The organism is Treponema saccharophilum DSM 2985, assembly GCF_000255555.1.
GTDB classification, from domain to species: Bacteria; Spirochaetota; Spirochaetia; order Treponematales; family Treponemataceae; genus Treponema_D; species Treponema_D saccharophilum.
The window spans coordinates 1-57,671 of the sequence record NZ_AGRW01000049.1 but is presented as its reverse complement, the minus strand read 5'-3'; the positions used below and the strand labels follow the sequence as shown (position 1 = coordinate 57,671).

The 57,671-nt window shown below is 57.5% G+C and carries 47 protein-coding genes and 2 tRNA genes (1 of these 49 running past the window's edge); 44 read left to right on the top strand and 5 right to left on the bottom strand.

Annotated elements, in window-relative coordinates; all coding sequences use genetic code 11:
- The 16 genes from TRESADRAFT_RS08585 to TRESADRAFT_RS16045 form a co-directional block, all read left to right on the top strand.
- Positions 1 to 217: the end of an NAD(+)/NADH kinase gene (locus TRESADRAFT_RS08585; protein WP_002704819.1), read on the top strand. Its footprint begins 641 nt before the window's first position; 217 of the gene's 858 nt are visible here — the last part of the coding sequence; its start codon lies beyond the left edge, outside the window; its stop codon occupies positions 215 to 217.
- Complete coding sequence (gene recN, locus TRESADRAFT_RS08580) at positions 210 to 1,970, top strand: DNA repair protein RecN (RefSeq protein WP_002704817.1); 1,761 nt, start codon at positions 210 to 212, stop codon at positions 1,968 to 1,970. Before TRESADRAFT_RS08585 ends, recN begins: the two co-directional genes overlap by 8 nt.
- A gap of 41 nt (positions 1,971 to 2,011) precedes the next feature.
- Complete coding sequence (locus tag TRESADRAFT_RS08575; protein ID WP_002704814.1) at positions 2,012 to 2,815, top strand: hypothetical protein; 804 nt, start codon at positions 2,012 to 2,014, stop codon at positions 2,813 to 2,815.
- A gap of 228 nt (positions 2,816 to 3,043) precedes the next feature.
- Positions 3,044 to 4,468, top strand: coding sequence for an argininosuccinate lyase (gene argH, locus TRESADRAFT_RS08570; protein ID WP_002704812.1), 1,425 nt, complete (start codon positions 3,044 to 3,046; stop codon positions 4,466 to 4,468).
- 24 nt (positions 4,469 to 4,492) lie between these two features.
- Positions 4,493 to 5,845, top strand: coding sequence for an MATE family efflux transporter (locus TRESADRAFT_RS08565; protein WP_217169700.1), 1,353 nt, complete (start codon positions 4,493 to 4,495; stop codon positions 5,843 to 5,845).
- A gap of 39 nt (positions 5,846 to 5,884) precedes the next feature.
- Positions 5,885 to 6,298, top strand: a complete 414-nt coding sequence (gene flgB, locus TRESADRAFT_RS08560; protein ID WP_002704808.1) for a flagellar basal body rod protein FlgB — start codon at positions 5,885 to 5,887, stop codon at positions 6,296 to 6,298.
- 25 nt (positions 6,299 to 6,323) lie between these two features.
- Positions 6,324 to 6,785 (top strand): flagellar basal body rod protein FlgC, encoded by a 462-nt coding sequence (gene flgC / locus TRESADRAFT_RS08555; RefSeq protein WP_002704806.1) that lies wholly within the window; start codon positions 6,324 to 6,326, stop codon positions 6,783 to 6,785.
- A 43-nt stretch (positions 6,786 to 6,828) separates the two neighbouring features.
- A complete protein-coding gene (gene fliE / locus TRESADRAFT_RS08550) occupies positions 6,829 to 7,185 on the top strand; it encodes a flagellar hook-basal body complex protein FliE (RefSeq protein ID WP_002704804.1) in 357 nt (118 codons plus the stop codon).
- Positions 7,186 to 7,221: 36 nt separating this feature from the next.
- A complete protein-coding gene (fliF, locus tag TRESADRAFT_RS08545; protein WP_002704801.1) occupies positions 7,222 to 8,931 on the top strand; it encodes a flagellar basal-body MS-ring/collar protein FliF in 1,710 nt (569 codons plus the stop codon).
- Entirely contained in the window at positions 8,931 to 9,293 is a 363-nt protein-coding gene (locus TRESADRAFT_RS08540; RefSeq protein WP_002704799.1) for a hypothetical protein, read from the top strand. The genes fliF and TRESADRAFT_RS08540 overlap by 1 nt, the downstream gene beginning before the upstream one ends.
- Positions 9,294 to 9,295: 2 nt before the next feature.
- Positions 9,296 to 10,357: a flagellar motor switch protein FliG gene (gene fliG / locus TRESADRAFT_RS08535; protein WP_002704797.1), complete on the top strand. Its 1,062-nt coding sequence runs from the start codon at positions 9,296 to 9,298 to the stop codon at positions 10,355 to 10,357.
- Between the two features lie 162 nt (positions 10,358 to 10,519).
- Entirely contained in the window at positions 10,520 to 11,455 is a 936-nt protein-coding gene (gene fliH / locus TRESADRAFT_RS08530; protein ID WP_002704795.1) for a flagellar assembly protein FliH, read from the top strand.
- Positions 11,456 to 11,459: 4 nt separating this feature from the next.
- Positions 11,460 to 12,920, top strand: a complete 1,461-nt coding sequence (locus TRESADRAFT_RS08525) for a FliI/YscN family ATPase (RefSeq protein WP_002704792.1) — start codon at positions 11,460 to 11,462, stop codon at positions 12,918 to 12,920.
- A gap of 12 nt (positions 12,921 to 12,932) precedes the next feature.
- Positions 12,933 to 13,433, top strand: a complete 501-nt coding sequence (fliJ, locus tag TRESADRAFT_RS08520; protein ID WP_002704790.1) for a flagellar export protein FliJ — start codon at positions 12,933 to 12,935, stop codon at positions 13,431 to 13,433.
- A gap of 162 nt (positions 13,434 to 13,595) precedes the next feature.
- A complete protein-coding gene (rpsD, locus tag TRESADRAFT_RS08515; RefSeq protein ID WP_002704788.1) occupies positions 13,596 to 14,189 on the top strand; it encodes a 30S ribosomal protein S4 in 594 nt (197 codons plus the stop codon).
- A gap of 68 nt (positions 14,190 to 14,257) precedes the next feature.
- Entirely contained in the window at positions 14,258 to 14,593 is a 336-nt protein-coding gene (locus tag TRESADRAFT_RS16045) for a hypothetical protein (protein ID WP_141607280.1), read from the top strand.
- Here TRESADRAFT_RS16045 and TRESADRAFT_RS08510 read toward each other — a convergent pair.
- The 4 genes from TRESADRAFT_RS08510 to TRESADRAFT_RS08495 all read right to left on the bottom strand — a co-directional run bounded on the left by TRESADRAFT_RS08510 (position 14,564) and on the right by TRESADRAFT_RS08495 (position 20,373).
- A complete protein-coding gene (locus TRESADRAFT_RS08510; protein WP_002704787.1) occupies positions 14,564 to 17,104 on the bottom strand; it encodes a penicillin-binding protein 1A in 2,541 nt (846 codons plus the stop codon). The genes TRESADRAFT_RS16045 and TRESADRAFT_RS08510 overlap by 30 nt on opposite strands.
- 460 nt (positions 17,105 to 17,564) lie before the next feature.
- Entirely contained in the window at positions 17,565 to 18,614 is a 1,050-nt protein-coding gene (locus TRESADRAFT_RS08505) for a hypothetical protein (RefSeq protein ID WP_002704785.1), read from the bottom strand.
- Between the two features lie 30 nt (positions 18,615 to 18,644).
- Positions 18,645 to 20,036 carry a M23 family metallopeptidase gene (locus TRESADRAFT_RS16705; RefSeq protein ID WP_050985067.1) on the bottom strand — a complete coding sequence of 464 codons (1,392 nt, stop codon included), beginning with the start codon at positions 20,034 to 20,036 and terminating at the stop codon, positions 18,645 to 18,647.
- Between the two features lie 163 nt (positions 20,037 to 20,199).
- Positions 20,200 to 20,373, bottom strand: coding sequence for a 4Fe-4S binding protein (locus TRESADRAFT_RS08495; RefSeq protein WP_002704780.1), 174 nt, complete (start codon positions 20,371 to 20,373; stop codon positions 20,200 to 20,202).
- 221 nt (positions 20,374 to 20,594) lie between these two features.
- Here TRESADRAFT_RS08495 and TRESADRAFT_RS08490 point away from each other — a divergent pair.
- The 13 genes from TRESADRAFT_RS08490 (at position 20,595) to TRESADRAFT_RS08430 (ending at position 40,462) form a co-directional block, all read left to right on the top strand.
- A tRNA-Gln gene (locus TRESADRAFT_RS08490) sits at positions 20,595 to 20,665 on the top strand.
- Positions 20,666 to 20,704: 39 nt separating this feature from the next.
- Positions 20,705 to 20,777: transfer RNA gene (locus tag TRESADRAFT_RS08485), tRNA-Glu, on the top strand.
- 198 nt (positions 20,778 to 20,975) lie between these two features.
- On the top strand, positions 20,976 to 22,559 hold the full coding sequence (locus TRESADRAFT_RS08480) for a WD40 repeat domain-containing protein (protein ID WP_002704779.1): 1,584 nt from the start codon (positions 20,976 to 20,978) through the stop codon (positions 22,557 to 22,559).
- A 125-nt stretch (positions 22,560 to 22,684) separates the two neighbouring features.
- Positions 22,685 to 23,170, top strand: coding sequence for a hypothetical protein (locus tag TRESADRAFT_RS08475; protein ID WP_141607276.1), 486 nt, complete (start codon positions 22,685 to 22,687; stop codon positions 23,168 to 23,170).
- Between the two features lie 79 nt (positions 23,171 to 23,249).
- Positions 23,250 to 25,646, top strand: coding sequence for a hypothetical protein (locus TRESADRAFT_RS08470; protein ID WP_002704774.1), 2,397 nt, complete (start codon positions 23,250 to 23,252; stop codon positions 25,644 to 25,646).
- A gap of 102 nt (positions 25,647 to 25,748) precedes the next feature.
- A complete protein-coding gene (locus tag TRESADRAFT_RS08465; protein ID WP_002704772.1) occupies positions 25,749 to 27,674 on the top strand; it encodes a hypothetical protein in 1,926 nt (641 codons plus the stop codon).
- Positions 27,675 to 27,737: 63 nt separating this feature from the next.
- Positions 27,738 to 30,626 (top strand): excinuclease ABC subunit UvrA, encoded by a 2,889-nt coding sequence (gene uvrA / locus TRESADRAFT_RS08460; protein WP_002704770.1) that lies wholly within the window; start codon positions 27,738 to 27,740, stop codon positions 30,624 to 30,626.
- A complete protein-coding gene (locus tag TRESADRAFT_RS08455) occupies positions 30,623 to 33,940 on the top strand; it encodes an LPS-assembly protein LptD (RefSeq protein WP_002704769.1) in 3,318 nt (1,105 codons plus the stop codon). Before uvrA ends, TRESADRAFT_RS08455 begins: the two co-directional genes overlap by 4 nt.
- Before the next feature lie 56 nt (positions 33,941 to 33,996).
- On the top strand, positions 33,997 to 35,013 hold the full coding sequence (locus TRESADRAFT_RS08450) for a PhoH family protein (RefSeq protein WP_002704767.1): 1,017 nt from the start codon (positions 33,997 to 33,999) through the stop codon (positions 35,011 to 35,013).
- Positions 35,014 to 35,016: 3 nt separating this feature from the next.
- A complete protein-coding gene (locus tag TRESADRAFT_RS08445) occupies positions 35,017 to 36,768 on the top strand; it encodes an HD family phosphohydrolase (RefSeq protein ID WP_002704765.1) in 1,752 nt (583 codons plus the stop codon).
- Positions 36,769 to 36,801: 33 nt separating this feature from the next.
- On the top strand, positions 36,802 to 37,302 hold the full coding sequence (ybeY, locus tag TRESADRAFT_RS08440) for an rRNA maturation RNase YbeY (protein ID WP_002704763.1): 501 nt from the start codon (positions 36,802 to 36,804) through the stop codon (positions 37,300 to 37,302).
- A gap of 30 nt (positions 37,303 to 37,332) precedes the next feature.
- The gene (locus TRESADRAFT_RS08435; protein WP_002704762.1) at positions 37,333 to 38,133 is read left to right on the top strand and encodes a hemolysin family protein; all 801 of its coding nucleotides are present in this window, start codon (positions 37,333 to 37,335) and stop codon (positions 38,131 to 38,133) included.
- A gap of 118 nt (positions 38,134 to 38,251) precedes the next feature.
- Positions 38,252 to 40,462 carry a tetratricopeptide repeat protein gene (locus TRESADRAFT_RS08430; RefSeq protein ID WP_002704761.1) on the top strand — a complete coding sequence of 737 codons (2,211 nt, stop codon included), beginning with the start codon at positions 38,252 to 38,254 and terminating at the stop codon, positions 40,460 to 40,462.
- Here the strand turns inward: TRESADRAFT_RS08430 and TRESADRAFT_RS08425 are convergent.
- Entirely contained in the window at positions 40,459 to 41,358 is a 900-nt protein-coding gene (locus TRESADRAFT_RS08425) for a tetratricopeptide repeat protein (protein WP_040842721.1), read from the bottom strand. The genes TRESADRAFT_RS08430 and TRESADRAFT_RS08425 overlap by 4 nt on opposite strands.
- A 167-nt stretch (positions 41,359 to 41,525) precedes the next feature.
- Here TRESADRAFT_RS08425 and TRESADRAFT_RS08420 point away from each other — a divergent pair, with 167 nt between their 5' ends.
- The 15 genes from TRESADRAFT_RS08420 to TRESADRAFT_RS08350 all read left to right on the top strand — a co-directional run.
- The gene (locus tag TRESADRAFT_RS08420) at positions 41,526 to 41,819 is read left to right on the top strand and encodes a CRISPR-associated endonuclease Cas2 (protein ID WP_002704759.1); all 294 of its coding nucleotides are present in this window, start codon (positions 41,526 to 41,528) and stop codon (positions 41,817 to 41,819) included.
- Between the two features lie 18 nt (positions 41,820 to 41,837).
- Entirely contained in the window at positions 41,838 to 42,980 is a 1,143-nt protein-coding gene (gene prfB / locus TRESADRAFT_RS08415; protein WP_002704758.1) for a peptide chain release factor 2, read from the top strand.
- Positions 42,955 to 44,715, top strand: coding sequence for a hypothetical protein (locus TRESADRAFT_RS08410; protein ID WP_002704757.1), 1,761 nt, complete (start codon positions 42,955 to 42,957; stop codon positions 44,713 to 44,715). Before prfB ends, TRESADRAFT_RS08410 begins: the two co-directional genes overlap by 26 nt.
- Before the next feature lie 42 nt (positions 44,716 to 44,757).
- The gene (ftsY, locus tag TRESADRAFT_RS08405; protein WP_002704756.1) at positions 44,758 to 45,642 is read left to right on the top strand and encodes a signal recognition particle-docking protein FtsY; all 885 of its coding nucleotides are present in this window, start codon (positions 44,758 to 44,760) and stop codon (positions 45,640 to 45,642) included.
- Entirely contained in the window at positions 45,639 to 46,730 is a 1,092-nt protein-coding gene (locus TRESADRAFT_RS08400; RefSeq protein WP_002704754.1) for a hypothetical protein, read from the top strand. Before ftsY ends, TRESADRAFT_RS08400 begins: the two co-directional genes overlap by 4 nt.
- A gap of 12 nt (positions 46,731 to 46,742) precedes the next feature.
- Complete coding sequence (locus TRESADRAFT_RS08395) at positions 46,743 to 48,032, top strand: ABC transporter permease (RefSeq protein WP_002704752.1); 1,290 nt, start codon at positions 46,743 to 46,745, stop codon at positions 48,030 to 48,032.
- A gap of 30 nt (positions 48,033 to 48,062) precedes the next feature.
- A complete protein-coding gene (locus TRESADRAFT_RS08390) occupies positions 48,063 to 48,767 on the top strand; it encodes an ABC transporter ATP-binding protein (protein ID WP_002704751.1) in 705 nt (234 codons plus the stop codon).
- Positions 48,764 to 50,074, top strand: coding sequence for an ABC transporter permease (locus TRESADRAFT_RS08385; RefSeq protein WP_002704749.1), 1,311 nt, complete (start codon positions 48,764 to 48,766; stop codon positions 50,072 to 50,074). The genes TRESADRAFT_RS08390 and TRESADRAFT_RS08385 overlap by 4 nt, the downstream gene beginning before the upstream one ends.
- A gap of 322 nt (positions 50,075 to 50,396) precedes the next feature.
- On the top strand, positions 50,397 to 50,954 hold the full coding sequence (locus tag TRESADRAFT_RS08380) for a UvrB/UvrC motif-containing protein (protein WP_002704747.1): 558 nt from the start codon (positions 50,397 to 50,399) through the stop codon (positions 50,952 to 50,954).
- Positions 50,947 to 52,035 (top strand): ATP--guanido phosphotransferase, encoded by a 1,089-nt coding sequence (locus TRESADRAFT_RS08375; RefSeq protein WP_002704745.1) that lies wholly within the window; start codon positions 50,947 to 50,949, stop codon positions 52,033 to 52,035. Before TRESADRAFT_RS08380 ends, TRESADRAFT_RS08375 begins: the two co-directional genes overlap by 8 nt.
- Positions 52,036 to 52,052: 17 nt before the next feature.
- Positions 52,053 to 54,533, top strand: a complete 2,481-nt coding sequence (locus TRESADRAFT_RS08370; protein ID WP_002704742.1) for an ATP-dependent Clp protease ATP-binding subunit — start codon at positions 52,053 to 52,055, stop codon at positions 54,531 to 54,533.
- A gap of 42 nt (positions 54,534 to 54,575) precedes the next feature.
- Entirely contained in the window at positions 54,576 to 55,820 is a 1,245-nt protein-coding gene (tyrS, locus tag TRESADRAFT_RS08365; RefSeq protein ID WP_002704740.1) for a tyrosine--tRNA ligase, read from the top strand.
- 158 nt (positions 55,821 to 55,978) lie between these two features.
- Entirely contained in the window at positions 55,979 to 56,275 is a 297-nt protein-coding gene (locus TRESADRAFT_RS08360) for a hypothetical protein (protein ID WP_002704738.1), read from the top strand.
- Positions 56,276 to 56,447: 172 nt separating this feature from the next.
- Positions 56,448 to 56,963: a hypothetical protein gene (locus tag TRESADRAFT_RS08355; protein ID WP_040842719.1), complete on the top strand. Its 516-nt coding sequence runs from the start codon at positions 56,448 to 56,450 to the stop codon at positions 56,961 to 56,963.
- A gap of 24 nt (positions 56,964 to 56,987) precedes the next feature.
- Positions 56,988 to 57,671, top strand: a 684-nt coding sequence (locus tag TRESADRAFT_RS08350; protein WP_217169698.1) for a ribosomal eL19 family protein, incomplete at its 3' end; no start/stop codon positions are given.

Sequence of the window (57,671 nt, the reverse complement as noted above, 5' to 3'; positions counted from 1 at the left end):
CGACGGTGAGCTGGTGATAGAGATAATTCCGTCCCGCGTGTCGGGCGTCATCATTTCGGTTGACGGTCAGATTCCGATTGATTTGCATGTCGGTGACAAGGTTCGCATACGGCGCATTCCCGAGCGCGCCCGGCTTATAGGATGCACCAAGGAAAAATTCTATAATGCGCTGCGCTCAAAATTGAATTGGTCCGGAGGTCCGCAGAATAATGCTTGAGGATTTGTCGATAAAGGATTTCGCGCTCATCGATAATGCTGTTATAGAATTGGGCGATGGGTTTACAGTGCTTTCCGGCGAGACGGGTGCGGGAAAATCGCTCCTTATCGGCGCGCTCACGTTCCTTCTCGGAGGGAAAAGCGGCGCCGATTTGGTTCGTCCGGGCGCGTCGGAGGCGACCGTGTCGGGGACGTTCACTGTTGACTGCGGGAATGTCCGCAACGGATTCGACGCCGATTCTCCCGAGTGCGAGCCGTCCTCGGCGTGCGAGTGGCTTCTTGCCCACGGCATTACCCCCGAGGACGGGCGTGTCCTTGTGCGCAGGTTCGTCAGGGCGAACGGAAAATCCGGCTGTTTTGTCGGCGACACTGCCGTCACGCGCGCGGAGCTTTCCGCGTTCAGCTCTTTCCTCGTCGATATCCACGGTCAGCATGAGCACCAGAACCTAATGAAAGTTTCCGAGCACAGAAAATATCTCGATGCGTATGCGGGAATTTCCGGGCGTGTGGCTGAATTCACGGCGGTGTATCAGCAGCTTGCGGAGAAAAAGCGCCGCCTCGAGCAGCTTGTCGCGGACAGCAGGGACAGGGAGCAGCGGATAGAGCTTCTTTCGTTCGCTGTCAACGAGATTTCAAGCGCGAATATATCGCGCGGCGAGGACGAGGAGCTTCTGGAGGAGGAGACGCGGCTTTCGTCGTTCGAGAAGCTGTATTCGGATGTCAGCGCGGTGGAGGCGATTCTTGGCGGGTCGGACGATTCTGACGGCGTCGTGTCGTCGCTCAAAAAGGCGCGCGCGTTCGCTTCCCATTCGGCGTCTTTCGACAAGGCGTTGGGCGCGCTCTCGCAGCGTATTGACAGCGTTTTCTACGAGCTCGGCGACATAGCCGACGAGGTTTCCTCATATTTGCGCGGCTTGGTTTTCGATCCGTCGAGGCTTGAGCAGGTTCAGGAGAGGCAGCAGCTGCTTTCGTCGCTCAAGCGTAAGTATGCGTCGTCTCCTTCTGCCCCGCTTGATGAAGTTCTTTCCTATCTCGAAGAGGCGCGCGCGAAGCTCGATGACCTTGACGGGAACAGCGCGAGCCAGGATTCCCTTCGTGGCGAGATTTCCGAGCTTGAGGGGCGCGTTTATTCCGAGGCGAAGGCGTTGTCGTCGCTCCGGAAAGAGGCTGCGGCTAGAATGTCGGCGGCCGTCGTGTCCGTCTTGTCGAAGCTCGGGATGGCGAGCGCGCGCTTCAAGGTCGATGTCAGGGACAAGGCGGAGACGGAGACGATGCAGCGGGTGGGCGCTTACGGAATGGACGACGTCGAATTCATGATATGCGCGAATCCAGGTCAGCCGATGCAGCCGCTTTCGAAGATTGCTTCGGGCGGAGAGCTCAGCCGCGTGATGCTTTCGCTCAAGACGATTCTCGCCGGTTCTGATTCTGTCGGGACGATGGTTTTCGACGAGATTGACACCGGAATCGGCGGTGAGGTCGCGCTTTCGATTGGCGAGCATCTCAGAAAACTCGCGGCCGGACGGCAGGTGCTTTGCATAACTCATCTTGCGAGCATCGCCGTTTATGCCGATAATCAAATCAAGATAAGCAAGGGCGTCGCGGACGGAATGACCAAGACTTCGGCCGTTCCGATAGACGGCGAGACGCGCGTTTCCGAAATCGCACGCATGCTTTCGGGGGATTCGGACAGCTCCGCCTCTTTGGAGCACGCGCGCGCCATGCTTTCGAGGTTCCGTGACGGGACTGTGGCATAAAATTCGGTTTCGGGCAGTTTTGTAGGAATGTCGGGGTTACAATGGGAAAAATCACAGCGGAAACGAGGGAAGAATTCAAGGTAAGGTCTCAAATCCACAAGGATGCCATAGACAAGTCGCTGGCGAACGAGAAGAAGATGCTCGCCCTTATCGCAAAGGAATCCGAGGGGAGCGCGTACAGGAAGCTCATGCTCGCCGAGGACATGATTTACATCGTCACGCTCTATATAAACATAAACAACCTTTCCGTGGATATTCTCGGCGTCAAGAACAACGACGCGCTGAACGATGCGCGGAAAATCCTCTACAAGGCGATAATCTACCTTGAGGATGTCGTCACGAATTTCGTCGACGTCCAGTATTCGGACATCGAGGAGAAAATCCTCGAGATTGAGAAGGTTTCGCTGGACAAGCGGTATTATCTTATGCGGAAGCTCGGGCTGGCGATACGGCTGCTGATTGACGCGTTCGGCGACAACACGAAATGGAAGTGGTCGTTCGTCGAGATTCAGGGGCGGTTCTCCACGGTCATGAAGAATCTCCTGAACTGGAAGGAGGCGAACCGCGTCTACTTCGACTCGTCGCTTGAGAATTACGACACGACCGTTTTCTATATACGCATGGTCAAGCGTCTCCTCGACCAGTCCGCGAAGGAATACCGCGACCGCTACGAGCTTTCGACGCACCGAATCGACGACATGCGCCTCGCGATAAATTACGTCCTCGCGAGCCGCCGCATTTCGATGCTGCTTTCAGAGCCTGAGGAAGCCGAGGAGCTGAAGACGAAGGCGAAGGTCTGGCGCGACAAGCTTGATTCCGACCAGAAGAAGGGCATCGCATCGTAGGCGCCGGCGGAAATTCGCGTCTTTTTGTGGGGCAAACGCATTATAAAATTTTCACTGGGCGAAGCGATGGAAAAACGGCTTCGCAACGAAAAATGCTGTCTTTTATTTTACGAGGAACAGGGCAAACTCTATAAATATGAGCAGGCTGCTTCCTGAAAATGCGGTTGTCCGGTCTTTTTGCCGTCATCTTTCTCAATTCGGCAAAAATGATGTAGAATCTCTTCCATTATGAAAGATAACACTCCGCATGGAACAATCACTGACAACAATCACGCCGCGCTGTGGCACGGTCGTTTTGCCGAGGGGCCTGATGCCGCCGCCGTCGAATTCGAGACATCGATACGCGTTGACGAGAGGATGGCGCTTGACGATATAAAAGGCTCCCTTGCCCATGCAGCAATGCTCGCGAGGCAGGGGATAATTTCCGCGGAAGAGGGGAAGGCAATCGAGGACGGTCTGAAATCGATTGAGAATGACCTCGTTTCCGGCTCGCTTTCCGTCGATTATTCGGCGGAGGATATCCATTCATTCATAGAGGCGACGCTCACCGACAGAATCGGCGACCCGGGGCGGAAGCTTCACACGGGAAGAAGCCGCAACGACCAGATTGCGCTCGACGAGCGGCTCTATCTCAGGCGGGTCATTCCCGAGCTCCAGAAAAAAATCGTCTCCCTTATCGGAACGCTCTGCAAAATCGCGGGGAAGCATACGAATTCGCTCCTGACGGGATACACGCACATGCAGCACGCCCAGCCGGGGACGCTTGCGCAGCATCTGTGCGCGTGGGCGTGGATGCTCAAGCGCGACGTCGACAGGCTTGAAGGCTCGCTTTCGCGGGTGTCGCTTTCTCCGCTCGGCTCGGGGGCGCTTGCCGGCTCGGGGCTTCCGCTCGACAGGGAATTCGTCGCGGAGCAGCTCGGTTTTTCCGGCGTCACGGAGAATTCGCTCGATTCCGTCTCCGACCGCGACTACTGCATCGAATTCACCTCCGATTTCGCGCTCCTCCAGGGGCATCTCTCCCGCATGTGCGAGGAAATCGTCCTTTGGTCAACGACGGAATTCGGTTTCGTCGAGCTGAGCGAGAAATGGTCCACCGGCTCGTCGATAATGCCGCAGAAGAAGAACCCGGATTTTGCCGAGCTGATACGGGGCAGGACGGGAAAAGTCTACGGCGACCTCATAAACCTTCTCGTCATGGTGAAGGGGCTTCCTCTTGCCTACGACCGCGACATGCAGGAAGACAAGGCGCCGCTTTTCGAGGCGCTCGACACGGTCATGTCGAACGTCGTCGTGTTCGAGGCTATGGTTGAGAGCGCGCGCTGGAACGTTCCGCGCATGGAGGAAAGCTGTTTCGGCGGGTTCGCCAACGCAACGGATGTCGCCGACTATCTCGTGCGGAAGGGGCTTCCGTTCCGCGTCGCGCACGGCGTGTCCGCGCGGTGCGTCCGGCTCGCAATCGATTCCGGGAAATCCGCGATAGAGGAGCTTTCTATAGAAGAGCTTCGTGGCATATCAGAGCTTTTCGAGGATGACATTTTCGAGCGCATAACGCCGCGCGCGTGCATGGAGGCGAGGACGACGACGGGCGGTCCCAGCCCCTCGCAGGTTGAGAGGCAGATTGCCGCCCTCGAGGAATTCTGCTCGTCGTTCTAGCGGAGCGTTATTTTTCCCATGAGCATGGATTTTTCAAAATATTCTCCGAGGGAGTTCTACAGGAAGCTTTTTTCGCTGATGGTTCCGATTGCGTTCCAGTCGTTCATGGTGGCGGCGGTGAACGCGTCGGATGCGCTCATGCTTGCGCGCCTCGACCAGGTTTCCCTTTCGGCGGTCTCGCTTGCGACGCAGGTCGCCTTCATCGCGAACATGTTCCTGCTGTCGTTCAATTCGGGGCTGTCGATTTTCGCGGCGCAGTATTGGGGCAAGAACGACATCGGCTCTATCGAGAGAATTTTCGCGTACGTCCTTCGCTCGTCCGCGCTCGTCTCCGCGCTTTTCTCGTTTGCGTCGCTGTTCTTCCCGGAGCTTCTGATGAAGGCGTACACTTCCGACGAGGAGCTCATCCGCGAGGGGTGCGTCTATCTGAGGGCTGTCTCGCCGACGTTCCTCATGGCGGGCGTATCGCAGATTTTCCTCTGCGTGCTAAAAAATTCGGAGCACGCGCTTTCCGCGACGGTCATAACGTCCGTCTCCGTCGTGCTGAACATCGTACTGAACGCGGTCTTCATATACGGGATGCTTTTCTTCCCGCGGATGGGGATAAAGGGAGCGGCGCTCGCGACGGTCGTTTCGCGCACCGTCGAGCTTGTCTGGTCCGTCGCCATGAACGCGCGGCGTGGGAGCGTCCGTCTCCGCCTTTCGTATTTTCTCCGCGTCGACGCGGTTCTTCGGCGCGACTTCTGGCATTATTCGTATCCCGTCCTCGTGAACCAAATCGTCTGGGGCGTGGGGTTCTCGATGTATTCTGTCATCATGGGGCACCTCGGAAGCGATGCCGTCGCCGCGAATTCGATATCGAACATCGTGAAGAACCTCGTCACGTGCCTCAGCTCGGGAATATCGGCGGGCGGCGGAATAATGATAGGGAACGAGCTCGGCCGCGGGAATCTGGAGCGTGCGAAAATCTACGGCTCGAAGATTTGCCATATAGCGATTGGCGTCGGAGCCGCAATGGGAATCGTGATTGTCCTCCTTATACCGTTCGTCCTGTCGATCGTATCGATGAGCGCGGAGGCGGCGCATTACCTGAAGTGGATGCTCGTCATGTGCTCGTACAACATGATCGGAAAATCGAGCAACGTCGCCACGAACTGCGGAATCTTCCCGGCGGGCGGCGACGCGAAGTTCAGCATGATTTGCGATTCGGTGACGATGTGGGCGGTGTGCGTTCCGGCTGGGCTTCTGGCGGCGTTCGTATTCCATGCGCCTGTCCTTCTCGTTTTCTTCATCATAAATCTCGACGAGATGGTTAAACTTCCGGCGATTTTCATTTACTATAAAAAATACCGTTGGTTGAGAAATATCACTAGATAATTTCTAAATTTAATTTTTAAAAATACCGAGAATATAGACATGAATACTTTTACCCGTTCAGTCGATTTGCTTCAGCGCGCGATGAGCGTCAATTCGCTGCGCTATCAGGTTACGGCGAACAATATCTCAAATGCCGAGACTCCTAACTTCAAGCGTCAGGAGGTTAATTTTGAGAGCGAGCTTAAGAAGGCTTTGGACTCGGAGAAAGACGAGAAATCGCTCACGCTCGCGGTGAACGACGACAGGCACATCCAGATTTCGTCCGTCCGCGATTTCCGCGACGTCCAGCCGAGGCGCACCGTCGACTGGTCGAGCTCCACGAATGCGAACGGAAGCAACGTCGATGCCGAGAGCGAGGCGATGAACATCATGAAGATTCAGCTCAACTACAGGCTTCTTGCCCAGCTTGAGAATTTCGAGTTCAGCCAGCTCCGCACTGCGATGAAGAAATAGCGCTTGATTGAGAGAGGTTTTTAGTATGGGAATGTTCACTTCCATAAACATAGCGGCGACAGGAATGAGCGCGGAGCGCCTCCGCACGGATGTCATATCTAACAATATCGCGAACGCATCGACGACGCGGACTCCGGAAGGCGGCGCGTTCAAGAAATCGGAAGTCATATTCGAGCCTGTCGCGTCCGACAACCCGACGTGGAGGCTTCCTTTCGTGAACGAAGACATGGACAACGGCCCGGGAAAGGGTGTCCGCGTGAAAACCATATCGAAGGACACGTCGCAGGGGCGGCTCGTCTACGACCCGCAGCATCCCGACGCGATACAGAGCGGCCCGAACAAGGGATATGTCGAGTACCCGAACGTGAACATCGTCGAGGAGATGGTGAACCTTATCTCCGCATCGCGCGCCTACGAGGCGAACGCGACTGTCGTTCAGGGGGCGAAGGAGATGTTCGGCTCCGCGCTGGACATCGGGCGGAGCTGAGCCGGTTCCGTGTTTTTTTTTGATAATCGAGGAGAGTTGATATATGCAGATGGCGAACATGAACATGGTCAGCGCGCCGGCGCTGCTTAGGACAAATCAGGCACATGCCGGCGTCGCCGGAATTTCGAATATAATTCCGGGACAGGAAAAAGCGGCGGACGAGCCGTCGAAGGTGAAGGAGGGAAGCTTCGAGTCTTTCCTCGTCAAGGCTGTCGGCGAGATGAACGAGCAGCAGCTCGATGTGAACAGGAAGACGGAGCAGTTCATAACCGACCCCGATTCTGTCGACGTCCATGAGATTACGACGGCTATGGCGAAGGCGCAGATGTCGCTCTCGCTCGCGCAGACTGTCATCGACCGTGTCGTTTCTGGTTGGAACGAGCTTTCAACCAACCGCTAATTCAAAAAGTATTTTGTTCGTTCTCGGGAGGGATAGATGAACGAATGGTTCAAGAAAACCGCAGCTAAATTTAAGGAATTGTGGTCCAAATGGTCCATAGTTCAGAAACTTGTTCTCATCGGTATTGTCGTGGCGGTCGGCGTCGTCGTCTTTTTCTTGGTGAATACGTCGCGCTCTCCGGCAGGCGTGCCGCTTCTGAACACTGAGATAACGAATCAGGATGAGCGCGATGCAATCCTGTTCAGGCTCGACTCGGCGGGCGTAAAGTACAGCGTCGTCAACGGAAAGATAATCGTTCCCGATGAGCAGACGCGCGTTCGCATGATGAACGTCCTTGCGGACGAGGATTTGCTTCCGAAGGGAACTAGCCAGTGGGCGTTCCTCAACGTCGGCCAGTATTCGATGACCGATTTCGAGCGGGAGAACAACAAGAACCTCGCCATAAAGCGGTCCGTCGAGCGCCATATCGAGGCGCTTGCGGATGTCGCGAACGCGGACGTGGAAATTGGGTTCCCGCCGGATTCTCTTTTCACGGAGACGCAGAAGCCGGTCTCCGCGAACGTCATCCTCACTTTCAAGCCCGGGTGCGATATGGCGCCGGGAAGCAAGAAAGTCCAGACCGTTCAGAAAATCCTCCTCCATTCGATAGTCGGGCTGACGGAGGATTACATAACGATTGCGAGCATCGACGGCGTCGTGCTGAACGATTTCAAGGGGCTTGCCGCGCTCGACAAGCTTTCCCTCGCGGAGCGCGAGCAGAAGCTCCGCAACAACCACGAGATGACCGTGCGCGCGAAGGTTCTCAAGGCGCTGCAGTCGATATTCAAGGCTGACCGCGTGCGCGACCTTCAGGTCACGATTGAGTGGAACATGTCCGAGGCGGTGAGCGACAAGACGATATACACGCCTGTCGAGGTTTCGCCGCAGGACCCTGAGAAGCCTTACAACACGCGTGAGACGCGCGATTATCTGCCGCTTTCGAGCCAGACGATAACGAACAAATTCACCGGAACAGGATTCAATCCGAACGGGCCTGCGGGCGCGGCGGGAAACAATCCTCCGACATACAGCGACATGTCGAACGTTATCGGCGAGTACGAGCAGACGGGCGTCACGCAGAACAACGTAATCAACACGGAGCAGCGCCACGAAATCATACATTCGCAGCCGGGCCGCATAACGGTCGCCGTCAACATCGACGGAAAATGGCGCGCGTCGTACGACAAGAACCACCGCTACGTCATAACGGAGGACGGGCACATAGACTGGAAGTACACCCCCGTTCCTGCCGAGGAGCTTGAGCAGGCGGTGCAGTACGTTCAGAGCGCCATCGGCTACGACAAGCTGCGCGGCGACAGGGTTGAGGTTACGAGCATCCAGCATGACCGCGACGACGAGTTCGACAAGCTTGAGGAAGAATACTTCGCGAAGCAGAACAGGAAGAAGATGATAATGATTGTCCTCGGCGGCATTCTCGTCATCCTCATCGCGTTCATCGTCTTCCGCTTCATCTCCCGGGAAATCGAGAGGCGCAAGCGGCTCCGCGAGGAGGAAATCCTCAGGCGGCAGCAGGCGGAGCGCGAGAAGGCGCTTTGGGAAGCGAAGGATTCGGACATGCAGGTCACGATGTCGGTGGAGGAGCGCAAGCGCGCGGAACTTCAGGAGAACGCGATTGCCATGGCGAAAGAGCATCCTGACGAGGTCGCTATGCTCATCAGGACATGGCTCATGGATGACAACAACTGATGAGCGAATTCATAAAGGTTCCCGAGCTTTCGGGACTTGAGAAGGCGGCGATTCTCATAACGGAACTTGGTTCGTTCAACACGGACAAAGTTCTTTCGTTCCTTTCCGAGCAGGAGAAGGCGAAGCTGTTCAATGCCGTCGGCCTTCTCGGAACGGTCGGCATCGAAAGCGAGATTCGCGTCCTTGAGGAGGCGAACCGCTTCGGGGTGAAGCGGGGAATAGCGGCTCCCGTCCGCTCCGACAAGGAAATAGCGGAGGAGATGAATTCCATGAGCGGAAAGAACAGCAAACTGCGTGAATACATAAATCAGAATCCTGACTCGATTGCGAGTGCGTTGAGTGCCTGGATGAGGGAGGAGTGACAATGGCGGATTCAAAAGGGGCTGCGAAGTCAAGCGGCGGGAAGAAAGGCGGCGTAAAGGATTATAAGAGTCTCTCGGGCAGAACAAAAGCCGCGATTTTCCTCGTTTCACTTGGCTCGGATGTTTCGTCGGAGATAATGAAGCACCTTCGCGAGGACGAGGTTGAGGCCCTCACTTTTGAGATAGCGAGGTTGGAGACCGTCGAGGCGGATTTCAAGGACCAGGTTCTTGAGGAATTCCAGGAGCTTATGAACGCCCAGAATTTCATCACGACCGGCGGTATCGATTACGCGCGCGAGCTTCTTGAAAAGTCGCTCGGAAGCCAGAAGGCAATAGACATCATCAACAGGCTTACGTCGAGCCTTCAGGTGCGCCCGTTCGACGCGATAAGAAGACAGGATCCGGCGCACCTCCTCAACTTCATCCAGCAGGAGTATCCGCAGACGATAGCGCTTATCCTCGCTTATCTTGAGCCGGTCAAGGCGGCGGCAATCCTCCAGAACCTTCCGGCAGAGATTCAGCCTGAGGTTTCCAAGCGCCTCGCGACTATGGACCGCACGTCGCCGGATGTTCTCCGCGAGATAGAGCGCGTCCTCGAGAAAAAGCTCTCGACGCTTTCGAGCGAGGACTACACCGCTGCCGGCGGTACGCAGGCAATCGTCGATATCCTCAACGTCATCGACCGCACTTCCGAAAAGGCAATCATCGAGGCTTTGGAGGAGGACGATCCGGATTTGGCGGAGGAAATCAAGAAGCGCATGTTCGTGTTCGAGGATATCGTCCTTCTCGACGACCGCTCGATTCAGAAAGTTCTGCGCGAGGTGGACAACGCCGACCTTGCGAAGGCTCTCAAGAATGTCGATACGGAAGTTCAGGACAAGATATTCAAGAATATGTCGAAGCGCTCAAGCTCGATGCTCCGCGAGGAGATGGAGTTCATGGGGCCTGTCCGCTTGAAGGATGTCGAGGAAATTCAGCAGAAAATCGTCTCGACCATCCGTCGTCTGGAGGAGGCCGGCGAGATTGTCATCGCCCGTTCCGGCGAGGACGAGATGGTCGTCTGATGTTCTTGTTTATGGCAGTTCACGGAATTTCCGTGGGTGCCGTCGGGTTGGAAGCCGCGGAAAGCCTGCGTTTTCCGACTCGCATTTTAAATGTTGCCTCCGGAGGCGGGTGTTTCGGGAGGCTCCCTTTTATAGAAAAATCGGGGAAGTCGGAGCAAAATCGTGGCAAAAAATTTATTTCAACCTTTTGAACTCAAAGCAAAGGAGGGCGACTTTCAGCTGAAGCTCGTCCATGAATTCTACACTCCAGTAGAGGAAGAGCCTGTCGTTGATGTTCCCGAATATACGGGGCCGACTGCCGACGATCTCCGTCGGGAGGCGGAGGAATACAAGGTTCAGTGGGAATCGGAGAAGCAGCAGATGCTCCTCGACGCCCAGAACGAGGCCGACGACATAATAAAGAAAGCCGAGGAAGCTGCGTTCGCGGAAGTGAAGCGCCAGACTGACCAGGCGCAGGTTATACGCAACGATGCGGAGAACGAGGCGAAGGAAATCATCAGGAAAGCGCAGGAGGAGGCGGCTAAGATAAAGGCGCAGGCCGCCAGCGACCAGGATGACGTCAGCAAGAACGCCTACAAGGAAGGGTACGACAAGGGGCGCGAGGAAGGATACAAGAGCGGCTACGACGAGGTTTCCCGCCTTGTCGAGCGCACGCACAAGATTCTTGAGTCCGTCATGGCCCGCAGGGAGGAAATCCTCAGCGAGACCGAGCAGCAGATTGTCGAGCTTGTCGTCCTGATGACGCGCAAGGTCGTAAAGATAATCTCGGAGAACCAGAAGAGCGTCGTCATGGCGAACGTTCTGCAGGCGCTCAAGAAGGTCAAGGGGCGCGGCGACGTTACGTTGCGCGTGAACCTTGCGGACGTCAAGCTCACGACCGAGCATATTCAGGATTTCATCAAGCAGGTTGAGAACGTCAAGGGAATCACCGTTCTTGAGGATTCGACCGTCGATAAGGGCGGCTGTATCGTCGAGACCGACTTCGGCGCGATTGATGCGCGGATTACGAGCCAGCTTTCTGAGCTTGAGACGAAGATTCTGGAAATTTCCCCTGTCAAAAGCATGGTCAAGTCAGATTCCGTTGTCTCCGAGGCGTGAATGAATGGAATTGTTCTTCAATAAATATCTGAACGCAGTCAAGCGGACCGATACCATCCATTACACGGGAAGCGTCTCTGCCGTAAAGGGGCTTATGATTGAAAGCCGCGGCCCCCGCTCCATGATTGGCGAAATCTGCAACATCAGAATCGGAAAGAACAAGACTGTCATGGCGGAGGTTATCGGGCTTGAGGGGCACATCGTCAAGCTGATGGCGTACGACTCGACGGAGGGAATCGAGGTCGGGTGCGAGGTCGTTGCGACCGGGCACGTCCTTCAGGTTCCCGTCGGCAGAAAGCTCATCGGGCGCGTTATCGACGCGACGGGGCGTCCGTACGACGGAAAGGGAAACCTCAACACGTCCGAGTATTATCCGGCTCTTGCGTCGCCGCCGAATCCGATGACGAGGCTTCCCGTCGACAGGAGAATTGTGACGGGCGTGCGCTGCATCGACTCGCTTCTTTCATGCGGAAAAGGGCAGCGCCTCGGAATTTTCGCGGGTTCTGGTGTCGGAAAATCGACGCTCCTTTCGATGATTGCCCGGAATACGAATGCCGACATAAACGTAATCGGTCTTATCGGGGAACGCGGTCGCGAGGTCATGGACTTCATAAACCGAGACCTCGGCGAGGAGGGCATGAAGCGCTCCGTCGTCGTCGTCGCGACAAGCGATACGACTTCCATCAACCGTCTGCGCGCTGCATATACGACGACCGCGATTGCCGAATATTTCCGCGACCAGGGAATGGATGTCATGCTGATGATGGACAACATGACGCGCTTTGCCCATGCGCAGCGCGAAATCGGTCTTTCAACCGGGGAGGCTCCGGCTCAGCGCGGATATCCCCCGAGCGTTTTCGACATGATTCCGAAACTCCTTGAGCGCACCGGAACGAACGACAAAGGTTCCATAACCGCGTTCTACAATGTTCTCGTCGACGGCGACGATTTGGACGAGCCGATTACCGATAAAGTCCGCGGAACGCTTGACGGACATATAATGCTTTCGCGCGCGCTTGCGCAGGCCAAGCACTATCCCGCCGTCGATGTCCTCAAAAGCATAAGCCGTCTTGCCCGCCGCGTCAGCGGAAAGATGACGCTCAAGGCTGCGACGAAGGTCGCGCGTCTCGTCTCGATATACGAGGAGAACCGAGAGATGATAATGGCGGGCGTGTACCAGAGCGGCTCAAGCCCCGACGTTGACGAGGCAATCGCGAAGCACAACGCCATAGAGGAATTCCTCATGCAGGAGGAATACGAGCATTGCCCGATCGAGGATACGTTCAGAAAGCTCGGCGCGCTCGCGGAGATAGAGATTCCCGAGGAGGAATTCGACGAGAGCCCGCAGTCGATACGGAAAAGCGTCGCGGAGCAGGTTCGGAACAGGAAGAAGGCGGAGGTTGCCGAGTCGAATTCGCAGGCTGCGCTCACCGACCTCGCGAGCATCTCGAAAAGCCTTTCGTAGAAGGGGCGCAGTATGAAGCGTTTTTCGTTTTCGCTCCAGAAAGTACTCGATTTGCGCGAGTTCGAAAAGAATCAGGCGCAGACGGAGCTCGGAAAGGCCGTTTCCGAGGAGCGGAAAATTCAGGATACGATGGACATGATTGCCCAAGCCCGCGCCGCTTCCGTGCACGAAGCCGACGGCATGACGGATATCAGGAGCCTCTACGGCGTGAACCAGTATTTCAAGCTGCTCGACCAGCGCCGTGACCAGATGGCGGCGGAGTTGGCGAAGGCGAAGCTCGTCACCGAGGAGAAGCGCGCCGTCATGCGGGAGGCGATGAAGAAGGTGAAGGTCCTGGAAAACCTGCGGGAGCACCGCGTTATGGCATGGAAAAAGCAGCTGCAGAAGGAAGAGGATGACGCCATAGACGATATCGTGACATCCCGGTTCAAAAATTCCTCCGACATAATTGGTTCCGGCTGCATAGACGAGGAAATCGCCGCATCCGGCGCCGACGGCGATTCGCTGTTCTAGATTCCGTGCGCAGTTTTGCCGCTGTTGATTCAAATCCGGCGTTTTGATATAGTATTCGGTACTGATTAGCTTCCCTCTAACAGTCATTGAAAGCCAATGTTAAGGTTCGCGCGCGGCTGCAAGAACCGACTTGGTGAAAAAATTTTTAAGGAGCATTTGAAAATGGCTACTAGAAGAAATCCGCGTTTCAAGGAATGCAGGAGACTTGGTGTAAACGTATGTGGAAACCCAAAGGCGTTGGACAGGGCAGGCGACCCAGCTTTCAAGAAGACAAAGAAGACATCTGATTACGGTCTTCACCTCATCGAGAAGCAGAAGGTCAAGGCTTACTACAACATCCTCGAGAACCAGCTCCGCCGCTATTTCGAGCAGGCTACAAAGTCAAAGGAAATGACTGGTGTTGCGCTCTTGGTTTCCCTCGAGACACGCCTCGACAACCTCGTTTACAGGCTCGGCCTTGCTTCGTCAATCCGCATGGCTCGCCAGATGGTCAGCCACAAGCACATCCTCGTCGATGGAAAATCCGTCAACATCCCGTCTTACGCAGTGAAGGTCGGTTCTACGATTTCTTTGACCGAGAAGGCACGCTCAAGCGAGCAGTTCAAGAAGGCTTTCCTTTCTGACAGCAAAGCCCGCCTTCCGTACCTCGAGCGCGACGACGACAACTTCTGCGGAAAACTCACACGCCTTCCGCAGCGCGCTGAGATTCCGGTAGAAATCAACGATCAGATGGTCGTCGAGTACTACTCTAAGTAATAGGCTTCTTCAGGATACCGTTTGGTTCCAGAAAAGTTCTTCTCTTTTTTATAAGAGAAACCTCCCGCATGGGAGGTTTTTTTGTGTCCGGAGCGTTTTATGCGTTCTCCATTTTCCGTGTTGTTTTATCGGCGTTGAACAGTACAAATCCGCGCCGCTGGAAGCGGAATTGTTTCTGGAAGGGAAAGGCACTTTTATGGGCAGAACGATGTTCCGCACCGGCTCGCCACGAAAAGCGAACGACCCGCCGGAACAAATCCGCGCCGCTGGAAGTGAAAATTTTCCTGGAAGGGAAAGGCACTGAAATGGGCGGAACGATGTTCCGCACCGGCTCGCTACGAAAAGCGAACGACCCGATGGAACAAAGCGAGCCGCTAGTCCAGAAGGAAATTCCTGTCGATTGATTCTGCCGAGTCGAAGTCGAAGGCGGAATTTCCGCTGTTCTGCTCTGTATCTTCGTCGTCCAAGTTGAACGAAAGAGGCGCGTCGTCGGTGATGAGAAGGTCGCTCGCAAAACCTGCCCCGAAAAGCTCCTGTTCGAGCCGCGACACCGCGAGCGTCCTCGGCGCGGATGTCGACGAATGGTATTCGCAGTGCTCCGTCGGCTGCGTTCCGGAGAGGAACCACAGCGAAATTTTGTGGTTTCCGCATTCCTCCGTCGGAAGCTTTCCGCTTACGGAGCAGACCGTCGCCTGAACGACACCTGTTGCCGGGCGCGCGAAATCCTTGTAGGGAAGACCTTCGTGCGCTTTTCTCATGAATTCAGTCCATGCCGGCCCTGCGAGCGTCGAGCCCGTAAGCTCAAGTCCGAGCGACTGCCCCGGTTTGTCGAACCCGAACCAGACTGCCGCCGTGTAGTAGGGCGTATATGCAAGCGTCCATGCGTCTGCCCAGTTCTGCGTCGTTCCCGTTTTTCCTGCCGCGGGTATCGTGTATTTTTTCCCTTTCGCGTCCGTGTACCGCAATTTCGTTCCGTTGGCGGTGGGGGAGGCGAGCGATCCCGATTTGACCGTGTTCTGCAGAAGCTGCGTCATGACGTATGCCGTCTGAGGCGATATTATCTGCGCCGCGGCTCCCTTTGCCTGCTGCGCCGCGCGGACGTCGTGCTCAGGGTTCAGGAATATGTTCCCGTTCCTGTCCTGGACGTTCCTGATGGCAATCGGGGTGACTTCTTTTCCCCCGTTCGCGAATATCGCGTATGCGCGCGCGTTCTCTATCGGGCGGACGGAGCAGACGCCGAGCCCGAGCGGATAGCCGGGGACGAACGCCCTCGATGGAAGCTCTTCGTCGGAGATTCCGAGCAGCGCGACAGCCCGTTCGATTGCGGCGTCGAACCCGATTCCGTCGAGGATTTTCACCGACGGGATGTTCATCGAATGCGCGAGCGCGTACCACAGCTCGACGTCGCCCTTCCATTCGCCGCGGAAGTTCTGCGGGATGTACGGCTTTCCGTCTGCGGTGTGGAATACAATCGGCGTGTCGGAGATTATCGTGCTCGGCGTGTATTTCAGCGAGTCGATTGCCGCGCTGTAGTAGAGCGGCTTGAACGACGAGCCGGGCTGTATTCTCGCCTGAATCGCGCGTATGTACTGGTTTTCGCTGTCGAATTTGCTTCCGCCGACGAGCGCCGTTATGTATCCGGTGTTGTTCTCGAGCGCGACGAGCGTTCCTTCTATCGTCGTCTTTCCTATGTTCGATTTCGCCACCGCGTTTGAGCGGTTGACGATGCCGAGCTTGAGCGTGTCCATCCCGAACATGAGGCTCATCACGTCGATTACGGGGTTTATCGTGTTCGTGTACGTCGACAGCGCGATTGTCTCCTGCCTCTGCTCCGACACCTTGATTCCGCTCAGCCCGTAGAGAAGAGAGAGCATCTCCGATATCGGGGTGTAAATCTTGAACGCCTGGTTTTTCCGTGAATTAGAGGAGCGCTGGTAGCTCCTGTTCGCGATGGCGATGTATTTCTCCATCGTGTCCTGTGCCGCAATCTGGTTCTTGAGGTTGAGCGTGGTGTTCACCGTGAAGCCGGACGTGTAGATGTCGTTTGTTCCGTAAATCATCTTGCCAAGCTCGCGCCTCACGTACTCGCTGAACCACGGCGCCTTGTCGTCGTGGGTGAATGTCGCCGCCGCGCTCGTCCTTGAGTAGTCGAACGTCGCCCAATACTCCTCGAACGACTCGTCCGCGTCTTCCTTCGTTATGAATTTGTGCTCGACCATCTTGTTCAGGACGTCCCGCTGCCTGTCCATCGCCCTGTTCGGGTAGTCGAACGGGTTCATGAGGGCGGGATTCGACAGCTGGATGACGAGGATGGCTGCCTCCGCCGGCGTTATTTCGGTTGCGTCGTGCCCGAAGTAGTATTTGCTCGCCGCGCTTACGCCATACGTTCCCGCGCCGAAATAAATCTTGTTGAGGTACAGCTCGAGAATCTCGTCCTTCGTGTACCGCCTTTCCATCTGCACCGCCCACCAGAGCTCGTCGAGCTTCCTGTGTATTGACATGTCGGAGCGGTCGCAGTAGAGCGTTCCAGCGATTTGCTGCGTCAGCGTCGAGCCGCCGCCCATGCTGTGCCCCGTCAGCTTCCCGAACACGGCGCGGAACAGCGCGAGCAGGCTGAAGCCCTCGTGCTTGTAGAACCGTTTGTCCTCGCGCGCTATGAGCGCGTCAATCATCTGCTGCGGGAGTTTTTTTATGCTGATTATGTCCCTTTTCTCCTCGCTCGCGAATTCCGTTATGAGCTCGCCGTTTATGTCGAGGAGCTTCGTCGGAAGCGCCGTCGTGAATTCCGTGAAATTCTCGTTGTCTATTACGTATTTCGTCTGCGAGAGCGCAACTCCGAGTGCGGCTCCGACAATTGCGGAGAATAAAAAAAGCCCTGCCATCAGGACCGCCGTGGACGCTTTGATTCTGCTCATTTCTAAAGAATACGAAATCCGATTTTTTGTGTCAACGCGCCCGCGCCCGCTTGACCATTGGCTCGCGTTATGCGCTTGCTGGTTGGAGCGGGCGTTGGCGGCACGCGGTGCGTGCCTTCCCTGTGGAGCCCGCTTGACCATTAACGCTCGTTAGCTGTTGTTGGTCGGAGCGGGCGTTTGTGCATGGATTCCGAAACAAGTTCGGAATGACGCCGCTATCTGCAAGACTCTGTCGGTTTTTTGAGGGGCATGGTTCTAATGGCGGACGCCATCTATAGAGCTGCTGAGCGTGCATGGAAAAATAAAAAAGCCGACTTCGCAGTCGGCCGAGCCTTTTTCCAAGGCATCAGGCATCAATGGGTGGGAGGGGATTGTTGATTGCCTGACTTTTATATTGTCGTCGCGGTGCGGTGAAATCTTTAGAGATTTTGGACATCCGGAAATCCTGATTGAAAGGCGGCTATTTCTCCTCGTATATGCTCGCATCTATGTCCAGGCTCATCGTATACGAGCGCCCGTTGACGGCGGAAATCGTCTTCACAATCTCGTAGTCGCCGACGACCATCTTCACGGAATGCTCGCCCGGCTCGATTATGAACGCCGTCTTGGGGTTCTCGATTTGCTTCTCGTCGAAGAATATCTGCGTGTTCACCGGGCACACGAATATCAGCGTCGGCTCGATTCCGCGGAGCTCCACCGAAAGGTTCGTCGTCCTCGCCTTGTCGATTACGAATGTCCGCAGCTCGTTCCTGTACGAGTCGCTTACTATCGAGGCGTGGTGCTCTCCCGTGTCCAGGAGGACGTTGCGGAACGACGTTATCGGCTTGTCGTCTATGTACACGGTGAATTTCTTCCCGTCCTTCGGCTTCGCCTTGGCGTTCTTCTTCTCGGATTTGCTTCCGTCCCCTTGCGACCGCAGGACGGGAAGGTCGGTCTGCTTCGCCGGCTCGACCGTGAGGCTCAGCGTGCCCTTGTCGATGAGGACTGCCTTTGCCGTCACGTCCATCATCGCCCCGGCAAACGTCTCGGGAACGTCCTCCATGACGAGCTGGAAGCGGAAGAACACCGAGTTGTCGATTATCTTCGGCATGACGGGAATCCGCTCGGAGTAGGGGTTGTCCTTTATGTTGAATTCGTCCGTCAGAGGGACGTACACGTTCAGCGACAGCCGCCCGGGTATCGTCGCGAACGACAGCCGCCTGCCCTTCAGCTCGGAGCTTCCCTTCTGCCGCGCCACGTCCTCGTAGAGCGAGTACGCCACCGAATCCCTCCACGCCGCGATTGTCTCGGGAATCCTCATGTTGAGCTCGATGCCGCAGACGTAGGTCATGTCGTCCGGAAGCCTTATGCGGAGCGCGTCGTTCACGCCCGCGCTCACCGTCGCCGTCGACTCTGCCTCCGCAAGCTTCAGCTCGCGGATTTCCCCGACCTTGAAATTCTCCGCGTGCACGGCAACCGCCGCCAGCGCCGCGAATGCCGCCGCCTTGACTGCTTTTGAAAAACGTTCCATCGGCACTTCCTTGTGTCCCCGCAGCCCGCGCTACTTTATGAATTTTCCAGGGTCGGATGGATTTCCGTTCTCCCGGATTTCGAAATGGAGGTGGGGCCCCGTGCTCATCCCCGTCGTCCCGACTTCCCCGATTTTCTGCCCGCGCGTGACCTTGTCGCCCTTTCCGACCGACATCTTCGACAGGTGCGCGTAGACGCTTGTCTTTCCGCCGCCGTGGTCAATCGTTATGAAATTCCCGTAGACGGAATTCATCTGGCCGATGCCCGCGACGGTTCCTCCCTTGCACGCCATCACGTCCGTGCCGACCGGGGCGGCGAGGTCTATCCCCGCGTGGAATTTCCATTCCCCGGAAATGGGGCTTGTCCGGTAGCCGAAGGGGGATGTCAGGACTTTCCGGCTGAGCGGCAGCTGCATCCCCTTGTCGTGGAAGAACGCGACTGCCGTTCCCGAGAAGCTTTTCCCGGGGAAGAACTTGTATTTCCTTCCGTTTATGTCCACGTTGACGGAACCTTCCTGCGGCTGCGTCGAAAGTTCCTGCGCGATGAGAATCTCAAGCTCGTTCCGCGGCTCGAACGGGACGAAAAGCCCCTGCGACACGGGAAGTACCAAATCCATCCCCTCCGATATGTCGTCGGAGCACTCGATGCCGTTGACCGTCGCGAGCGTTCCCTGCCTCTGGTCGAGGCTTGCCGCGAGCTGCGTGAATCCTTTTCCTTTCTCCACGTCCGATTTCTTTATTTTGTAAAGGTAGAATTCCAGCGCGGGGTTCTCGTTCCGCCGCTGCGCCCGCTCCGCCTTCTCGCGCTTTTTCTCGTATTTCTGGAAGACTTCGTTCTCCGCCTTCATGCGGCTTTTCGTCTCCTCGTCCGCCTTCGGGTTTGGCGCGGTGTACTTCGCGTTCATTATCCGAATCATCTCGCCCGTCGTCACGAATCTGAACATCTCGTCCGCCGAGGGAAATCCCGCCGCGTCGCCGAACAGCGGGAAGCCTGCCGAGGCTGCCGCGATAATCGTTATGGCGGTCATCTTCCCGGTCTTCTTCCCCGTTTTTCCGCCGCCGAATGAGATTATCCCGTAGAGGACGACCGCAGCCGCGGCGACCGGGATGGCTGCAATCCGTTTTCCCGCGATTACGAGCGCAATCGCCGCCGCCGCTCCGCAGAGGATTACCGCAATCCGCAAAAGCCCTTTGAGGAATTTCCGTATTCCAGCCGATTTTATCCGCCTCGCGCAGACGACCGCAGCAGCCGCCGCCATGAGCGCGAGAACTGCCGCGGTGTAGGCCTGGGGCGCGCTCGTGGCGAATTTCCACAGCGGGAAGACTATCGCAAGACCGAGCAGCGCGCACACCGAAAGAAGCGCGATGATTTTTGCCGCCGCGCCGAGCATTTTTCCGTATCCTTCTGCAATCCTTTTTATCATGCGGAAAAGTGTAATGTATCGTGCGGCAAAAAAAAAGCCTTGCTGAAGCGCACTTTAAAAAGCCGTCCCGTGCGCGGCTCCTTTTGTTCCGTCCGGGCAAAAAAAAGCCCCTGCGCGGCTGTATTCCGCTGTGCAGGGGCTTTTCGCATTCGGGAGTGTTCCCTTATGCCTCTGAGATTGCCGTTGCCGGGCATTCAGAAGCGCACGTTCCGCAGCTGATGCACTTTGTCGCATCGATTTCGCGGTGTCCGCCGTTCTCTGAGATTGCTCCGACCGGGCAGTCGGGTTCGCACGTTCCGCAGTTCACGCATGTGCCTGCATCGATTTTGTATGCCATGTTAGTACCTCTCTTAAATGGTTTCCGTAACTGTATCATCAGATTTTTCCAAAAACAAGATATTTTGCCCAAGGACAAAAGCGAATTAGATTGTGCTAACAAAAAAAATGAAAAAAAATAATTTTTTTTCAAAAAGGTGTTGACGAAAAAAAAGTTATCATGTATATTCTCATACATCAAGCAACGCTGCTAGCGAGCTTGATAAAAATAAAGTTCCTTATTCCCCGATTGTGTAATGGTAGCACCTCAGATTCTGGTTCTGATTGTGGGGGTTCGAATCCTCCTTGGGGAACTCGGTTGAAAAACGAAAGTTTGAAGCCTTGAAAACTTTGGTCCCTTCGAATATCGGTTTAGTTCGCCGCCCTCTCAAGGCGGAGAGATGGGTTCAACTCCCGTAGGGACCGCTCTTAAAAATCCCGGTTAAGCAACCGGGATTTTTTTTGTCCACGTATTTTTTTTCATATGAGCGCCGTTTTCCTTCAATAAAATGACCCTTCGTTATGGCGCTTTTTTTCTGACAACCATTTCTTTTTGTGCTATATTGAAGCGAAATTGAACTTTATCTGAAAGGGATTTCATTTGTCGTTTTGAGTGGTGCAAGGATGCGCGGAAAAGTCAGGATATCGCTATTTTCATTTATCTTTCTGTTCATTCTTATTGCATGTTGCTCGCCCAAATCGTTCCGGAGCCGTGTCGTCGCGCGTGCGGAGCGTTCCGCGTCGGCTGTCGCGTGGAATCCTGACGGGTCGCTTTTTGCGGCGGCGATTGACGGGTATGTGCGGCTGTGGTCCGTTCCGGGGGACGGCGGGGAGCCCGTCATGTCTTTTGTCGTCGGTGGTGACGGCTCTCTTTCGGGGGCGGGCGGGAATCTGGAGCAACGCGACTGCTCCGTCCTTTCGATGAGGTTCAGCGGTGACGGGAAATGGCTCATAGCCGTCTGGAGCGACAATTCCGTGTCGGTGACGAGTCTCGACGACAGCCAGAGCTCGACTGTCATAAAGGGGACGTCCGATTTGCCTGTTCGGGGGGCGGCATTCTTCGACAGCAGCTATTCCGTGATTATTCCGATTGACGGGAAGAATCTGTACGAATATTTCAGGCTGATGGAGACGAACCAGTTCATGATGAGGCGGAACGCGGAATTTGCGTCGCCCATAGTGTCCGTCGATGCTGTCGGCAATTCGTCGCGGTTCATAGTCACGTCGGAGAGCGGCGTCGTGAGCCTCCTTGATGCGCGTACGTGGAATGTCGAGCGCGAATTCCAGACGGTGATAGATTCCGGCATAAGCCCGGCATTTTCTCCGGACGGACGTTCTTTCCTCAGCGTTGCCGCGAAGAACGCGCTGACTGTGACTTCGATAGTCGATTATTCGGTTATCGCGACGCTCAATGACTCTGGGGAATTCAGAAACGCCGCCGCATTCTCGCCGAAGGGAAAAATGGTCGCGGCGGGGCTCGGGAGCGGGCGGCTCAAGGTGTTCCTCGTCAAAAACGGGAAAGTGCTTTTGAACGAGGCTTTTTCTGGAAGCGGCGTACTCGTGAGCGGACTTGCGTACAGCCCGGACGGAACAGCGCTTTTGGCGAGCCTTTCTGACGGGCGCGTCGTTGTTTTTGACGTTTCCGCGCTTTCTGCCTATGATGCCGACGAGGAGCCGCCGCGGAGCGAGCTTGACGCGCTGACCCCGGAAAACGCGCTTTCCGTGTCGCTCGGGCTTTCGTCCGTGTCGACCGACTGGTACGGTTTTTCTGAGAGCGTGGATTTCTCGTACAGGAATTATTTCCGCTATCCCGGATATTGGCTTTGCGGCGGCGGTGCGGGGAAGGCAAGCCCGAGCGGGGAATTCCCGTACACGTATTTCGTCGGCGGGAACAGCATCGCGCCCCCGACGGATTATTTGCTTTTCGGATACGGCGGGATGGGGCTTGTCTACAACAACATCGAGCACCGTTTCAGCGTGTTTTCGGAACTTTCGCTCGGGCTTGCGTCGAGGATGCTGTTCAACAACAGTTTCGCGCACGCCCACTTCGGGAGGCTTTATCCGAGCGCGTTCGTCGATGTGGCGGTGGGCGCGAGCTGGAGATGGGCGCGTTTTTCTTTTTCCGCCCAATACGACACGAATCTTGGGTTCGTGTTCGCGGGAAAGCTCGGGATGGCGATTCCCGTCAGGCTGTTCATGAAAAAATGACGGGATTTTGTTTTGCGGATTTGCCGGACGCGTTTGACGCGGGTTGAAGGAGTTGTAATGGTCGGGATTCTTTTGTTTTTGGCGTTGGCCCATCGGGCGTCGGATATTCCGCCCTGGACGGGAATATGAATCGGACTTTTGTTGTCGCTCCGGCATTCTCATTTTTTCTCTTTATATTCCTGTCGTGCGGGAACAGCATGGAGGATATGGTCGAGCAGTACAACGGGGCGTATACGGGAGTCAGCCTGACTCTTTCGGATGATGCCGAATCGACGGAGATTCTGTCCCCCGGGGAGCCAGGGTTCGACGAGAACGATATGCTCCGCGACGAATATTTCGTTTGGGAGGATGCCTCGCTGATTTTGGCTGCCCCGCCAAAAAATGTCGTCAGGTATTCATGGACGATGTACGACCTGGATGACGGTTATTCGGAAGTCGCCGTGATGACGGCGAACGGGAAAAACACCGGACGTGAATTTGTCGTCTATATTCCCCATTCCGGGCTGGAGGTGAATCACGTCTACAAGCTCGTTTTGCAGATAAGGGACACAGGAGGTGCTGATTACAAGGATTCATGTTCCGTAGTGGTCTACAAGCACTACATTTTTTGAGAAAATCCCCGCGCTTTTGTCGGGGAAAGCGGGCTTCAGCCCTTTCACGTAAAAATCCAAAGAAAAAATGGAGGATAATATGAAAAAATCAAGGCTTCTTTCTGCGTTTGCCGGAATCGCCCTTCTGATTGCCGGATGCTCCGACCTCAATGATTCGGGCGTCGTCAGCGGCGATGTCACCGATAAATCCGCTCAGGCACAGAGCAAGATGATAACGGTGAACGTGACGTCCGAGAGCGATTTGCTTACGTTCCCGGGCGCGTCCGGCGCGTCAAGGACGATACTTCCGCAGGCGGTCAATGCGAGCGACAACACCGCGGTCAAGTTCTATCTCGAGTACAAGGGCACGTTGAGCAATTCGCCCGTCAGCAATCCCGAGGAAATCGCTTTCACCGCCGATACGGGAAGCACTACGAAAGGAACGCTCACCAAGACGTTCGATGTGTCGGTCTATTCGTTCACGCTGTACTGCGTTCCGGCGAGCGCCGCGATATCGAACTCGACGACCGCGAAGAACAACGCGATGTTCATCGGCTACGCGAACGCGGATTTGCGCTATGCGGACACGATTTCGTTCTATATGACTGCCGAGAATGCGACGGGCAAGGGAACCGTCGACCTCGCGATTTATTCGTCGAACGAGAATTCGACGACTGACCTCTGGAACGTTCCGGCGGGATATACGGTGACTGCGGGAATCTATTCGAAGGTTGACAACTCGCTCGTCTATCCGACCGCGACCCCGAAGTCGCTCATCTCGACAAGCCCGCTCGCGGCGGAATCTGCCATCGAAGGCGCGGCGTTCGGAGGCTCGTCTACGGCTGTCGATTCCGGAAGCTACAACTTCGTCGTCACGTTCACCGATACGACGAATAATAACAAGAGCTATGAATGGAGCGACGAGATAATAATCCTCCCGAACCAGAAAACGGACGGCAACGTCTTCGTCCCCGAGGTCATTGAGAAGAAGCCTGATGCCCCGAGCTCGTTCTTCGTGGCGTATGCCGACCCGCTGGAAAAGGATGCCGCTTTCTACTATGCCGAATTCGCGTGGTCCGACAACTCGAACAACGAGCGCTCGTTCGAGATTGACCTCGTCGATGTATCCGACAATGTCGACAATACGCAGGGAAATGCCACGTCATACGTGACGTCCGCCATTCCCGCCAGCGATTCGGACTGGAGTTCGGCGCTTGTCTCATACACGAACCCCGTTCCCGTCACGTACGACTGGGAAGCGTACCAGAAGAGCCAGTACAATCCGAACCCCGGAAAATATTCGCTCATAAAGAACAACGAGAACGCGATGTTCCTTCTCGAGCTTGGAAAGAGATACCTCGCGAGAATCCGCGCGCAGAACGATGTCGGGTACAGCGACTACGCCTACCTGCACATTCCCGCGAAGAAAGCCGACGGAACGTATGAGACGGGATTCGCCGACGGAACGGGTACGATCGAATTCACGGAGGACGCGACGAACGCCCCCGACGCGACGTCGTCGATAACGGTTACGAACACGGACTATTCGGTCCGCGCGACTGCCGCCACGGCGCTTACGATGAACGTGTTCGACGAAGGCGCGTTCACGGTGAACAGGTTCAGAATCACGTACAACCTCATGGACGGCAAGCTTGTCGGAGATGAGGATGCTGCGACGCCGGGAACGTATACGGCCCTTGCTGATGACGCCTCTGATGTCGTCTACAAGACGCAGCACGTCGGTGCGACAGGCGACCCGTCGGGCGAGTACATAATGAACCCGGACGGAAATTCCGCGAAGTCAAAGTATCTCGGAACGGACGGAACTGAGAAGGAAGATGTTCTCAATCTCATAAAGACCGACCCGAGCGGAACCCGCAAATTCAAGAGGTGGCTTCTGAAAAGCGGCAACGACGAAGGAAACGGCGTGTCTCCGACAGGAAACTGGTATCCGGTTACGGTGACGGGAACTGCTCCGGCAACACGGGACGAGCCTGATGCCTATACCGGTCACGACAATCTTGAACTGTACGCAAGCTACGCCGTCGATTCGACGCTCAATGTCGAGATTGCCGATTATACGGCGTTCAACTGGGATGATGGCGACGTCGTCCTCAACTACATAAAGGAAGGCGACACGACTGCTTCCGATGAGACCTGCAAAAGCGGCGGGTACGTTCAGGTATCGGCCAGCACGACGGGAACGATTACGTTCAAGCTCCAGGAGTCCACGAAGGAGTACGACAACGTCTCGCTCGTAATCAGGAGCACAAGCCAGAAATCGGGCGAGAAGGGGTACAGCGTGGATTGGGTGCGCACGAACGCGACTTATGACGATACCGCCACGCCGCCTGCATGGAGCGCCTCGCCGGCCGCATTCGATGTCAACGTGAAGCCGTTCAAGCCCGGAAAATACGAGTGCTACCTCATCGGTACGAGCAAGAAGTACCCGAACAAGCAGTACAAGTACACGCTGACGATTGACCTCGTCGACTAACCGCCGGGAAAAAAGGCGCGCGTCCGGAACCATTTCGGGCGCGCGCTTCCTTTGCGGGGGAAAAGCCATGCCGGCTACTGCCGGCGGCACCTTATTTAAAAAATGCGAAAAGCCGTCCTTTTTTTTGCCGCAGCATTCATATTTTTCTCTTTTTCCTGCACGGATTTTCCCGACGGGGAAATTTGCCCCGGAAGCGAAGTCGTCGCGAGAGTCGATGTCGGGGTCACATCGTCGCAGGAAATTGGCGGCGGGGGACGGTCCATACTTCCGTCGGCGTTTGACGGCGGCGGATACGAATACTACCTTTTCTACATCGATACGCTCAGCTCGTCGGCAAGCGGATATTCGTTTTACGGCACCGTGAGCCTCTCATACATATCGCAGACGGAGGCGACCGCATCGGTCGAATTCAGACCGTCCGTGTATCGGTTCGTCCTTTATGCCTGTCCCTCTCATCTCTCGTCACCGTCGGAAAATGAGGCGAAGTCCGCAGCCGTCCTTTCCGGGGCGACAATCGCGGATATCAGGAGCGTGAGGAAAATCCTCTTCTATTTGGATTCCGCCTCGCTTTCCGCGAAGGGAACTGTTTCGGTCGATATGGACTCGTCGTGGGCGTTTCCGGACGGATGGGATTTTTCCGACGGGAACGCGTCCGTGACGGTCGGGATTTATGACAAGAATACGGGAAAGCCTGTTGCCGTCGGGACGGAAAACCCGTATCGTCTGAGCTACCCGAGCGATGTTTCGGACGCGCTGCACCTGAGCGGCTTCTCGTTCGGCGGCGCGGAGATAATGCCCGGCGCATACGATTTCATCGTCAGGTTCGCCAACGCGCGGCTCGGGACGCAGTATGAGTGGAGCGACGACATAACAATCGTGCCGAACAGGACGACGTCGGCAGAGATTTCCGTCCCGAACGTAATAGAGAGAATCCCGTCGTCGCCTTCGTCTTTTTCCGTCTCCGTTTCAGGAGCGAACGACGATTCCGACTACTACACGGCTTTTTTCTCTTGGAACGACGACGCGGACAACGAGACGGGGTTCGAGATTGAGCTTGCCGACGTCAGCTCGTGGCATTCGAATCTCGACGGCGTCATGCTGATGATTCCGGATGTGTCCGACGACGCGTCGTGGGACGACACCGTCTCCGAGCCGTCTTACGCGGGAAACGACGTCAACGTGTATGACGAAAAATCGTATTCCGAATACATCTCCCATTATTACGGATATTTCGGGAACAGCGCCGATTTTTCCCCGGATTCGTACTCGCTCAAACGGAACAGCACAAGGGCGCGCTTCTTCCTCCAGCTCGGGCGGCGGTATATCGCGAGAATCCGTTCCGTGGGCGATGCCGGAAAAAGCGCCTGGGTCTACGGGGATTTCGATTCGGGCGGAATAAACGTCTTCAGGCTTTCGTATATGACGGATTCGGGAATTGTCTCCTCGTATGAAAGCCAGAGCGCGTCCGGCGTTCCCATTGATTTTCCGTCGTCGCCGCTGTGGAAGTCGTGGCGCGTCTCGTCGGGAACGGGCGAGGCGTACCCGGTCGGCGATGTCGGCCAGCCTGTTCCCTACACGGGTCACGCGAACCTCTACCTTGTCGGCGAGTACGACGCTTCCGACGACGGCTCTTCCGCATATGACTGGGCGGACGGCGACGTTATTCTGTACGGCTGGGGAAATGCCGGCGGGAACGTCTATTTCGGCGGGCTTTCGGAGGATGCTTCCGGGCTCAGCCGCCTGTGCGATGAGGGGCAGTTCGTCTCCGTCTCGAAATCGTCGGTGGGGACGCTGCGGTGGGAGCTTTCTCCTTCCGCAAAAAGCTACTCGTCCGTCACGCTCTCGATAAGGAAGTCCACGGATGATGCCCCTGTGTATTCCCAGCTGTGGGACACCTCGACGAAAGTATGGACGGTCGACGCCAGCTCTCTCGACGACGGCATTTACATCGCGACATTTTCCGCGCTGTCGGCGGCGTTTCCCGGCAAGGAATTCATCTTCTCCGCCGTCGTCGAGATAACCGATTGAGCGGCCGCTTCCGGCGTTCCAACCTGCGCGGCTTTGCGGTATAATTCGGCCGTGAACATCAACATGGTACAGGGCGAGAAAATCTCGATTCGTGGCGCCCGCGAACACAATCTCAAGAACATCAGCCTCGACATTCCGAGGAACAAGCTCGTCGTGATTTCCGGTCTGAGCGGCAGCGGAAAATCATCGCTCGCATTCGACACCCTTTTTGCGGAGGGGCAGCGCCGGTATATGGAAAGCCTCTCAAGCTACGCGAGGCAGTTCCTCGGGAGCATGGACAAGCCGGACGTCGATTTGATTGAGGGGCTTTCTCCGGCCATATCGATTGAGCAGAAGACGACGCACCGCAACCCGCGCTCGACCGTCGGCACCGTCACGGAAATCTACGACTACTACCGCCTCCTTTTCGCGCGCGTGGGCAAGGCGCACTGCCCGAAATGCGGGCGCGAGATAAACGAGCAGTCCGACGACCAGATAATCGGCTCGATAATGGGCTGGGGCGAGGGCGAGCGCATAACCGTCCTCGCGCCTGTCATCAGGGGGAAGAAGGGCGAGCACCAGAAGATAATCGACGACGCGAAGAAGAGCGGTTTCGCGCGCGCTCGGATTGACGGGCTGATGGTCGACCTCGACGATTCGATAAAGCTCGACAAGCAGAAGAAGCATTCGATTGAGATTGTCGTCGACAGGATTGTCGTCCGGGCCGACTCGCGGAACAGGATTGCCGAGGCTGTTGAGGCGGCGCTCTCCCTTGCCGGCGGAATCGTCGTCGTCCTCAGGCGCATTCCCGACTCGAGCGAGCGCGGGTACAGCGAGGAGGAGGTTTTCTTCAGCCAGCACAATGCCTGCCCCGAATGCGGAATCTCGATTCCCGAGCTTCAGCCGCAGCTTTTCTCGTTCAACAACCCGTTCGGCGCGTGCCCCGAATGCACGGGAATCGGCGAGAAGATGGAATGGGACGAGAAGAAAATCTTCCCCGACCGCTCCCTTTCGTTCAACGAGGGCGCGTTCCCGTTCTTCAATCCCGACAGCGAGTGGAATGCCGCGATGTTCGGCGCGATTGCTGCTGAATTCGGCTTCTCGCTCGACTCGCCGCTTTCCAGCCTCTCCGAGGAGCAGTTCTCGGCGCTGTGGAACGGCATCCCTGACAGGAACATCCGCTGGGTGTACCGGAAGCAGAGCGGCGAGGGCATGAGTGAATACAACCGCCCGTGGATAGGAATCCTCCAGGAGATGAGGCGGCGGCACAACGAGGCGTGGAGCGAGGCTCAGCGCGCCAAGATGGAGGAGCGGTTCATGTCCGTCTCCGAATGCACGGGCTGCCACGGAAGCAGGCTCCGCCCGGAGGCGCTCGGCGTTACCGTCGGCGGGAAGAACATAATGGAGCTGTGCGCGCTTTCCGTCGCGGACTCCATCGGCTTCTTCGAGAATCTCTCCCTTACGGAGACGGAGGAGGCGATCGCGCGCCAGGTCCTCAAGGAAATCAAGGCGAGGCTTTCGTTCCTCAACAACGTCGGGCTCGACTACCTCACGCTCGACCGCGCGGCGGGGACTCTTTCCGGCGGCGAGGCGCAGAGAATCAGGCTCGCGACGCAAATCGGCTCTGGACTTACGGGCGTCATGTACATACTCGACGAGCCGAGCATCGGGCTTCACCAGCGCGACAACGAGCGGCTCATCGGGATGCTGACCTACCTGCGCTCGCTCGGGAATTCGGTGATTGTCGTCGAGCACGACGAGCAGACGCTCCGCACCGCCGACTGGCTCGTCGACATCGGGCCGGGGGCGGGCGTCCACGGCGGGAACGTCGTCGCGTCCGGGACGCCGGAGCAGGTGATGCAGGTGGAGGAGAGCGTCACGGGGCAGTACCTTTCGGGGAAGCTTGCGATGGATATTCCCGCGGAGAGGCGGAAGGGGAACGGGAAGTCGATTCTCATCCGCGGCGCGCGGGAGCACAACCTCAAGGGCATCGACATCGAGATTCCGCTCGGCGCGTTCACCTGCATAACGGGCGTCTCCGGCTCCGGAAAATCGACGCTGCTTTCCGACATCTTCTATCCCGCCGTGTCGAACGCGCTCATGCGGACCGAATATCCAGTCGGCGCATTCGGGGGGCTTGAGGGGACGGACGGAATCGACAAGGTGATAAACATCGACCAGAGCCCGATAGGACGCACTCCGCGCTCGAATCCCGTCACGTACGCCGGCGTCTTCGATTCCATACGCGAGCTTTTCGCGTCGCTTCCCGACTCGAAGGCGAGGGGGTACAAAGGCGGGCGCTTCTCTTTCAACGTGAAGGGCGGTAGATGCGAGAAATGCCAGGGCGCGGGAACGCTAACCATCGAGATGAACTTCCTCCCGGACGTTTTCATCCAGTGCGACGTCTGCCACGGGAAGCGATTCAACAAGGAGACGCTCGACATACGCTACAAGGGGAAGTCGATTTCCGACGTGCTGGACATGACCATCGAGGAGGCATGCGAATTTTTCGCGTCAATCCCGCACATCGCGCGAAAGCTCGGCACGCTGAAATCCGTCGGTCTCGGCTACATAAAGCTCGGGCAGAACGCGCTCACGCTTTCGGGCGGCGAGGCGCAGCGCGTGAAACTCGCGACGGAGCTTGCCCGCCCGAGCACAGGGCGTACGCTCTACATCCTCGACGAGCCGACGACGGGGCTTCACTTTGCCGACGTCAAGGTTCTGATGGACGTCATCCAGCGCCTTGTGGACAAGGGAAACACCGTCGTCATGATTGAGCACAACCTGGACGTCATCTGCCAGGCGGACAACATCATCGACCTGGGGCCAGACGGCGGGTTCCGCGGCGGTTCCGTGGTCGATGTGGGGACTCCGGAGGAGGTCGCCTCGCGCTGGAAGGAGACAGGCTCGTTCACTGGAAAATACGTCGACGAGATGCTCCGGCGGCTCTGCAAAAAGGACGGCACGCGTTGATTTTCCGGGGCGTACGGTCTTTTTCGCGCGCGCGCGTCCTCGCAGTTCTTTCACTCCTCCTGCTCTGCCTTCCGCTTCCTGCCGACGACGGCACGTCCGTCATAAAGATAGAGTCCGCGCAGAAAACCGAGTACAGGAAGGACAAGGATGCGGGGAGCGACACGATTGTCCTGACCGGCGACGTGAAGGTGAGCGTGAGCCGCGGCGGGACGACGACGAGAATTTCCGCCGACAGGATAAATTTCAACCGCGCGAACGACATGATTTTCGCGGAGGGAAACGTGACGCTCGCTCAGTCGTCCGGGGATGCCTCGGGCGGTGAGACCGTCACCGCGGAGTCGCTGCTGTTCAACACGGCGACGCTCGAGGGCGTCTTCGACAACGGGCGGGCGGTGCAGACGTCGAGCGACGCGCTCAACCTGCCGAGCGGGAGCACGCTCATCGTCGCCTCGGACGTGTTCGGGCGGGACTCGGGCGGGACAATCGCGTTCAAGTCGGGGAACCTCACCTTCTGCGACGACGAGAACCCGCACTGGAGGATTCTCGCCTCAAGAATTTGGCTTCTTCCCGGCGGCGAATTCGCATTCCTCAACGCCGTCCTTTTCGTCGGCAGGGTTCCGCTTCTGTGGCTTCCGGCGTTCTACTATCCCAAGGACGAGCTCGTCTTCAACCCGTCGTTCGGGCACAAGGCGCGGACGGGGTATTTCGTCAACACGACGACGTACATTTTCGGGCGGAAGACGAATTCGTCGGCGACGACGGACAGCGACGACGACGACAAGATAAATTTCTTCAGCCTGATGAACACGTCCTCGATGAAGAAGCAGGTGCGCGAGGGGCTTGTCCTCCACAACCTCGACGAGGATTTCAAGGGCGACACGGCGCATTACGCGAAGATAATGGCGGACTATTACGCGAACCTCGGTTTCATGACGGGCTTCGACATGAATCTAGTTCCTGGAACGTACGTGACGAGCCTTGCCGCGAGCGCCGAGATTGCGTTCTCGAACACGGTTTTCAAAAGCTCGTCGGGAACGTATCTCCCGTACAACGACGCGGGCGACAAAATTTCCGACAGCTCGAATTTCATGGGGTTCCGCGCGCCGTTCCGCTTTCGGACGAACCTGAAGATGACGATGGCGAAACCGTTCTCGCTCACGCTTTCCATGCCGATTTATTCCGACCCGTTCTTCGTCTACGATTTCGACGACAGGGTCGAGTCGATGGACTGGATAGACTACGCGATGAGCGGCGGGAATTCCGACGACGACGATGACGACGACGACGTGACCGAGACGTCTTCGTTCTCGTGGAATTTGAGCGGGAGCCATACGTTCAAGCTTCCCGAATCAGTCTCGCCGTTCATATCGTCGCTTTCGATATCGAGTTTCTCCTCGTCCGTCACCTATTCGTCAAAGGCGAACTCCAAGCTTTCCGAGCGCGACGAATACAGCGCCGACAAGACGTGGGCGACGTACACGCCCGAGCGGAAATTCTATTACCCGTCGCAGGTGAACCCTTTCAAGGTCACGGCGAAAGTCGCGGGGACGCTCGTCAAGATTCCCGCGTCCCAGACCCAGAAAAAATCATCCGAAGCGCCGAAGCTTTCCCTTCCCGACGAATTCAAGACTGAGGAGGACCGTAAGAAGGAGCCGGAGGCGGAGGAGAATGAGAAAAAGGCGGATGAGGATGAAAAGGACGATTCCGGCGGCGAGGAAAAGACAGCGCTCCCCGAATCCGCGCTCCCGCTCCTTTCTGTCCCGTCGTTCTCGACGACGGCGGTGAGCGGGCTGACGTACAGCCTGGGCTACACCGTGACGCCGGATTTCTCCTCGCAGTTCTCGTACCTCGCCTCGGAGATTGCGACGCCCGACGATTTTTCGTGGAGCGACATGCAGTCGACGTACGTGCAAGTCAAGTCGCCCGTCGTCCTCACGAGCGCGCTCGGATTCCGGGACAGCTTTTTCTCGATGTCGAATTCGTTCACGTTCAACCCCGTCTACCAGAAGCACCCGTATCTGAGCGGCTACTACTACGACGACGATGGGAACATGACGACGTCGGGAAAGTCGATAATGACGGCGGACTACAAGGCGCGCAAGCTCGATTTGACGGGCACGAATTCGCTCACGCTCAAGCCGTTTTGCTATACCGAGCATTTCGCGAACACCGCAATCTCGTGGAATTCGACGGTCAAGATGATTGAGACGAAGTATATAAGCGAGGACGACGAGGAGCCGGAGTGGGAATACCTGACGATGCAGCTCTGGAGCGAGGACTGCGTGACGGCGCACACCCTGTCCGCGACGCTCGCCGCCACCGAATTCGACAAGAAGCTTTCGCAGAGCTTCACGCTCTCGTCAACGCTGCGCCCCCAGCCCGACGCGTACAAGGGGACGCTTTCCCTTTCGTTTCCGTTCGTCACATTCTCGGCGTCAGGCGGCATAAAGGAGAACACGTCCGAGAATACGGGCAGCGGGGAGTGGCACTACTGGGTCAAGGACGATTTGTCTCAGTCCCTTTCCGTCAGCGCGTTTTCCGGGAAGCTCAAATTTACGCAGTCGTATATATACGATTTCGAGGAGCGCGAGCACGAGTCGCTGAAATTCTCCCTTTCCGGGTACGGGATGCAGCTTTCGTACACGGCAAGCTACGTCGCGGGGTATACGTTCAACGTCGTCCGCGACGCAAACGGGACGATAACGTCGCGGAAGGGATGGAAGGCGAATTCGAGCGACGACAAGAGCTTCCAGCCGTACCAGCTTTCGCTCGCGTACACGAACTCGTCTGGCTCGTTCAAGTGGATGGCGGGACGAATCGCGCTCGCGCCGACGCTTTCCGCGAGCATCGTCTACGACTTCCTCCGCCCGACGAGCAGCTATATGGTGTTCAAGCCGGGGGTGACGTTCAAGGTCAGCGAATTCCTCGACCTGTCGTTCAGCGCGGAAAGCCGCAACAGCAGCATCTTCCGCTATTTCTGTGCCGACGACGAATTCGACTTCTATTACGGGAGCAACGGCGAGCGGAGCATTTTCCGCGATTTGGTCGACTCGCTCCGCTTCGATTCCGACGAGAAGAGGAAGGCGAGCGCGTTCAAGATGAAAAGCATCAGCGTGACGGCGACGCACGACCTCGACGACTGGGATTTCAGCTTCTCGCTTTCGATTTCCCCGAAATACGTCTCGGCGACGAGCAGCTCGCCCGCGCATTACGATTTCAGCCCCTACGCGTCGTTCAGCGTGTCGTGGCGGCCGCTGTCGAGCATGAAAACGCAGATTGTCGACGACTACGGCGAGTGGAAGCTGAACCCGTAGCCTTCCGTCCCTTTGCGATTGTTGGAAGTGCGTTCTTGGGGTACAATGGAAGCCACATGGAAAAGGTCTTTACAGTAGTCCTGTCCGATTCCGATGTTCTCTCGCAGGTTTGCGGGACGAACGACTGCAACCTCAAGCGCATAGAATCGTTTCTCGGCACTCCGGTATACACACGCGGGAACGAGCTTTCAGTTGAGGCGGAGGACGAGGACATTCACCGGAAATTCAAATTCATAATAGACAGAATAACGGACGAGATTGCGGAGGGCGGAAAATGCTCCCCCGACCTGCTTGAGTCGATACTCAACACCGGCTTCGTCGGATGGGGAAGGCGGGCTTCCGATTCCCGCGTTCCTTTCAATGCTGGGGACTGCGCGATAAGCATTCCCGGCGGAACGCACCGCGTCTACCCGAAAACGCCGAACCAGGCCTCGCTCGTCTCCTCCTTCAGAAGCCACGACCTCGTTTTTGCCGTCGGGCCTGCGGGTTCGGGAAAGACGTTCCTCGCCGTCGCGGAGGCGCTGCGCCTTGCGATGTCGAAGCGCGTCTCGTCCATAATCCTCACGCGCCCGATTGTCGAGGCTGGCGAGAGCCTCGGCTTCCTTCCCGGGAACCTCGAGGAGAAGATAAACCCGTACCTCCGCCCGCTCTACGACTCGATGGGGCGCTGCCTTCCGCGCGATGTCGTCGCGCGGCTCGTCGAGAGCGGAATCGTCGAAATCGCGCCGCTCGCTTACATGAGGGGGCGCACGCTGTCGAACTGCGTCGTCATCCTGGACGAGGCGCAGAACACGACGGCTGAGCAGATGAAGATGTTTTTGACGAGGATGGGAGAAAACGCGAAGGTTTTTATAACGGGCGACGTCACGCAGGTCGACCTTCCGAAAAAGCAGCGCTCCGGACTCGTCCACGCGCTCGGAATCCTGCGCGGCATACCGGAAATAGGAATAGTCGAGCTTGACGGCACGGATGTCGTGCGCTCGACGCTCGTCAGGAAAATCGTTGCCGCGTACGAGGCTGATGCCGCGGAGCGTTTTCCTGGGCAGGGCGCTTTCAGAGACAAGGAGGGCTGAGCGATGGATGCTGCGAACGGGGATACGATAGCGGAAAAAATCAGCAAGCGGAATGACGACGGGGATGCGTTCGGGATTGTCCGTCCCGTCATCGTTTTCCTCAAAAGAAATTGGGCGCGGTTCGTGCTCGCGTTCGCGACGTTTGCGGCTGTTTCCGCCGTGGTGTATTTCGGGGCGAACAGGGGCGAGAGCGTCGTGTCGTATTCGGCAGGCGAGCTTGAGGTCGGGCAGATTGCCTTCGAGACGATAGTCGCGCCGAAAACGATGCGCGCTACGGAAATGTACCCGATTGAGATAATCGAGGGCGAGAAAATCGTGAAGAAGGGGTTTCCCGTGACGGAGGAGGCGCTGCTGAAGCTCCGGAAACTTTCCGACTCGCCGACGCAGGTCGATTACCGCTCGATAGGGAACGTCGTCTTCTTCCTTATATTGGTGTGCGCGCTCTGGATTGTGCTTTTCAGCCCCGTCATTTTGGGGAAGCGCGCCGAGATGCGCGAGCTCGTGCTTGAGTGCGTGCTTTTCTTCCTGACGTTCTTCTTCATGACGTTCTCGGCGCGGGCGATTGCGTTCCAGTCGCCGTTCAGGATTGTGCCCGTGATTCCGTCGGTGCTCGCGCTCCTTCTCGTCGCAATCCTCTTCGGGCAGAAATCGGCTTTCCTGTATTCCGTCGTGCTTGCGGCGGGCGTTCTCGGCGCGGGCGGGTTCGAGGTCGTGCCGGCGCTGTTCACGTTCGCGACTGGGCTTTCCTCCGCTCGGATTGTCCGCAAAATCGAGAAGAGAATCGACATCGTGTTCGCGTCCCTTCTCCAGTCCGCGCTCGGTATTGTTTTCGTCATCGTGTTCAAGGTGATTTTCAACGACAAGTTCTCCGACATCGCGTTCGTGCTCGCGGGCGTCGTGCTCAACAGCTTCATATCGGGAATCCTCGTCCTCGGTCTGCTGACGCCGCTCGAGAACCTCATGAACACGGCGTCCGTTTTCCGCCTCATGGATTTGAGCGACACGGCGAATTCCCCCGTCCTGAGGAAACTCCTCATAAACGCGAGCGGGACGTACAACCACAGCATGATGGTCTCGCAGCTCGCGGAGAACGCGTGCCGGGAAATCGGGGCGAACCACTTCCTCGCGCGCGTCGCGGCTTTCTACCACGACATCGGAAAGCTCGACCAGCCGGAATACTTCACGGAGAACCAGTCGAACGGGGAGAACAAGCACGATTCGATAAGCCCGTCGATGTCCGCTTCCATAATAAAGAGCCACGTGAAGAAGGGCGTGGAGATGGCGCGGAAAATGCATCTTCCGTCGCAGGTTATCGACATAATCGCCGAGCACCACGGGAACAGCGTCATCGCGTATTTCTACGCGAAGGCGAAGGAAATCGACCCGAGCGTGTCCGAGACCGATTTCTCGTATCCGGGGACGCCGCCCGTCACGAAGGAGAGCGCCGTCGTCATGCTTGCCGACACTGCGGAGGCCGCCTGCCGGAGCCTCGACAAGCCGTCCGTCTCCCGCATAGAGAAATTCATCCAGACGCTTATCGACGCGAAGGTTGCGGGGCACCAGCTCGAAAAATGCGGGCTTACGTTCGGGGAGCTTTCGCTCATAAAGGAGTCGTTCGTGCAGGTTCTCGCGGGGCACTACCATTCGCGCACCAAGTATCCGAACCAGAAGGACCCCGATGAGGGCGACGGAAAGGAAGAGAAAGAGGAAGGCTCCGCCCAGGTTTCCGGCGGGAATGAGCCGGAGCAGGGCTGACGGCAGTTTGCTTTGATTTTTTTTGGAGGAAAAATGAACAGGATTTTGGTTTCCATGCAGGACGACATCGAGCGCGACGAAAGCAACGCCGCGTTCTTCGACCTTGCCGAATCGGGGAAAATCGAGGATTTCGTGTCGCGCGTCCTTTCTCGCCTCGGCTATGACGGCGAGGAGGTGTCGGTTCTTTTCTGCGACGACGGTTTCATACGGGAATACAACAGGAACGACAGGGGAATCGACGCGCCGACGGATATCCTCGAATACGAGAACGGCGACGAGTACGAGGACGACGAGGGGCGGTGGCTCGTTGCGGGCGACATGCTCATAAGCTTCGAGACGCTACCGAAAAACGCGGCGTATTTCGGCGTAGGCGTTGACGAGGAGCTCAAGCGCCTTCTCGTCCACGGCTCGCTCCATCTGAACGGGTACGACCACGGGGACGCGCATGTCGAGCCGGGCGTCGTGCCGACCGACGAGATGCTCCGCCTTCAGGAGGATGTCCTCGCGGAGTTCGCGTCCGTGAGGCTTATCTGAATTTCATCGGTTTTATCGCAGGAACGGAAAATGGGACTATTCAATTTCGGAAAAAAGAAGCGCGATTCTCATGGCGAGGAGCCGCACGCAAAAATCGACGACAACTCCATGCTGACGGAGGAGAAGAAGGACATGATAAAGGGCGTCGAGGAGCTTTCGGAGACGTCCGTGAAGGAAGTCATGATTCCTCGAATCGACGTCGATTTCATTTCCATCGACACGCCGCAGGAGGAGCTTCTCGAAAAAGTCGCGGCGAGCGGCCATTCGCGCTTCCCGGTCTACAGCGAGTCGATAGACAACGTTGAGGGCGTGCTCTACGTCAAGGACATCATAAAGGCGTATTCCCGCAAGGAAGGCGTCGATTTGCGCGGCATAATCCGCAAGGCTTATTTCGTGCCCGAGTCGAAGAGAATCGACAGCCTCCTTCGCGAATTCAAGCGGCGGAAAATCCACATAGCGATTGCGATTGACGAGTACGGCGGCGTTTCAGGAATCGTGTGCATGGAGGACATCATCGAGGAGATTGTCGGCGACATCCAGGACGAGTTCGACAACGAGAACGAGCTCGTCGTCTCGACGGGCAAGAACGCGTGGATTTGCGACGCGCGCGTGAATCTGGAGGAGCTGAACGAGACGATTTCGTCCGATTTCCCGACCGAGGATTTGGACACGCTCGGCGGTTTCGTCCTCGATTTGTTCGGGCGCATCCCGTCCGTCTCCGAGCGCGCTGAATTCGGCGATTTCGAGTTCACCGTGCAGAAAATGGAGGGGCACCGCATCAATTTGTTGAAAGTAATTAAGAAGACCGAGGCGAAAACTGACGATAATTGATGAGAACGCGGATTTTCCGCCGCCGTTTTGCGCGCGTGTCCGCAGGTCGCCCGTTGAAAAAGGCTGGACGTGCCTCTTCGGGCTCACCTCAATTTCAAAAAACAAGAGTCAGTGTCAAATGAAAATACGAATGCATAACGCGAGGATATTCGAGTCGGCCGGGGATTCCGGAAATGGAATCGCTCCATCATCTTTCTGCGGAATCTCCGGATTCTTTCAGGGCGTTCCGCGCTGCGGTTTGCGGCTCGGCGTTTTCCTGCCGCTCGTCTTGTCGGGGCTTTTCTTTGCGTCGCCCCGGGCTTTCGCGTCGGGCGCGGTCGATTTCTTCGACAGCGGCATGGCGAAACAGAACAAAGAGGACTACTACGGCGCCTCGGAGGATTATCAGCAGGCGCTTCAGGCAAATCCGTCGTACGGCGACGCGTGGTTCCGCCTTTCCGAGGTCACCTACGCCGTCGGGGACTACAGCCTCGCGCTGACATACCTTGAGTCCGCCGAGAAATTCGCGAAGAACCGCACGGAGATTCAGAACCTCCGCGGGATGATTTACATATCGCTCGGGCGGCTCGACGACGCGAAGAAGGTTTTCACCGATATAATCAGGACGAATCCGAACAACATCGACGCCCGTTTCGGGCTTGCCGAGATAGATTTGTTCAGCGGAAGTTTCTCGGGCGCGCGGCAGCTCTACCTCGACGCGCTCAAGCGCCAGACGAACAACAGAAAGGCGCTCCTTTCGCTCGCGCTCCTTTCCGCCGAGATGGGGAATTTCGATGCGACGCAGACGTACATAGAGCAGGCGCTGAAATTCCATTCAGGCGATGCCGAAGTCCATTATCTCGCCGCGTATCTGTCGGCGCGGCGCGGGGATTATCAGGAGGCGGAGCGGCGTGCCCGCGCGGCTGTCCAGATTGACGGCTCGTTCAGCAAGGCGTACGTGCTTCTCGCCAACATCCTCTTCTCGCAGAAACGCTACGACGACACCATCGATATTTGCTCGTACCTTATTTCAAAAAACAGGAAGACTTCCGAGGCGTGGTATTTGAAGGGGCTTTCCGAGATGAGGCGCGGGGAATCCGGCAAGGCGGTGACGACGTGGTCGGGCGGGCTTGACGAGAACCCTCAGGACGAGATGATGCGTGCCGCCCTTGAGCTTGCCGTCGCGAAGTCTGTTCCGATTGAGGATTCGAGGCGGAGCGGCTGGGCTTCATATCATGTCCAGAAGGCGCGCGACTACGGGAAGGTTTTTATGGGGGAGGAGTCCCGCTACGAATACCAGCGCGCGCTCAAAGTCGACCCGAACAACATGGAGGCGCGCGCGGAATTCGCGGAGCTGCTTTCGCGCTCGGGGCTCGACGAGCTTTATCTCCAGCAGCTCAAATTCATAAAGTCGTCGATGAAGCCGTCTTCCGAGAAACCGACGCGCCGCGAGAACATCGTCAACTACACGATAGAGGCATATGAGTCCCTCATGAAATACTCGCTCTCGTCTGAATGGAACGTCGACCCGTTCTATCTCGACAAGGTGAGATGGAACATCGGCGTCTACTATGTAAGCTCTCCGTCAAGGATGGTCCATACCGACGGCGAGGAAGTCGTGACGGGGATGATTTCCGACATTTTCGGCGGAATCGCGACGACTTCCGTCGTCATCCACAACGGTGCCGTCAGCGGCTACAGCGAGGCATACCGTCTCGCGCGGAAAAGCAAGCTCGACTATTTCGTGATTGTCGGCGTCGAGGAGACTGAGCGCGAGATTTCAATGGATGCGAAGGTGTATTCCGGACGAACGGGAACGGAGACGGACTCGCTCAACTATTTCAGAACGGGAAACGACAGGTTCGCCTCGATTCTGCGGGCGTTCAGGCGCGACGTTTTGGGAATGCTCCCCGTCCGCGGTAAGATAATAAGGCGGAGCGTCAACGATATCGTCGTGGACCTTGGCTTCGTCGAGGGAATGAAGGAGAACGCCGTCCTCGATGTCGTCAAGGCGGGAAAAATCCAGACGGTCGATATGGGGCGCGGCGTCCGATTCGACGAGAAGGATTCGCTCGGGACCATCACGATTTCGAAGGTCGGCGAGGAAATCTCTCAGGGCGTTCTTGAGCAGAACGGGTTCTACGACCGCGTGAACGTCGGCGACGAGGTGCTTGTCCGCGTCCTTCCCGAAGACGGTGGCGAGAATGCGGGCGCCATTTCCGACACGTCGCCCGCCGCCGGGGAAGACGGCGACAGGATTCTTCCTGCCGAGCGCAAGAAGCTCGACGCGAACGAGCTCGGCATCGTCAAGACGCCGCTCGTCCTCGACCTCATTCGGGGAATCCGCTAGTCGCTTATTTTATAGAGGTCGAGCGAGGAGTCTATCCATTTACGTGCCAGCGCGCTCCTCGTCTCGCCCACCTGCAGGAACGATTCTATCGCGCCCTTATAGTCGCCCGAAAAATATCTCGCCTCCCCGAGGTAGAATGTTGCCCTTTCGGCTATCTGCCTCGGTCTGTTCACGGCGAGGAACGACAGGAGCTTCTCCTCGCTCTTTTTGTAATCCTTTTTTATGAAATGGTCTTTCAGAATCTCGAACAGGAAATAGTCGTCGCCGCTCGCTGATGACATGAGGTCCTCGTCGAAGACGTGCGGCGCGAGCACGACGCGCTTGTCCGCGTAAATCCCGGCAAGCTCCCGCGCGATTTCCGTCGTCTCCGCGCTGATGTTTCCCTTCTTTTCCGAGAAATCGAATTCGAGGTCGAACATGTCGATGAACGGGAGGGGGCGCTCGCGCATCTGCCCGTCCTCGTACGTCTTCCCCGCGCCCATGTTCTGCGCCGCGACTTCCGTTTTCCTGAGCCTGACCGGCTTGACCGTGACGTTCGATTCCGGGACAAGGAGGGGGAACGCGCCGCCGCCTTCTTCTTTCACCGCGACGGCGTAGTAGTAGTCGCCGTATTTTTCGATTTTGTCATGGAACGAATCCGCAAAGGAGGGAAGCTCCGCCCGCGGCTCAAGCCCATCAAGGCTGTTGAGCGGGGAGTCTGAGCGGAAAAGAAGGAGCGCGCCCGCTTTCATGCGCGCGTCTTTCGGGACCGTCCACGTTATCTTCACCGTGTTCGGGGTCGACTGCGATGCCCGAATCGACGTGCATATCGGGTTCTGCGCCTGCTCGGCGCATGATGGCGCGGCAAAAAGCGCGAGCGCGAGCGCTGTTCCCATGATTTTTCTTCCTGCGAGCATTCGTCAAATCTTGCCGAAAAAAACTCCGTTGTCAAGACGGGCGGCCGGCGTTTTCCGCGCGCTTTGGGATAGGCGTATAGACAAAACTGCTCCTCAGTCCCCGCGAATTCAGGGCGTTCGGGCGCGTTTCGTTTGACAAGACAATCCGATTTCTCTATTCTATACAAATGTTTGTGTCTGTTGTTTTGGATCCGGGCGGCATGGATTCCGCCAAGGCGATGGCGACGATACTCGCCAGGTACAGTTTCAGGAAGGTTCAGCGCGCCTGCTGGGAGTGCATGAACATAAACGAGGCTCAGCTTGCCGTCCTAAAAAGGGAAATCGACAGCGTTACAGATTACTACGACAAGCTCAGGATATACCAGTTCCCGATAAATTCGAATTTCGCGATTACGGAGCTGCTCCACAAAAAATGGAGAAAGTGCGTTCTCGGCGCGTCGGAGCAGACTAAAAAAGAGTAGTTACGGAGAAGTGCAGATATGCTCGAAGAATTGAAAGAACCCATCTCATCTCTAAGGAAGGACATTCAAGGCGTTTGGGAAAAGCTCGACCCCGAGTCGATAGAGCGCAAGATAAAGGAGACCGAGGCGAAAACGCTCGCCGAAGGATTCTGGAACGACACGGAAAAGGCGCAGAAGGTCATGAACGACCTCAAGCTTCTCAAGGGGCGCATCGAGCCGTGGCGCGATTTGATTTCGCAGGCGGACGACATCTCCACGCTTTACGAGCTTGCGATTGAGGACGGCGACGACGACGGCTCCCTTGAGGCGGAGGTGCGCACGAACCTTGAAGCGGCTCAGAAGCGGTTCGAGGAGCTGAGCATCCTGAACCTGCTTTCGGGCGAGGCCGACAAGAACGGATGCTTCCTCACGATACATGCGGGCGCCGGCGGAACGGAGGCGTGCGATTGGGCGTATATGCTTTCCCGCATGTACATCCGCTGGGCGGAGCGCCACGGCTACAAGCTTGAGACGGTCGACCTTCAGGAGGACGAGGGCGGAATAAAATCGACGACTATACAGATTGAGGGCGATTACGTCTACGGGCATCTCAAGGGGGAGGCGGGCGTCCACCGTCTCGTCAGAATCAGCCCGTTCGACGCGAACGCGAGAAGGCACACGTCTTTCAGCTCCGTCTTTATCTTCCCGATTCTCGACGACACCATCGAGGTGAACATCCGCCCGGAGGATTTGCGCGTCGATACGTACCGTTCCGGCGGAAAGGGCGGCCAGCACGTCAACAAGACCGATTCCGCGGTCCGCTTCACGCATCTTCCGACCGGAATCGTCGTCCAGTGCGACAGCGAGCGGAGCCAGATTATGAACCGTCAGACGTGCATGAACCTCCTGCGGGCGAAGCTCTATGCGTATTATGAGGAGCAGCGGCAGAAGGAGACGGCGAAATTCGGGGCGGAGAAGAAGGACATCTCCTGGGGAAACCAGATTCGCTCGTATGTTTTCCAGCCCTACACGATGGTGAAGGACAACCGGACGAAATTCTCCGTCGGCGACATTCAGGCGGTAATGGACGGGGACATAGACCAGTTCATCGATTCGTTCCTTCAGGCGCAGTGGAAGGGTGTTCCTCTCGGCGGAGATGACGACTCTGACGAAGAGATTTAGGGTAATTCTCCTCTGCGCCGCCGCTTTTCTCGTTTCCGCGCCGGTCTTTTCCGGCGACTGGGTTCTCGCGGCGCAGGCGTTCTCCGTGGCGCACAGGCAGCAGGCTCCGGAAAGCGTCGTGAAGGCGTCCGAGGTTCTTCCGCAGCTCATGCTTGAGCAGGTCTCATCGAACAAGACGCGCGTACTGCCGCCCGGCGAGACGCTCGACAGGAACCTCGATTCGCTCCTGACCGAGCGTCTCTCGCTTTTTCTGCAGCTTTCAAAAGCGGTCAAGGAGCGCGATTCGCTCGTCGTGTCAAAGAAAAGCCCGCGCGAGCTCGAGAAGGCGCTCGTTTCGGCGGACGACGCCGTGCGGGAAATCCAGGAAAAGATTGAGGAGAACTTGCGCAAGGCGGACGAGGCGTCGGGCGGGAAGGAAGCCGATGAGGAGGGGCGCGACGGGGACGGACCCGGTTTTTTCAAAAAACTGTCGGACGGAATCGGGCAGCGCTTGCCGTTCCCGTTCCCGTTTTTCAGGCGCGATGAGGGCGGCGAGATTGTCGCGGAGCCGGTCAGGCTGTACAAGGACGACCCGGGGACGCTGTTCGTCCCGTCGGAAACTGCCGCCTCGTCGGGTGTCGGGAGCTACGATTTTTCGCGCGAGGTCGTGGCGGCAAAAATAAACGGGCTTGTGACGGGGACAATCTCTGTCTACGGCGAGTATGTCGGCGTGACTGCCGAGGTTTTCGTTTATCCGGGCGCGAAAAGCGTCGGTTCCGTAAGCGATGTGGGGGCGCTCGGCGACCTTGTCCCGCTTGCGAAGCGGCTCGTGCAGAAAATACTGCCGAAAGTGGCGAACAGTTTTCCTGTCGTCGTCGATTTCCATATCGAGCCGGAGAACGCGCGCCCGTCGGCTGTCGTCACGATTGACGGCGTCGTCCATTCAGACATCGGAAGCGCGGTGATACTTGATGCCGGAATCCATACCGTCTGCGTGGAGGCGAAGGGGTTCGAGCCTGCCGTCCTGACGTATCCGTTCAAGGATGACGGGCGTTTCGTCGTCCGCGCGGAGCTCGTCCCGGAATTCGACGGCGGGATGGACATTCGGCTGGGGCATTTCAGGGACGGTTTTTTCCTTACGGGCGCGATAGAGTCGTCCCATTTCGGCTATTCGGATGACAGGGCGCGCATTTCCGTGAACGGGAAGAACGTCCTTTCCGTTTTCGAGGATTCGTCGACCGGGGAGCGTGCGTTCGTCCGGATTCCTGAGAAAATCGCCTCGGACGGTGCGTCCCTCGTCGTGAACGCGGAGCCGTACGACAGGGCGGAGAACATCGACAGGCGGCGGCGCGGGATGTATCTGGCTTACAGCGCGCTTATATGCTCGCTTCCGGCGACGTTCTACTGCATGGGCGAATTCGAGTCGGCGAACAACTCGTATTATCTCGGGCGCGGAACGTACGACGACGCGCTCGCGTGGCAGATGCGCTCGAACGTGACGAAGGGAATTTCGGCGGCGCTCGGCGTTTGGTTCGTAGTGGAGATGGTGCGCTATCTTTGGTCGGCGAACGGCGTCCTTCCCGCGGAGGCGAGAATCGACAGGAAGCCGGAGCGGCGGATTGTCAGCACGCTTGCCGACACCGTTCCCGTTCGCATGAATGTCGCCGACGAGCAGGTTTGTGGCGTAATCGCGCCTCCGGAAAAAGAAGAGACGGAAGGCGGAAAAGAGGCGGGCGGGCAGGTGCCCCGGCAATAAAACGGGGCGGGCAGCCGCTTTTATCAAGGAGGACGTGGGGATATGGCTTTGTTTTCATTCGCCGAGAAAATCAGGAATATGTTCGGCGCAATCGGAAAAACTCCGAAAATTGACGACGAATTCTTCGACGATTTGACAGACGCGCTCGTCGAGGGCGATATCGGCGCGCGTATGGCGTTCGAGCTGTCCGAGCAGCTCAGGAAGGTCTGCCGCGAGAAAAAAATCAGCACGGAGGAAGAGGTGCGCGGCGAGCTTATGTCGCTCCTCCTTCCGTTCGTCAGCGCCGCGGAATTTTCACCCGAGCCGGGGAAGGTCAGCGTCCTGATGATGCTCGGCGTGAACGGGGTCGGAAAGACGACGACGGCGGCAAAGGTCGCGCGCAGATACAAGGAAAGCGGCGCGAACGTCGTCATGGCGGCGAGCGATACCTTCCGAGCCGCGGCAGAGGAGCAGCTTGAGATGCACGGAAGCCGTCTGGGAATTCGTGTCGTGGCGCACCAGCACGGCGGGGACCCGTCCGCTGTCGTGTTCGATGCGGCGGAGGCGGTGCGCGCTTCGGGCGGCGGAATCGTCGTCGCGGACACGGCGGGGCGCCTCCACAACAAGGAGAACCTTGTGCGCGAGCTTCAGAAAATAGACAGGATTGCCGCGCAGAAGGCTGACGAGGGCTGCTACCGTAAATTCCTCGTTATCGACGCCACGACGGGGCAGAACGCGCTCAGGCAGGCGGAGGTTTTCTCCGAATCGGTCAAGGTCGACGCGATTGTGCTCACGAAATACGACTCGACGGCGCGCGGAGGCGTCGCGTTCACGATAGGGCGCGAGCTTGGGATTCCGGTCGCGTTCGTCTGCACGGGCGAGGGGTACGGCGACATTATGCCGTTCAATCCCGAGTCGTATACGAAGGAATTCCTCGGGATTTCATGAGCGCGCGACATTCGCCGGCTTTTCTCCGCGCGATTTTTGCCCTTGCGCTCCTCCTTTTTCCGGCATTTCGTTCGGAGGCGCTTTTTTTTCCCGATTTCAGGAAAAGCCCGCGCGAGGTTTTCAGGGACGGCGTCGCCCTTTTTTCCGGGAAAAAGAAAGCCGCCGGAACGTGGCGCGTGGCTGATTACCGCGTTTCGCTTGTGGAGAAATACGAATCGTCGTTCATCGCGATAGAGCCTTCCCTTTTTTCAGCGGAGGGATTCGACGCGACGGAGCTTCTTGAGTCCCTCGACGGGCGGAGCGGCCGCGGGATAACCGGCGGGGAGGATGCGGGGGCGAAGGATGCGGAGACCGTTCCGGAATTCGTGTTCGGCGACGCGTCGGGGAACGTCAGGCGCTTCTCATTCGACGGCGAGCAGACGGAATTTCGGCGTGACGGCGGCGGCATCGTCATCGTCTCCGCGTACAAATCGAGGATAAAGCGGCGGGCGTTCGACATGACGGGCAGGCTTGTCTCGGTGGAGATTTTCGGAATCGGGCAGAACGCGCGCTCGATGGAGCGCTTTTCCGAGACGAGGCTCAGCTACGACGGGGGAAGCGTTCCCTCAAGCAGCACGGAGACGGATTTCGCGGGAAAAAAACGGTCGCATGTTGAATTTTCTCCGTCCGGCCTTCCCGTCCGCATCGAGGAGTCCGTCCTCGACGATTTCGGGGCTGTTTTCCCTCTCAGAGTTACCGAGCGTGCGTACGACGGCGAGAACCGCCTTGTCGCGGAGAATGTCGAGCGGCGGTTCTACGAGGATGCCGCGAAAAAAACGAAGGATGGGGAGCGCATGACGAAGAAGGCAGCGGGCTCGTCATCCTCGCGGAAGGAATTCGATTACGGCGGCGCGGGAAAGGAGCCTGACTGCAGGATGTACGAGGACGGCGAGCTCCGTCTCGAACGGGTGTATTCCGGCGAGGAATCGTACTCGGAGCGGACGTTCTTTGACGGCGGATTTTCCGTCCTGGCGCGTTTTTCCGGCGGCGTCAAGGTTTCCGAGACCGTTTATTTCAACGACGTAGAAGTGCGGAGACGCGACTTCTGAGGCGGGTGTGCGATGTTTTTCAGCAGATGGATTTTTTTCGTTTCGAGGCGATTCTCGCGCGTCGACAGGAAGGGGCGCTCGGCTGTCACGTCTTTCCTCGCGTCGCTCGGCATATGCTTCGGCGTTATGACGCTGATAACGGTCATCAGCGTCATGAACGGTTTCCAGATGAGCTTCATCTCGGCGATTATGGAGGTGAGCTCGTACCACGTGCGCGCGACAGGGAAGGAAAGCGCCGGGCGCGACGCGGATTTTGTCGCTGCCGTCTCGGAGCTTCCGGAGGTCGCGTCGGTCACGCCGTTCATTGAGGCGCAGAGCCTGATGGTAGGGCGCGGCGAGATGCAGTGCGCTGCCCTCGTGCGTGCCGTTCCGCCGGAAATCTGCGACTACGACGAAGGATTGAGCCGGGAGCTCCGCGTGTGGAGCGGCCATTTCGACCTTTCCTCCCCGAATTCGATTGTGCTCGGCTCGGAGCTTTCGCGGAAGCTCGGCGTGCGCGTCGGCTCCGTCGTGAACTTGTACGCGCTTTCCGGCGGCGCCGACGTCGAGCTTGTCTCGCTCGACCGCGTTTTTACCGTCACGGGGATTTTCCACACGGGCTACGCGGAGATAAACGGCGCGTACGCGTTCATAAACATCGACGACGGGCGGAAGTATTTCGGCGGGAGCGCGCCTGTCGTGTACGGGATAAAATTGTCCGACTCGTCGTCTGACTCGCGCGCCGTGCAGAAATTCTCGCGGCTGTTTCCCGGATTTTCGTTCGACTCGTGGAGAAGCTACAACCGCTCGTTTTTCGGCGCGCTTCGCGTGGAGAAGAACATGCTCATGCTTCTCGTCTTCCTCATATTCGTCGTCGTCGGAATCAACATATTCTCGGGGATGCGCAGGATGGTGTACGAGCGGCGCGAGGAGATTAGCGTCATGTCCGCGTTCGGCGGAAGGCACCCGCAAATTCAGTCGATTTTCATCGCGCAGGGGTTCCTCATCGGATTCTCGGGCGCCGTTCCCGGGCTTGCGCTGGGGCTTCTTTTGTGCGTCAGGATGGAGTCCGTGTTTTTCCTGATGTCGAAGCTCTCGTATTATATCCAGCTTTTCGCGACAATGCTCGTGTCGCCCGCGAATGCCGCATTCGTCCGCGAGAACCTGATGTTCACCGTGTACGCGAGCATCCCCCCGAAAATCGTTCCGCTTGAGGTTTTCCTCATCACTGTTTTCGGGATTTTCTCGTCTCTTATAGCGAGCTGGGGCGCGAGCAGGGGAATCCTCCGCATGACTGTCGCGGAAGTCATGCGCGATGAGTAGTCCGCGGGAATTTTTGCAAGGAGGAGCAGAGTGGAAGAGTGCAACGGGCGCGAAATCGTCGTGTCGATACGGGGTCTTGAGAAGACGTATACGACGGACAGCGAGACGCTTACGATTCTGAAAGGGCTTGATTTCGACGTCGAGAAAGGAAGGAAGGTTGCCATTGTCGGGCAGAGCGGGAGCGGGAAGAGCACGTTCCTGAACATACTCGGCGGGCTCGATACCGCGACGTCCGGGACAATCCGGGCGGGCGGATACGAGGTGACGTCGCTTTCCGAGGACGGGCTTGCGACATACCGCTCGGCTTTCCTCGGGCTGATATTCCAGTTCCATTACCTTCTTAAGGATTTCACCGCGCTCGAGAACGTTTTCCTTCCCGCGTATATGGCGGGCGTCCCGAGAAAAATCGCGATGGAGCGTGCGAGGCAGCTTCTTTGCGATGTCGGGCTTTCTTCCCGCGCAGCTCATCTTCCGTCGCAGCTTTCCGGCGGGGAACGGCAGCGCGTCGCCGTCGCCCGCTCGCTCGTCAACGACCCGAAACTCATACTAGCCGACGAGCCGACCGGAAACCTCGACCCCGCGAATGCCGGGATGATTGGCTCCCTCCTTTTTTCCATGGCGGACAAATACCAGAAGACGCTTATCCTCGTAACGCACGACATGTCCCTTGCTGCGAACGGCGATTTCCGCTATTCGATTCGCGACGGGAAGCTTTCGGAGGCGGGCGCTTTATGAGGGTGTCGTCGTCGCTGCTTTTCGCGTCCCGGCTTCTCTTTCCACGCACGGGAAAAAAATCGAACGCGCGGAGGAGCCTTGTCGGTGCGACTTTCTGCATCGGGATAAGCCTCGTCCCGCTCGTCATGGTGCTCACCGTGTCGAACGGAATGATAGAGGGAATAACCGAGCGGATAATCGGCCTGTCGTCGTCGCACCTGAGCTGCGTTTTCAAAAGCGCGGACGCGCAGACGCTGCGCGAGATGGCGGAAAAGCTCCGCGGCGTCGATGGCGTCGTCGGCGCGCAGCCTGAGGTGCAGGGGACGGGGCTTGCCGCGTCGCGCATGGGGCGGACCGGTGCGACAATCCGCGGAGTCGAGCGCGACATCTTCACGTCGAACCGTTCGTTTTCGTCGCTTTTCAAGGTCGTCGCGGGCGAAACATCGCTTTCTGATGACAAGTCCGCCGTCGTCGGGGCGAACCTCGCGGAAAAACTCGGGGTCGGAGTCGGCGACCAGCTCAGGCTCATCACCGTCAGGAGCGGCGCCGGCGGAAAAGTCCTCCCGAAAGTGACGTCGTTCGTCATTTCCGGAATCGTGTCGAGCGGTTATCAGGAGCTTGACGCGCTCTGGGTGTTCGTTCCGTTCGAGTCCGCGTTCGGGATTCTCTCCCCGCGCTCGTCCCGGTTTTCGGTGGGCGTCGAGACGGAGGACGCGTTCGGAATCGCGTTCGAGCGGATTGCCTCTCGCGTTGAGGGCGCCGTTCCTCAGTCCGTCATGGTCTACCGGTGGAGCGAGCTCCATTCGGCGGAATTCGAGAATTTCTCGTCGACGCGGATAATGCTGCTTTTCATAATGATGCTGATTGTCCTCGTCGCGTCCGTGAACATATCAAGCGCGCTCGTCATGCTCGTGATGGAGCGGCGGAAGGAAATCGCCATACTGAAAAGCCTCGGCGGCTCCTCGTCAGGAATCGCGCTGTCGTTCCTCGTCACGGGGATGATGTCCGGGCTTCTCGGCGTGCTTTTCGGGATTCCGGTGGGGCTTCTGTGCGCGGTGAATTTCAATCCGATAATGGGCGCGACAGAGCATCTCGTGAACATCCTCGCGCATTTCGCCTCCGCCCTCGTGCACGGCTCTGCGGGCGGGATTTCCGACATCAGGCTCCTCGACCCGGCGTATTACCTTCAGGATATCCCGCTTTCGGTTCCCCTCGCGCAGCTCGTCGTCATCGGAAGCGGGACGCTCGTCCTGTCGCTCCTCATGAGCGCGTGGCCCGCGCTGAAGGCAGGCTCCGAAAAACCGATTGAAACTTTGAGAAAGATTTAGTTATTATAAAGAGGCTGCCTGCCCGATTCCCGAAAGGGCGTCGTTCCGCCCGGAAATTCGGGATTTCCGCTCTATAATAGAGCTGTCCGATAATATCGTTTTCCGAACGGATTTCATGCGGGTGCGGCGCCGATTTTTTTTTGCGGATTTCGATGCCGCGAGGAGCGGAAACCTGTTTTCGGGCGGGTTTATTTCTTTCTATAATAAACAAGGCTTTTTCCGCGAGAGGGGCGTATGCCTCCCGTCGAGCCGCATTGCTTTTTTTCAGCCGGAATTGCGGACATTGCCGAAAACAATCGATATTTGCTGTCAGGAAGTACAAATGATTTGCAGTATTTGCCAAGAAAACGAGGCGGTGCTCTTCATCGAGCAGTCGAACGTCACTCCGCCGAAGAAACTGAACATCTGCCTTGAGTGCGCCCGGCAATACGGAATCACGCCAGACTCGAAGTCGTTCGGAAAAAGCGTCTCTGCCCTGTTCGAGGCGTTCCTGAGCGTGAAGTCGAAGGACGGCGAGGAGGCTCGCTCACCTGACGGCAAGAAGCTGTGCCCCGTCTGCGGGACGAGCCTTTTCAGGATAAAGCGCAGCAGGAAGGCGGGCTGCCCGGAATGCTACGAGGTTTTCCGCGGGGAAATCTCCGACATACTGAAAAACATCGGGGTGACGTCGGCATATACCGGCTCGCGGCCCCTTCGCATACGGAATTTCAACTCGGTCATAACGAAACGGCTCGCGATTCAGGGAAAACTTGAGGAATCGCTCCGGAACGAGGATTACGAGAAGGCCGCCGTCTACCGCGATTACCTGCGCGCGCTCGAGAAGACTCCCGTATACGGCGCGGATGCGGGGGAAGCGGATAACGGAGGCGATGATGAGTGACTCACCGTCCGGCGACGCATGGTACACGGACGACGGCCCCGATTCCGACGTCGTGCTTTCGACACGGGTGCGGCTCGCGAGAGATTTGGCGAGCTTCGCGTTCCCCTCTTGCATGAAGGACGATGACTATGACCGCGTGCGCAGCCTTGTTTTCGATTCCTTCCTCCACACGTCCGAACCGGACCGGTTTCAGGCGATATTCACGTCAAATCTCGACGATGTCGGGCGCCGTATCCTCTGCGAGCGTGGCGTCATGGAGCAGTCGGTGCCGTCCTCGACGGGCTGCGGCGTTATAATCCGTACGGACGGCTACATCTCCGCGGTTATAAACGACTGCGACCACCTCCGCATCGCTGCCTTCAAGTCCGGGCTTGCCGGCGTCGATGCGTTCACCCTCTGCAAGGGAATCGACGACGAGCTGCAGCAGACGATACAGTTCGCGGCGAACTATGACCGCGGCTATCTGACTTCGTCCGTCGCCGATTGCGGAAGCGGCATGAAAGTTTCCTGCCGCGTCCATCTTCCCGCGATAACGATGTCCGGGAACGTCAAGAAAATCCTCGTCGAGCTTGACAGGAAGGGGATATCCGTGCGCGACTGTTTCGGTCTTGGCGCGGAAGCCGGAAGCTCGCTCGGGAATTTCTACCAGATTTCCACGAAGACGGCCGGTGGCGGCAGCGAGATTGAGCAGCTTGCCTCGCTCGTCGGCGCGGTGAAATACCTTGCCGATACCGAGCGGCGGCTTCTGAAGGAGCTTTTGTCGGCCCGGGGGACGGAAATCCGCGACCGGGTGTATTCGGCATATTCGCGTGCGAAATTCTCGCTGCTCCTTCCGTTCAGGGAGACGGTGGAGCTTGTTTCCACGGTCAAACTCGGCGTGAACGCGGGGCTTCTTTCCGGCGTTACGGACAGCGAGCTTCGCGCTCTGCTTTACAGGATCCAGGGCGGGCACCTTATGTTCCTCATGAAGAGCAGGAAATTCCAGTTCCCGCAGGATGTCGCCACGAACGATACGCTCCGCGAAAACCATATCCGCTCGCTCATCGTGCAGGAGACGTTCGCGGGGCTTTCGGTCCGCTGAAAGAATACGGAGTTTTTATGAAAAAAATAGAATTGTCGAATCTGGTGAACCATATACTTGTCCTCGCGCAGAACGAGGGGCGGCAGAGCGGGGCGTATGAGCTGAACCCCGAGCACGTTCTCCTCGCGTTTTTGAAGAATGCGGAGGGATACGGATACGAGATGCTCCAGAATTTGGGCGTGAACGTTCTTTCGCTCCAGCTTATGCTCGAGCAGTTCGTCTCGGGAAGCGGCGTCCCGACATCGAAGGGGCTGGGCGTTCTCCAGCCGTCGCACCGCCTCCGCTCCGTCATCGACGCGTCGTTCATCGAGTCGCGCTCGATGAAGAACAACTACGTCGGAACGGAGCACATCCTCATCGGATCGAGCCTTGAGGAGGGCAGCATGATGTCGAAATTCTTCGACCACGCGGGAATCACGCTCGACTCGCTCAGGCAGGCCGCCCGGCAGGTTCAGGAGGCGCGGAACTTTCTCGGCGAGGGCGAGGAGGAGAATTCGGAGGAGAACCGCGAGCCGGAATATGCTGGCGCTAAGAAATCGGGAAAGCAGAAATCGGGGGCGTTCCTCGAAAAATACACGCGCGATTTGACCGCGCTCGCGAAGGCGGGGAAAATCGACCCCGTAATAGGGCGCTCCAAGGAAATCGCGCGCGTCGTGCAGATTCTCAGCCGCAGGACGAAGAACAACCCCATCTTGCTCGGCGAGCCGGGCGTCGGGAAAACTGCCGTCGCGGAGGGGCTCGCGTGCAAGGTCGCGTCCGGCGACGTTCCGTTCGGGCTGCTCGGCAAGCGCGTTCTCTCGCTCGACCTTACGGCGATGGTTGCGGGGACGCATTACCGCGGTGACTTCGAGGAGCGCATGAAGCGCATGATTTCCGAGGTTGTCGAGTCGAAGGACATAATACTGTTCATCGACGAGATTCACATGATGATAGGCGCGGGGGATAGCTCGGGCGCGATGGACGCGAGCAACATCCTCAAGCCGTCGCTTTCACGCGGGGAGATTCAGGTAATCGGGGCGACGACGCTCAAGGAATACCGGAAATACATCGAGAAGGATTCGGCGCTCGAAAGACGGTTCCAGACGGTGAGCGTCGACGAGCCTTCGTTCTCCGATGCCGTCGCAATCGTTAACGGGCTCAAGGGGCGCTACGAGGAATTCCACAATGTCGTCTACGGCGACGGCGTCATCGAGAAAATCGTCAGCCTTTCCGTCCGCTACATCCACGACAGGCAGCTTCCTGACAAGGCGATAGACGTGATGGACGAGGCGGGGAGCGCGAAGAAAATCGCCGAGGGGCAGAAGAACACGGAGCTTCTCGAGATAGAGGCGCAGATTGATTCCCTTTCCGATGAGAAGGAACGGCTCGTGAAGTCGCAGAATTTCGAGGAGGCTGCGGTCGCCCGCGACAAGGTGAACGCCCTCCGCGAGAAGCTCGACGCCGTTTCCGCCCGCATAAAGGGCGCGGCTGCGAACGAGAAGCGGGTCGTGACCGTCTCCGACATCGAGCGTATCGTCTCCGACATGACGGGAATCCCTCTCGAGCAGCTCGACTCCAACGAGTCGAAGCGGCTCCTTTCGATGGAGGACGAGATTCACCGCATGGTCGTCGGGCAGGACGAGGCGGTGCGCCTCCTTTCCGGAACCGTGAGGAGGAGCCGCTCTGGCGTCTCAAGCCCGAACCGCCCTATCGGCTCGTTCATCTTCCTCGGGCCGACCGGCGTGGGGAAGACGCAGCTGGCGAAATCGCTCGCGAAATTCCTGTTCGGCTCTGACGACGCCCTGATACGAATCGACATGAGCGAATTCATGGACAAGCACACGTCGTCGCGCCTTATCGGTGCGGCTCCCGGCTACATCGGCTACGACGAGGGCGGCGTGCTGACAAACCGCGTGCGGCAGAAACCGTATTCGATTGTCCTTTTCGACGAAATCGAGAAGGCGCACGAGGACATATTCAACCTGATGCTGCAGATTCTCGAGGAGGGCGAGCTTACCGACAACCTCGGGCACACCGTCAATTTCAGGAACACCGTCATCATAATGACGAGCAACGCCGGCGCCCGCGAGATTTCCGCGGAACGGAAGCTCGGCTTCGCGGCGCTGCCGGGCGGGACGCTCTCGCACGACGAGATGAAGGCGAACGCGATGGAGGAGCTCAAGAAGATTATGCGTCCGGAGCTTCTCAACAGAATCGACGACGTCGTCGTCTTCGACCCGCTGACGAGGGAGCAGGTCTCTCGCATCCTCGACATCCAGCTTTCCGAGCTTGAGGAGCGCGTGGCGGAGAAGTCGATTTCGCTTGACGTGTCGCCTGAGGCGCGCTCGTTCCTCCTCGACAGGGGCTACAACCCGGAGCTCGGCGCGCGCCCGATGAGGAGAATCGTGCAGAGCGAGATTGAGGACAGGCTCGCGACGCTGATTCTCAGCAATGCGGTTCCCGCCGACGGGAATGTCCGCGTCGCACTCGGCGAGGACGGCGGAATCGTCGTCGGCTGACGCACATAAAAAAGAAATCTACAAAGATTGGAGAAAATAAAAATGAACAAGGCATTGGAAACATTGAAGGAGCGCGGGTTCTTCGCGCAGTGCACCGACGAGAAGGCGCTTTCCGACAAAATGGACAGGGAGCCGGTGACGTTCTACGTCGGCTGCGACCCCACGGGACCGTCGCTCCACATCGGGCACATGGTTCCGTTCTTCGCGCTCAGGTGGCTCCGCAAATTCGGGCACCACGGAATCGCGCTCATCGGCGGCGGAACCGCGAGAATCGGCGACCCGTCGGGCAAGACCGAGATGAGGAAGATGATTTCCTACGAGCAGATAGACTCGAACGTGGAGAAGATAAAGGCGCAGCTCGACAAATTCATCGGCTTCGACGGCGAGACGGCGCTGGCGGAGAACAACAAGGAATGGCTCGCAGGTCTGAACTACATCGACTTTTTGCGCGACATCGGCTCGTGCTTCTCCGTGAACAAGATGCTCACGTTCGAGGCGTACAAGCAGCGCCTTGAGCGGGGGCTTTCGTTCATCGAATTCAACTACCAGCTCCTCCAGGCGTACGACTTCTACATGCTCCACCAGAAGCACGGCGTCTGCCTCCAGATTGGCGGCGACGACCAGTGGGGAAACATCACCGCGGGCGTCGACCTCATCAGAAGGAAGCTCGGCGGCACGGAGGAGCTGAACGCGGCCCACCAGGCGTTCGGGCTGACGTTCCCGCTCATCATGCGCGCCGACGGAAAGAAGATGGGAAAGAGCGAGAAGGGCGCGGTGTTCCTCGACGAGTCGCTCACGAGCGTCTATGACTTCTTCCAGTACTGGCGGAACGTCGCCGATCCGGACGTGGCGAAATTCTTCCGCCTCTTCACGTTCCTTGAGATTTCCGAAATCGACGAGATTTGCGCGGGCGACATCAACGCCGCAAAGGAGCGGCTCGCCTACGAGGTGACGAAGATTATCCACGGCGAGGAGAAGGCCGACGGTGCGAGGGCGGGCGCGAAGGCGGCGTTCTCCGGCGAGGGCGACAAGACGCAGATGCCGACGGTCGAATTTCCCCGCGCCGATGTCGAGGCTGGCGTGGGCGTGCTCTCGCTCTTCGTGTCGGCGGGGCTGTGCGCCTCCAACGGAGAGGCGAGGCGGCTCGTCCAGGGCGGCGGCGCGTCGCTCAACGGCACGAAGATTGCCGACGCGAACGCGCGCGTGACTTCCGCCGACCTCGATTCCGACGGGGAATTCGTCCTCCGCGCGGGAAAGAAGAAGTTCTGCCGCGTCGTGCTCAAATAGCGCGCTTTTTTGAGTTTTGCTTTGAGGCGGGGGCTGCTGCTCCCGCTTTTTTTTTCGCGCCAAAAAAAGGCGGCACCTCAAAATAATGAATCCCGGAAATTTCACGGTGAACCTTATTTTTAAGGAAAGACGCGGCGATAAAGGTAAGGAGGTTTTTTATGAAAAGGATTCTTGCTTTCGCTCTCGCTTTCTCCGCATTGCCCGCGTTCCCCGATGTCTTTCCGGGGGCGCAAAAACTTATCGAGTCGTTTTTCTGCCGCGGGACGTTCATCCGGATTGAGTATTCCGCCGACAGCATTTCGTATTTCCACAAGGAGTCGCTGGCGGAAATTGTCGCGACGCAGAAGGGAATTTCCGTGTGCCCGTCGGGATACGAGCACGGGCTGACGTTCGAGCAGCAGCGCTGGACCATACGCGCCGACGAGAATTCGAACATCATCATCACGCGGAAATAGGGCTTTACAAAAAATTTACAAGCCCGCGACTGTTCCGGGCGTTTCCTCTTTTTCCCGCTCCTCAATTTTTCATTTCAGATTCCGATACTCTAAGGGACAAAGTGTATCTTTTGCGGAACCTCCGGCCGGAGGCTGCGGGTCCCGCTTTTCCCCTCGGGGAATCCGGAGAATTATGAAAAAGACAATCATTGCTTGTGTGGTTTTTATGGCGTTTTCCCTTTCGGCGGCCTTCGCGAAGGCAAGTTCCGTTTCCGTGCAGATAGTTCAGAACAATCCCGGGCAGGAGAAGGTGTGGGCGACATCAGAGTTTTTCGAGCAGTCGATGATAGATTACTTTTTCGATGCCGGGCGGATTGTCTCCAATTCACCGATATGTATCGCCTCCGACGACGACGAGAAGAACAGGAAGGCGCTTAAGGCGGCTCTGATAGAGAACAACGACGGCGGGATGGATGTCCTCGTCCGCGTGGAGCTGTTCTTCAAGAAATCGAAATCGGCCGCTCCCGACGTTCCCATGCTCGGAAACATCGACAAGGTGGAATGGAAAATCTACGACGTCGTTACGGGGCTTGAGTCGCTGGGCGGGGAATCCGTGCCCGGAAAAGTCACGTCGTCGAACGACAACGAGCAGGGGATAGCAAAGTTCGCCTCGATGGTCGCGAAGAAGGTCAGTTCCTCGCTCGAATAGGGAGAATGGGAGATGAATGAAAAAATGAAGAAGTTGTTCTGTGCCGTATTCAATTTCCTGTTCGTGACGACCGTATATGCCGCCGCCCGTCCCTCGCTCGACGGAAGGGCGACCGTTGCCGAGCCGGGCGTTCTTCCGTCCGGCCTTTTTGCGCGGACAGTCGGCTACCTTCCCGGCGACAGCCTTTCCGTCTCGAATACCGCCAACGGGAAAACGATTGACATCCTCGTTCTCGGGACGATAGACCCGAGCGAGGGCGTCGCCATCCTTTTGGCTCCCGAAGCCGCCGCTGCGCTCGGAATCGCGAAGAATTCGAATGTTATCGTGAAGCTCACCAAGCGGATAGGAACGCTGGACGAGGAATCGTCTGGTTCCGCCGTCCTCTCCGACGCCGCGTCCTCCCCAAAAACCGACGAATCGCCGGAGACGAATCCGCCCTCCGCCGAGGAAAAATCCGCGCCCGAAAAATTGGAGGACGTCCCCGCAGAAAGCGCCGCGGACGAGAATCTCTCCGAGCCAGTTCCCGCTTCCGAAGAGACCGCGGAAAACGACGGGAAAATCGCGCCCGAGAAGCTTGAGAATGTTCCTGCAGAAAACGCCGCGGACGAGAAGCTCGACGAGCCAGTTCCCGCTTCCGAAGAGACCGCGGAAAACGACGGGAAAATCGCGCCCGAGAAAGCGGAGATTGCCCCCGCAGAAAGTGTCGCA

What these genes read in the sequence shown, in the direction of transcription:
- TRESADRAFT_RS16045 (WP_141607280.1), top strand. Translation starts at nt 14,258, where the DNA reads ATGGGAGGTTTTTTTGTGTCCGGAGCGTTTTATGCGTTCTCCATTTTC.
- TRESADRAFT_RS08505 (WP_002704785.1), bottom strand. Translation starts at nt 18,614, where the DNA reads ATGGAACGTTTTTCAAAAGCAGTCAAGGCGGCGGCATTCGCGGCGCTG.
- TRESADRAFT_RS08450 (WP_002704767.1), top strand. Translation starts at nt 33,997, where the DNA reads ATGGAAAAGGTCTTTACAGTAGTCCTGTCCGATTCCGATGTTCTCTCG.
- TRESADRAFT_RS08425 (WP_040842721.1), bottom strand. Translation starts at nt 41,358, where the DNA reads ATGCTCGCAGGAAGAAAAATCATGGGAACAGCGCTCGCGCTCGCGCTT.
- TRESADRAFT_RS08400 (WP_002704754.1), top strand. Translation starts at nt 45,639, where the DNA reads ATGAGCGCGCGACATTCGCCGGCTTTTCTCCGCGCGATTTTTGCCCTT.
- argH (WP_002704812.1), top strand. Translation starts at nt 3,044, where the DNA reads ATGAAAGATAACACTCCGCATGGAACAATCACTGACAACAATCACGCC.
- rpsD (WP_002704788.1), top strand. Translation starts at nt 13,596, where the DNA reads ATGGCTACTAGAAGAAATCCGCGTTTCAAGGAATGCAGGAGACTTGGT.
- TRESADRAFT_RS08480 (WP_002704779.1), top strand. Translation starts at nt 20,976, where the DNA reads ATGCGCGGAAAAGTCAGGATATCGCTATTTTCATTTATCTTTCTGTTC.
- TRESADRAFT_RS08470 (WP_002704774.1), top strand. Translation starts at nt 23,250, where the DNA reads ATGAAAAAATCAAGGCTTCTTTCTGCGTTTGCCGGAATCGCCCTTCTG.
- fliJ (WP_002704790.1), top strand. Translation starts at nt 12,933, where the DNA reads ATGAAGCGTTTTTCGTTTTCGCTCCAGAAAGTACTCGATTTGCGCGAG.
- recN (WP_002704817.1), top strand. Translation starts at nt 210, where the DNA reads ATGCTTGAGGATTTGTCGATAAAGGATTTCGCGCTCATCGATAATGCT.
- TRESADRAFT_RS08430 (WP_002704761.1), top strand. Translation starts at nt 38,252, where the DNA reads ATGAAAATACGAATGCATAACGCGAGGATATTCGAGTCGGCCGGGGAT.
- TRESADRAFT_RS08360 (WP_002704738.1), top strand. Translation starts at nt 55,979, where the DNA reads ATGAAAAGGATTCTTGCTTTCGCTCTCGCTTTCTCCGCATTGCCCGCG.
- uvrA (WP_002704770.1), top strand. Translation starts at nt 27,738, where the DNA reads ATGGTACAGGGCGAGAAAATCTCGATTCGTGGCGCCCGCGAACACAAT.
- TRESADRAFT_RS08495 (WP_002704780.1), bottom strand. Translation starts at nt 20,373, where the DNA reads ATGGCATACAAAATCGATGCAGGCACATGCGTGAACTGCGGAACGTGC.
- TRESADRAFT_RS08385 (WP_002704749.1), top strand. Translation starts at nt 48,764, where the DNA reads ATGAGGGTGTCGTCGTCGCTGCTTTTCGCGTCCCGGCTTCTCTTTCCA.
- TRESADRAFT_RS16705 (WP_050985067.1), bottom strand. Translation starts at nt 20,036, where the DNA reads ATGATAAAAAGGATTGCAGAAGGATACGGAAAAATGCTCGGCGCGGCG.
- TRESADRAFT_RS08540 (WP_002704799.1), top strand. Translation starts at nt 8,931, where the DNA reads ATGAGCGAATTCATAAAGGTTCCCGAGCTTTCGGGACTTGAGAAGGCG.
- fliE (WP_002704804.1), top strand. Translation starts at nt 6,829, where the DNA reads ATGCAGATGGCGAACATGAACATGGTCAGCGCGCCGGCGCTGCTTAGG.
- flgC (WP_002704806.1), top strand. Translation starts at nt 6,324, where the DNA reads ATGGGAATGTTCACTTCCATAAACATAGCGGCGACAGGAATGAGCGCG.
- TRESADRAFT_RS08565 (WP_217169700.1), top strand. Translation starts at nt 4,493, where the DNA reads ATGGATTTTTCAAAATATTCTCCGAGGGAGTTCTACAGGAAGCTTTTT.
- TRESADRAFT_RS08375 (WP_002704745.1), top strand. Translation starts at nt 50,947, where the DNA reads ATGAGTGACTCACCGTCCGGCGACGCATGGTACACGGACGACGGCCCC.
- TRESADRAFT_RS08355 (WP_040842719.1), top strand. Translation starts at nt 56,448, where the DNA reads ATGAAAAAGACAATCATTGCTTGTGTGGTTTTTATGGCGTTTTCCCTT.
- prfB (WP_002704758.1), top strand. Translation starts at nt 41,838, where the DNA reads ATGCTCGAAGAATTGAAAGAACCCATCTCATCTCTAAGGAAGGACATT.
- ftsY (WP_002704756.1), top strand. Translation starts at nt 44,758, where the DNA reads ATGGCTTTGTTTTCATTCGCCGAGAAAATCAGGAATATGTTCGGCGCA.
- TRESADRAFT_RS08435 (WP_002704762.1), top strand. Translation starts at nt 37,333, where the DNA reads ATGGGACTATTCAATTTCGGAAAAAAGAAGCGCGATTCTCATGGCGAG.
- flgB (WP_002704808.1), top strand. Translation starts at nt 5,885, where the DNA reads ATGAATACTTTTACCCGTTCAGTCGATTTGCTTCAGCGCGCGATGAGC.
- TRESADRAFT_RS08465 (WP_002704772.1), top strand. Translation starts at nt 25,749, where the DNA reads ATGCGAAAAGCCGTCCTTTTTTTTGCCGCAGCATTCATATTTTTCTCT.
- fliF (WP_002704801.1), top strand. Translation starts at nt 7,222, where the DNA reads ATGAACGAATGGTTCAAGAAAACCGCAGCTAAATTTAAGGAATTGTGG.
- fliG (WP_002704797.1), top strand. Translation starts at nt 9,296, where the DNA reads ATGGCGGATTCAAAAGGGGCTGCGAAGTCAAGCGGCGGGAAGAAAGGC.
- TRESADRAFT_RS08475 (WP_141607276.1), top strand. Translation starts at nt 22,685, where the DNA reads ATGAATCGGACTTTTGTTGTCGCTCCGGCATTCTCATTTTTTCTCTTT.
- TRESADRAFT_RS08395 (WP_002704752.1), top strand. Translation starts at nt 46,743, where the DNA reads ATGTTTTTCAGCAGATGGATTTTTTTCGTTTCGAGGCGATTCTCGCGC.
- TRESADRAFT_RS08370 (WP_002704742.1), top strand. Translation starts at nt 52,053, where the DNA reads ATGAAAAAAATAGAATTGTCGAATCTGGTGAACCATATACTTGTCCTC.
- TRESADRAFT_RS08575 (WP_002704814.1), top strand. Translation starts at nt 2,012, where the DNA reads ATGGGAAAAATCACAGCGGAAACGAGGGAAGAATTCAAGGTAAGGTCT.
- tyrS (WP_002704740.1), top strand. Translation starts at nt 54,576, where the DNA reads ATGAACAAGGCATTGGAAACATTGAAGGAGCGCGGGTTCTTCGCGCAG.
- TRESADRAFT_RS08510 (WP_002704787.1), bottom strand. Translation starts at nt 17,104, where the DNA reads ATGAGCAGAATCAAAGCGTCCACGGCGGTCCTGATGGCAGGGCTTTTT.
- ybeY (WP_002704763.1), top strand. Translation starts at nt 36,802, where the DNA reads ATGAACAGGATTTTGGTTTCCATGCAGGACGACATCGAGCGCGACGAA.
- TRESADRAFT_RS08445 (WP_002704765.1), top strand. Translation starts at nt 35,017, where the DNA reads ATGGATGCTGCGAACGGGGATACGATAGCGGAAAAAATCAGCAAGCGG.
- TRESADRAFT_RS08380 (WP_002704747.1), top strand. Translation starts at nt 50,397, where the DNA reads ATGATTTGCAGTATTTGCCAAGAAAACGAGGCGGTGCTCTTCATCGAG.
- TRESADRAFT_RS08410 (WP_002704757.1), top strand. Translation starts at nt 42,955, where the DNA reads ATGACGACTCTGACGAAGAGATTTAGGGTAATTCTCCTCTGCGCCGCC.
- TRESADRAFT_RS08525 (WP_002704792.1), top strand. Translation starts at nt 11,460, where the DNA reads ATGGAATTGTTCTTCAATAAATATCTGAACGCAGTCAAGCGGACCGAT.
- TRESADRAFT_RS08420 (WP_002704759.1), top strand. Translation starts at nt 41,526, where the DNA reads ATGTTTGTGTCTGTTGTTTTGGATCCGGGCGGCATGGATTCCGCCAAG.